The organism is [Zimmermannella] bifida NBRC 103089, assembly GCF_001570925.1.
In the GTDB taxonomy this organism is placed as follows: domain Bacteria; phylum Actinomycetota; class Actinomycetes; order Actinomycetales; family Microbacteriaceae; genus Gulosibacter; species Gulosibacter bifidus.
Genome location: NZ_BCSP01000003.1, coordinates 1 through 57,671 on the forward strand (window position 1 = coordinate 1; position 57,671 = coordinate 57,671).

The window sequence follows — 57,671 nt, forward strand, 5'->3', positions numbered from 1 at the left end:
CGGCTCGCGCCGCCCGCCGAGCGGGGCGGTGGCACGAGTAGCCACGAGCCGTCCATGCCGAGGTGCGAGTGGATGGTCCAGTCTCCCGTGCGAAGCAGGATGTGCTTACCGCGCGACTGTGCGCCGCTGACGGTGGTACCGGCCAATTGCACGGTGGCGTAGCGCGGCACGCGCAGTTCGCTGCGGATGAGCGTGCGCCCGGCAAGCGCGCGGGCAAGGTGGTGCGCCGCGCGATACGCGGTATCGCCTTCGGGCATGTGGCGCTCCTGTCTGGGCTAGCGGTGTCGGACGTGGCTGGTGATCGTGGGTTGGTTGGTGATTTGGGGTTGGCTGGTGATTTGCGGTTGGTTGGGCAGCAGGCCGCGCTCAGGGGCGAATCCGCAGCCCGCGCGGGCTCACCACAAACCCGGCTTCTTGCAGCCAGGTGGCCATATCGGTGCCGAGTACATAGGCGCCGTTGCAGCGCTCAATGATGAGATTCGGGATGCGCGCGGCCGTTACCGTGTCGGCAAGCGATCTCGCGGCGGCCCGCAGCACGGCGTCATCGTCGGTGAACGTCAGCAGCGTCTTGCCACCGCGCTCGACGTAGCAGGCCAGCAGCCCATCAACAATTGTCACCAACCCGCCAGCCTTGCGGCCCGGACGGTGCGTCGTTTCTTGACCGTTCGCATCCGGCCAGGGGAGCGCGGCGCCGAATGGATTGGCCGGGTCGGTAGCCGCGAGCGTAATGGTGCGCGCGGTATCGGCGGGTTCGGATTCGTCATCGCGGTGCAGTGCCCGCAGCCGGTCAATTGCCCCGGCGGTCGCGAACTGGGCCGCGCCGAGCTCGGAGACGAAATAGCCGCGGCGGGCATGACCTGCTCCCTCAAACTCGCTCAGCACGCGGTACACGTGCGCGAATCCGCCGGCGAGGTCGGCGGCAGCGCCGCGGGTGACGACGCCCAACCGTTCGAGCAGTAGCTCTCCGGTGGCCTGGGCACGCAGGGTTGGTTCGGATGCACCGAGTACGGCAATCGACCACCGTCCGGCACCGCTGGGTGGTACCGGCGCGCTCGACTGCGCGGGCATCGTGAACTGCGCCCGCCACATCCGTCCGCGAGCCGGCCGCGAAGCCGTGCGATGCGCAGCACTTGATTTCTTGCCAGCGCCGCCTGCGAGCAGTGACCGCATTCCGGTTAGGGAGTCGTTGGTCACGAGCCCGGCCCACGCCAACTCCCACAGCGCATTGGTGACGGCCGTTGGGTCCGGCGCGCTCGCGGACTTGGGCGGCGTGCCAGTGCCCGTGCCGGTGCCGGTGCCGGTGCCGGTGCCGGTGCCGCTGCCACTGCCAGTGCCGATGCCGGTGCCGGTGTCTTCCGTTTGGGCCGCAGCCTGCTGCCCGGCGATACGGGCGCAGCATTCCGGTACGAACGCGGCACCCTGCTGTAGCGCTCGGTACGCCTGCTGCGCGAGCGGCGAGCATTCGACCAGCGGCGTTTGCGGTTCAAGCGGCAGCGTGAGTGGACCGAGATCTTGCGTGTGCAGGCTGAACCAGCCATCGGCTCCGCCGATCGCACCGTGACCGTGCCAGCGTACTTCGCCGCTGGCGAGCAGCTGGTCAAGCAGCGCGGGCGCGTAGTCGGCAACGCGGGAAGGCAGTACGAGCGACTCCCAGGCGGATGCGGGCAGCGCCACGCCCTGCAATTGGTCGATTGTGGCGAGCAGACCGTCGATGCCGCGGGGTTGCGGTGCGGCATCGTGTGCCACCGACGCACCGGCAGCGCCGAGAGCGTGCACTTGCTGCCATTCCGGCATGAACCGGGCGAGGGCCCGCTGTGATACCGGCGCGATTTCGCCGCGCAACTTCGCCAGCGTGCGGTTGCGGATGCGGCGCAGCACGTTCGCGTCGACCCATTCGGTGCCGATGCCGCCAGGTCGGAACTCGCCGCGCTGAACCGTGCGGGCAAGCTCGAGCCGCTGCAATGCATCCGTTGCAATGGCAATGCCGATACCGAGGTACTCGGCCAATTGAGTGACGGTGAACGGGCCGTGCGTGCGCGCGTAGCGGTGCACCAGGTCGCCGAGCGGGTCGGCAACGGGTTCGAGCAGCGCGGTGGGCATTCCCGGTGGTGGCGGCACACCAAGGGCGTCACGCAGGCGGGCAACGTCTTCGACGGCAGCAATGCAAGCTTCGCTACGGATGCGGACGGTCACCGCGCGCTTAGCGTCGATGAGTTCCTGCACTGCGGCTTCGGTCTCGGCAAGGTTGGCGTGAGTGGGTGCCGATTCGGACTCGGTGTCGCCGAGCAGCGGCACATGGTCTGCACCCGCATTCGTTTCGGACTCCGATGCCTGCAGCCGCCGCGCAATTGCATCGACCGGCAGCGGACCGACGAGCCGCAACAGGTCGCTCACGCCCTCCGTGCCGCGAACCTGCCGGTCGGGCGTCAGGTGCTGCAATTGGCGCTCGACCTCGTCGATGACCTCGGCATCGAGCAGCTCGCGCAGCGACGCCGTACCGAGCAGATCTGCCAGCAGGTTCGCATCCATCTGCAGCGCCGCCGCGCGACGTTCGGCCAGCGGCTGGTCGCCCTCGTACATGAACTCGCCCACGTACCCAAAGAGCAGGGTCTGTGCGAACGGTGAGGGCGACTCGGTGGTGACTTCTACGACGCGCACCTCGCGATTCGTGACGCGCGTGAGCAACCCGCGCAGCGCATCCAAGTCGTAGACATCGTGCAGCACTTCGCGCACGGTCTCGAGGATCATCGGAAAATCAGGGTGTGCTCGCGCCACTTCGAGTAGCTGCGCGGCGCGCAGGCGTTGCTGCCACAGCGGCGCACGCTTACCCGGATGCAGTCGCGGCAGCAGCAGCGCACGCGCGGCGTTCTCGCGGAACCGGGCCGCGAACAGCGCCGAGCCGCCGACCTCGCGGGTAATGATCGTCTCGATCTCATCGGCCGCGAACGCGAATAGCTCAGCGCCCGGTGGCACGTCGTCGATGTCGGGAATGCGCACCACGATGCCGTCATCGCTAGCGATTGCACTGGCTTCCATGCCGAAGCGTTCGCGCACGCGGGCAGTGACCATCAGCGCCCACGGTGCGTGTACGGGCCGGCCATACGGCGAGTGCAGAATCACTCGCCAATCGCCGAGCTCATCGCGCACGCGTTCGATCACGAGCTGCCGGTCGTGGGGTGCGTGTCCGGTGACCTCAAGCTGTTCGCGCACATAGGCAATCAGGTTGTCGGATGCGTAGGCATCGAGTACGGCCGCAACCTCGCGCGGCAGCACGGTTGCGGTTTCGGCCGCATCACCCGCGGGAGCCCCGGCGAGGTTGGTCGCAATCTCGCGCACGCACGCGCCGATGGCTTCGCCCAGCTCGGCCGGACGGCCGAGGGCATCGCCAGTCCAAAACGGTAGCCGGCCAGGTTCACCAAACGCGGGCGCCACCGTGACCCGGTCGGGGCCGATCTCGCGGATTCGCCACGATGTTGCACCAAGAGCGATGACATCGCCCACGCGGGATTCGTAGACCATCTCTTCGTCGAGCTCGCCCACGCGCAGCCCACCGGCGCGGCGGCGTCCGCCCGTCGCTGACGCGAGCGATCCGTCATCGGATTCGGGCGTGCCTTCCTCGGCACCGGTGGCCATAAACACCCCAAACAGGCCGCGGTCGGGGATGGTGCCGCCCGACACCACGGCGAGACGCTGCGCACCGGGGCGGCCCTCGAACCAGTCAGCGTCGCGGTTCCAAACGATGCGCGGCTTCAACGAGGCGAACGCATCCGACGGGTATTTTCCGGCCAATAGGTCGAGCACGGATTCGAGCAGTGCCGTACTGAGCCCGGCAAACGGCGCGGCTTTTCGCACGCACGCGAGCCACGCATCCACCTGCCAGCGGTCGATTGCAGCGGCCGCGACCGTGTGCTGGGCGAGCACATCGAGCGGCTGCGCGATCGCGCGCATGTGTTCGATATTGCCGGCCAGCATGCGGGATGCGACCACGGCGGTGCGCAGCACATCGGCGCGGTGCTTGGGGTACAGCTCGGCGTGCGAGACGGCGCCCACCTGGTGTCCGGCACGGCCGATTCGCTGCAGGCCGCTGGCGACGCTCGGGGGCGACTCGACCTGAATCACCAGCTCAACATCACCCATATCGATGCCGAGCTCAAGGCTCGACGTGGCCACCACGCAACGCAGCTTGCCGGTCTTGAGCGCGTCCTCGACCTCGGCGCGCTGCTCTTTGGATACCGAGCCGTGGTGTGCCCGGGCGAGGTCAGTTGCGGCTCCCGCAAACTCGCCAGAACCGCCGATCAGATCGGCGTTCTTGATGCGGCGCGATGGGACTGTGGCCTCGGCCGTGTTGCTAGATGTGGCAGTGCCGGCTGCCGCGGTATCGGGTAAAGCAGTCGCTGTAGCCGCTTCGGCGGCTTCGGATGCGAGTCGCTCGTGATGCAGACGCCGCTCGTATTCCTCGTTGAGGCGCGCGGTGAGCCGCTCGGCGAGCCCGCGTGAATTCACGAACACGATGGTGGAGCGATGCGCCAAGACCCGGTCAACAATGTCGGATTCGATATACGGCCACACCGATCCGGGGCGGTTACCGTCGCCCGCATCGTCGCGAATGGCGCGGGTGGCGTCGCCAAACAAGTCGGCGTCGTTGGGGTCGATTGAATCCGCGCTTCGGGCCATCGGGGTAATCGACGAAAGATCCGGAACCGGCACCACGACGCGCAAGTCAAACGCTTTCTCGCTCGCCGGCGCGACGATTGACACGGGCGCGGCACCGCCGAGGAACGTCGCGACCGCATCGAGCGGGCGAACCGTGGCCGACAAGCCGATGCGCTGCACCGGTGCTTCGAGTAGCGCATCAAGACGCTCGAGCGATACCGCAAGGTGCGCACCGCGTTTAGTCGCAGCAACTGCGTGCACCTCGTCGACAATGACGGTCCGCACATTGCGCAGCATCTTGCGAGCGCTCGACGTCAACAGCAGGTACAGCGACTCGGGCGTCGTGATCAAAATATCGGGCGGGTTGGACACCTGTTTGCGCCGTTCCGCCGGGGGAGTGTCGCCCGATCGCACCCCGACCGTGATGTCGACGGCTGGGCGGTCGAGTTCAGCCTGCACCTGCGCAATACCCACCAGCGGCGCGGTGAGGTTGCGCTCCACGTCGACGCCGAGCGCTTTCAGCGGCGAAATATAGAGGATGGACGGGCCGCGGCCACTGCGTTCGCTACGGTCACCGCCGCGACCGCTACCGGCAGCATCCGCATCCGCATCCGCATCCGCACGAGAACTCACATCCGCATCCGTGCCGGCACCAGCACCACCGGCACCCGATCGCTCGGCAACCAACCGGTCAATCGCCCACAGAAACGCCGCCAACGTCTTACCCGAACCGGTCGGCGCGACCACCAGGGTGTGCGCACCGGTCTGAATCGAGGCCCACGCTTCGCGCTGCGCCCGCGTCGGCTCGGCAAACGCGCGCCGAAACCAGGTGGCGCTCGCCTCACTAAACCGCGACAGTGCATCCGAATCGTGCATGTACCAAGCAAACCACCAACCACCGACAATTCATGGTGCGCCGTCACCGTGATGGGGCAGTATGGGGACATGGACGTACGTACACCCGATCCCGAGTCCTCTGGCTGGCTGAGCGAAGACGACCTCGCGTTTATCCGACGACGAACGCCGATTCTGTACGTCGAAGCGATCCCGGTGCGGTTGGATGCGGCCGGTCGCGTCGAGTCACTCGGCCTGATGCTGCGGGCAAACGAAGACGGCCTCATCACCCGATCGTTTGTTTCCGGACGCGTGCAATACGGTGAGCGCGTGCGTGACGCCCTGGTGCGCCACCTCGAGAAAGACCTTGGCGCCATGGCGTTCCCGCAGTTGCCGATGACGCTGGTGCCGTTCACCGTGGCCGAATTTTCGCCGCTGCCGGTCGGTGACCTTTACGACGAGCGTCAGCACGCCGTCGCGCTGGTGTACCTCGTGCCGGTGACCGGCGATTGCGAACCTCGTCAGGACGCGCTCGAAGTTACTTGGCTGACACCCGAAGAAGCGAAGGACCCCGACCTGCTCGACGAGCTGGAAGGCGGTCGCGCACGAATTCTGCGCTGTGCGCTCGGACACATCTCCGCCTGGTGATGCACCAAAAATCGCGGGGAACTTTCTGGCACACCATGGCGCTCTAAACCCCGTGTTCTATCGCAACCGCGATATGGCATGAGACCACGCGTCGGTGCAGTCGAACTAACCGCAACGGAAAACGGAGATCCAGCATGAACATGCCGCAGGGATATCACCCATACCAGTACCAGCCACAGCAGCAACCGGACGAGGACTCAGTCGGTAGCTGGATCGGTACCTTCCTGCTGATGATGATCCCGCTGGTCAACATCATCATCATCATCGTCATGGCCTGCGGCGGCATGGGTACGCGCGCCAAGCAGAACTTCGCCCGCGCCTATCTCATCATCATGGTGATCGTCTTGCTGATCGGCGTCACGGTGGTCATTATCGGAAGCGCTGCGGGGTGGCTGAGCACGGACGTGTTGCATTCATATTCATCGAACTACTAGCAGTCAGTTGCTGCGGTAACCGCCGGGCTGGTGACGGGCTACGAATTCGTCGCTACCAGCCGGGCGTCGGCGGCCGATCAATCGGGGCATCCATCCACGCCGGTGGCGGTGCGGTGGATGCATCCGGTCGCGCCAGCCCCGCTCGCTCGGCCTGCAACGCAAATAGGCTCGGCCCGGGCGTCGGGCGACGCACCGCATCCTCGCAAATTTCAAAATCACGACGCGACAGCTCCACCCACCCGGGGCGGAGCTGCTCGCCCCAAAACCGCGAATCTCGCGTGAGCTCGAGCATGTCGCGTAGCGGACGAATCGGCGCGATCTGCGCATCCGCAAGCCACTGCACATCGTGACGCCACGGCGACTTGCCGCGCCCACCGACGCGATACGGTGCATCCGACAGCACGCGCCCCGCCTGCACTACGGAGCGCAGCGGTTCGCCATCGGGATTCTCGGTACGCGGGCAATACAGCACCACGCCATCGGCCTCGGCCATGACGTTGAGCGGTTGCTCGTCACCCCACGGATGCTGCACAAACCCGCCGGCAACCATCTCGCGGGCGCGATCGAGCGGATGCACGAACATCCAGTATCGAATTGCCATTGGGGGTACCTGACGACTACGTGGAGACCGTCAGCGAGGTGACGGGTGGGGGGGGAAAACCAGCGAGAGTGAACCTCGCGCGGTCAGCTTACGAACGCAGCGCGACCTTCGGCACGCGCGCGTACACCTCACCGGCGACGATGAGGTCCTGCCACGACATACCAACCGTCTTGTACACAGTCGGCTTGTCGCGGTCGATCTTCGCGGTGCCGCGTACAACATCACGCACCGTGATGAGGTCATCGGCCGTCAGCAGCCCGGCCTCAACCGCCAGCGCAACTTCGCCCGCTTCGCGCAGGGCAGTGTCGATGTCTTCGACGATCACGTTGGAGCGGCCCATGAGTTCGAGGTCGAGTTCATGGTTGTGCGCATTGTGCGAGCCGAGGGCAACGACCAGCGTGCCCGGTTGAATCAGGGATGCGGGGAACAGCGGCTCGGCCGCGCCCGTTGCGGTAACCACCAGGTCGGCACCCGGTACGGCAACATCGGGAGCCATCGCGTCACCAATGCGTGCATTCCAACCGTGCTCCGCCGCATTCGCCGCGAACATTTCGGCACGACGCGGATCGCGGCCGTGCACCACCAGGTTCTTCAACTGTGGGTGCAGCTGACGCAACCCGATTGCGTGCGCGCGGGCCTGCGCACCGTATCCGTACAGCACCGCACGCTCAGCGTCACGGCCAAGCAGCTTGCGGGTCACCAGCGCGGTGACGGCGACCGTGCGCAGATCGGTGAGCTCCGCACCGTCGATGAGTGCCTTCGGCGTAGTGGTGTCGGCATCCATCAGAATGTAGAAGCCCTGCGCGCGGTCGAGACGACGAGCCGGGTTGCCCGGGTTCACCGACATGAACTTTGCGCCCACCCAGTGCGAGGACTGCGATGCCATGAACATCAAGTAGTTGTCCTCTTTGAGCGGGTAGGTGTTTCGAGGGAAATCCTCGGCCGGCTCAACATCGTCGACCAGTGCGCGTTCGAGCGCCTGCGCGGCCATCTCGTAGCTGACGTGCTGGCGGATGTGCTGTTCGGTGATGTGCGCGATGCTCACAGCATTGGCTCCTTTAAACGTTGTGCGCCTCTCGGTCGCATGCTCCCTCCATCGTAAGACGCTGGAGCTTGGCGTTGGGCGCGAAAACTCGGCTTAGTTGGCGGTGTCATCGATGGTTGCGGCGTGCTCGGTGGCGCGGCGGACTTCGGCTACGAACGCTTCGATGGCGCTGGTTGGCGTGTCCCACGCGGTCATCAACCGCACCGAATTCGGGATGAACGGCCAGTCATAGAAGCGGCTCCCCGAGGCCCGAACCCGGTCGGCAACCCCTGCCGGAAGCTGCACGAAGACCGCATTCGCGTCGACGGAACCGGCCACGGTGCATCCGGGAATCGCTGAGATCGACTCGGCCAGTAGCTGCGCCTGCGCGTTCGCGTGCTGCGCATTACGCAGGTAAAGGTCGCCCTCGTACAGGGCGAGCAGCTGCGCAGCCAAGAATCGCTGCTTGGATGCGAGCTGCAGGTTGATCTTCTGCAAGAACTCGATGCCGCGGGCACATTCTGGCCGCTTCACCACGACCGCTTCGGCCGCGAGCGCACCGTTCTTGGTGGCACCGAGCGAGAGGATGTCGACGCCCGCAGAGAGTTCGGCGAGCGAGGCACCGGTGGTGGCAGCGGCGTTCGCCAGACGCGACCCGTCGAGGTGAACGAGCAGGCCCTTGCGATGTGCGGCCGCGGTGAGCGCGGCAGTTTCTTCGGCACTGTAGACAGTGCCCAGCTCGGTGGAGTTTGAGAATGACAGCGCCCAGGGTTCGGCCGCGTGAACGTTGCTGCGGTCAATTTCGAGCGCATCGATCTGCGCGGCGGTGAGCTTGCCGTCGGGCGTGGGCAGCGGCAGGATCTTCAGCCCGCCGACGCGTTCCGGGGCGCCATTTTCGTCGGTGTTGATGTGGGCAGTGGCCGCGGCAACGACGCCACCCCAGCGTGGCATCACGGACTGCAGCGCGAGCACGTTCGCGCCGGTGCCGTTAAGGACTGGGTACGTCACCGCATCCGCACCGAAATGCTGGCGCATCACCTGCTGCAATCGCGCCGTGTAGGGGTCGTCGCCGTAGCCCGCGACGTGGCCCCCATTGGCCTGCGCGATGCGGTCGAGCACCTCGGGGTGCACGCCCGCGTAGTTGTCTGACCCAAAGTGGTACTGCGCCGCGTCGTGAAGCATTGGCGCGGTTGCGGCCGGGTGGTTCAGTTGCGAATTGGATGCATCGGGCGAAGACATGGGCAAGATCGTGCCATAAGTGGTGGCCGCGTCGCTGAATTGTGACGGGATGCGGTGTCATCGCGCGGGTGGGTTAGCTGCGCTGATCGATCCAGGTGATGAGGAACCGGCGGTCGAAGCGGCGCGAGCACTGACTACAGCTGACGGGCGTACTGGGGCGCCGGTGTCGGTGGAGTTCGTGACCGGCGGGGCAGACGCCGCGCCAGCGGTGATCTTGCGGCACCGGGCCGTCGTAGGTGCGTCCACCGGTGTAGCCAATGGCGGCGGCGATTTGCTGCCAGTGCTTGCCGTGACCGGCGCCGTGTCCCGCGAGCCCGTGCGCAATTTCGTGCAGCAGCGTCTGTTCGATTTGCTGCGCATCCATCAGCGGTAGCAGCTTGCGTGAGAGCGTGATCTGCTTGCGTGTGTAGTGACAGCTGCCGGCGCGCATCCGTGCATGATCAAACCGAAACGACCAGCTCGGCCCCAGGTGCTGCTGCACGAGGGCAGTGGCCACCGGATGCACCTGCTCGCAGAGCTCGGTGAGTTCGGCAGCGGTAATCGTCGTGCGGTGTACCGAGTCGCGGTCGGTGGATGCGGTGGCCAAGTGGGTGCGGGTGCCTAGCAGTCGATTGCCGAGAACGGCTCGGCCTGCTCGTCGGGTGCCGAGTGGCCTTCGATCTTCGCGCGCACGGCGCGGATCGCGAACTTGGTGGCGTCGACTTGGTCGCCCGCATTGCTGTCGGCTTCGCGGAACTTCAGTGCGCGCTCAAAGTCATGCAGGGCGTCGTCGAGTCGTTCGAGTTCGACGTGCACCTTGCCGCGGTTGTAGAGCGCGAAACCGGCCAGGGCGCCCCATTCGTGGGCGACGGCCTCGTCAACGCAATTGGTGAGTTCGCCGAGTGCGGTTTCGAGCTTGCCGCGGTAGTGCTCAACCTGGGCGCGGCGGATGCGTGCCTCGAGGGAGTCTTCGCGCGAGCCCGTGAACCGCGACTGGCGGGCTGCTGCCTGCGCCTTGTCGAAGGCTTCGTCGTAGCGGCCGAGCAGACGCAGCAGGGTGACTTGCTCGTTGAGCGCGGTCAGTGAACGGAACCGTTCGGCCTCGGCGAGACGCTCATTAGCGGCATCAACGTCGATGCGCTCGCGGAGGGTTTCCGGGTCAAAGCTGAGGATGATGGGTGCGTCAGTCACGCCACGAGGGTACCCGGGCGGATTCGGAAAACCGGGAATCCGCCCCGGCGCGTGCCGTGATCGGCGTTGGAGTTCCTGGTACTGGCACGCTGTTCAGCGGTCGGTGCAGGCCAGCCTCGCTTGACTGCACCAGTCTTGCTTGACGGAGCTAGTCTCGCTTGACTGAAAAGGTGCCGCGCCCCGGCTTCGGCGACGGCTTCGCGGCGGCATCGGTAATTGGCCGTGCACCGCGCAGCCACTCCACGGCCTGGCGGTCGTGCTGTACGACAGCGGGTGGGAAACCGGATGCGGCCAGTCGCGCAAGTCCCGCAAGTTCGAGCGGCTCGCGGGATGCGACGGCAACGATATTGCCAAAGCGGCGGCCCTTGAACACGGCCGGGTCACTAACGAGTAGTACTGACCCGAAGACCTCACGCATCGTCGCAATCTCTGAGCGCGCGAAGCCCAGGTCGTGTCCGTCGGCGACGTTGGCGAGCACGATGCCATCGGGCGCGACGTAGCGGGCGACCGACTCGAAGAACTCGAGCGAGGTTACGTGCGCGGGAGTTTGCGGACCGTCGAAGAGGTCAACGACCACCGCATCCGCCTTGCCGACGAGGCCACCGGGAAGGCGGTCGAGCTGTTCGCGCGCATCGCCGTACCGGATGCGGATGGATGCGTGTGCGGGCAGCGGCGCGACCGAGCGCACCAACTCGACCAGCTCGCGTTCGAGTTCGAGTACCTGCTGGCGCGAACCCGGGCGGGTGTGTTCAACGTAGCGGGGGAGTGTCAGTGCGCCGGCACCGAGGTGAAGCACAGTGATGGGTTTGCGTGCGTCGAAGGCCTGGTCGAGCACGTGGCCCATGTGGCGGATATAGCCGAATCGCAGTTCGCTCGGGTCGTCGAGGTTGAGGTGTGACTGCGGAGTGCCGTCGACGACGAGGTGCATGGAGCGGCCGTGGAGTTCGATCTGGGCTTGGGTGCCGGATGCGAACGTGCGGGTGAGGTCTGAGGGGGCGGTGGATGCGGTCACCCGGCAATTCTCCCACGCGCTGCTCGCGGCCCTCGTGTGGGCTGGGATTTGTGGGTGTCGAATGCATCCTGACAGTTCGCTGTGTGCTTTTTTGAATGAATCAAAAGAATGCGTAGGGTTGTGGTGATGATCAATGCAGCACATGCGCACTCCGCCACTGTCGCAGGTGGCGCACCGGCCGCCGCGGCCAGAGCGAGTGCTGCCGAAACCATCGACGTGAACTGGCCTGACCGCATCCGTGCCGCTGGCCTGCGCGTAACCAGCGGCCGCCTCGCGCTGCTGCGCGCGCTCGATGCGCACCCGCACGCCACCGTCGAAGAAGTGTATGAGCTGGCGGTGGCCGAAGGTCACCTCACCAAGCAGGCCGTGTACGTCAGCCTCGCCGAGTTCACCAACCGCGGACTCGTGCGTCGCATCGACCCGCCTGGTTCGGCCGCGCGCTACGAAACCCGCACCGACGACAACCATCACCACTTGGTTTGTGACGAATGCGGATGCATCGTCGACGTTGATTGCGCAATCGGCGCGGCTCCCTGTTTGCAGCCGGCCGACGATGCCGGATTTACCGTGCGAGTTGCCGAAGTGACCTACCGTGGCACCTGCCAGGACTGCCAGCACGCGGCCGCATGACCACCGGCGGCGGGGGCAACGACGCTCGCGCCGAATGACCGACCACCTGTTCCAACTGACCACCTGTTCAACTGTCCAAAAGACCGAGTCAACGAGGGGAAAACATGACTCAGATCGAACACAACATCGACCCAACCCTGCCGGCAACTCGCCAGTCGGGTCAGCACGCTGAGAGCAACCGCAACTCGCTCTCGGCCGGTGCCAACGGCCCACTGATGCTGCACGATGTGCAGCTCGTCGAGACGCTCGCTGCGTTCAACCGCGAGCGCGTGCCAGAGCGCAACCCGCACGCCAAGGGCTCGGGTGCCTTCGGTGAATGGGAAGTAACCGGCGACGTTTCGCAGTACACGTGCGCCAAGGCTTTCCAGCCGGGTGTCAAGGGCCGCATGCTCGCCCGCTTCTCGACCGTTGCCGGTGAGCAGGGCTCGCCGGACACCTGGCGTGACGTTCGTGGCTTCGCGCTGCGTTTCTACACCGAAGACGGCAACCTCGACATCGTCGGTAACAACACCCCGGTGTTCTTCCTGCGTGACCCAATGAAGTTCCCGAACTTCATCCGCTCGCAGAAGCGTCTGCCCGACTCGGGCCTGCGCTGCAACACCATGCAGTACGACTTCTGGACCCTCACGCCAGAATCGGCACACCAGGTGACCTACCTCATGGGTGACCGCGGTCTGCCGCGCACCTGGCGCCACATGAACGGCTACTCGTCGCACACCTACGCGTGGGCGAACGAAGCTGGCGAGCGCTTCTGGGTGAAGTACCACTTCATCAGCGACCAGGGCGTCGAAAACCTCAGCAACGAAGAGGCCGAAAAGATCGCCGGTGAGGACGCAGACTTCCACCGTCGCGACCTCTTCGACTCGATCGCCGAGGGTAACTTCCCGTCGTGGACCATCAAGGTTCAGGTCATGCCGTACGAGGACGCGAAGAACTACCGTTTCAACCCGTTCGACCTCACCAAGGTTTGGCCACACGCCGACTACCCGCTCATCGAGGTCGGTAAGTTCACGCTGAACGAAAACCCAGCGAACTTCTTCGCCGAAATCGAGCAGGCCGCGTTCTCGCCGTCGAACTACGTACCGGGCACCGGCATCTCGCCAGACAAGATGCTGCTCGGTCGCGTGTTCTCGTACCCGGATGCGCAGCGCGCCCGTATCGGCACCAACTACAACCAGCTGCCGGTCAACATGCCGATCAATAAGGTCAACCACTACACCTTCGACGGCAACATGCGCTTCTTCCACTCGGGTAACGCGCCGGTGTACGCACCGAACTCGTTCGGTCGCCCGTACGCCGACGACGAGGGCGTAGTCGAGAACTCGTGGCAGGTGGATGGCGAGCTCGTTCGCAGCTCGTACGAACTGCACGCTGAGGACGACGACTTCAGTCAGGCCGGCGCGCTCGTGCGCGACGTCTGGGACGACGCCGCTCGCGACCGTTTCGTTGACACCGTTGCCGGTTCGCTGGCAACCGTCATCGAGCCCGTACTCTCGCGTGCTTTCGAATACTGGAAGAACGTGGACGCCGAAACCGGTGCCCGCATCGAAGCTAAGGTGCGCGCTGGCGCTGCCGAAAAGGGTGAAATCCCTGGCGGCGACCCGGCAAACGCCTAGTCGTTCCTCGCCGAGCCGTTAAGTTGCTCGCAACCGGATGCCCCGCTCGCTGTGGCGGGGCATCCGTGCGTTTCCGTGCGGTTGCCTGCGCTCGCACGTGCACCTGGCAGGCAGTGGTATCAGTTTGATACCATCCAGGGTATGGCTATGACGCTTCGGTTGACGAGCGACGATGAACAGGTGCTTGCTGCGCTCGCGGAATCACAAGGAATTAGTCGCCAAGAAGCGACGATTCGAGCAATTCACGAAGCCGCGAGTCGTCGAGCGCACGTACAAGCGGTGACGGACTCGTCTGCACGGGCGCGCGCTCGCTACGCCGACCTTCTCGAACGACTTGGCAAGTAGGTGCGAGTTGGTATCGCCCGTGTACTTGACCACCGAGGATCTGGTCGCGCTCGCGGGCGATCTCGGTGTCGGGCCGATTCGCGACCTCGGATTATTGGAAGCTGCTGCCCATCGCCCCACAACTGAGCTGTGGGGGAACCCTGCATATTCGACGCTCGAGCTGAAGGCTGCAGCGTTGCTTGAATCCATCGTTCGACACCACCCACTTGTCGACGGAAACAAGCGCCTTGGGTGGCTGAGCGTCGTCGTGTTCCTCGATATCAACGGTGTCTGGCTCGAAGCGCCAGACGACGATGCCTATGGATTGGTGATTGCCGTCGCCGAAGGACGCACCACGCTGACTGCAATCGCTGAAGTCCTGCGCAAGTGGTTCGTGGCGAGCTAGTGCTGCTCGGGCTAAGTCAGTAACTGCGGCTTACCAGCCGCGTTCGCGCCACTCGGCCAGGTGCGGGCGCTCGGCGCCGAGGGTGGTGGATGCGCCGTGTCCCGGGTACACGATCGTGTCGTCGGGCAGCTTGTTAAAGACGCGCGCTTCGAGGTCATCCATCAGCGAGGTGAACTCGGCGTCGGTCGAGGTCTTGCCCGGGCCGCCCGGGAACAGCGAATCGCCGGTGATCAGGCGGGGGACTTCGCCGTCCTGTTCGAGTAGCAGCGCAATCGAGCCCGGGGTGTGGCCGCGCAGCCCGATGACGGTGATGTCGTGCGTGCCGATCCGGATCGTGTCGCCGTCGACTACGGTGCGGTCGCTGCCGATCGGAATACCGGCCGCATCCGCCGCCCCCGCGATGCTCGGCACCGAGTAGTGCTGCTTGCATTCGGCAAGCGCGCCCCAGTGGTCGTGGTGAGCGTGCGTGGTCACAATGGCAATCGGATGCACGTCGGCGCGTTCCGCAGTCACCGCGCGGGTGCGTGCCGCGTCGACGAGGCGCACGATTGCGGGAGCGTTGTCGGCGGCATCAACGATGCAGGTTTCGCCCGACTCAATGTCGACGATGACATAGCAGTTGTTCTCGAAGTCATTGACCTCGGCGTAGAGGATCTCGAAGGCACCGAACGCGTCGAGAGTGGGCATCATCAGCGAGTGGTCAGTGGGTTCCGTGCTCGTTTGGTGGGCGGTGGCGTCGTGCGACATTGCGTGCTCCATGACCTCACGGTATCCAGTACGGATGCGTGCCACCTGTTAACGTGTATGCGGCAGCGGCGGGGGAGTGTAACCGAACTCGACGCGAAGCCATAGCGTTTGCATCCATATTTCTCAAATCTCCTCTTTACTCTGCGATTTTTCCTGCATATAGTGGATATTTGCGCTTCGTCGCTCCCTGCCTTCATATTGCGGTCGGCTCGGTTGTAGTTGTTCATTGGTCTGTGCGCTTGATCCGGTCGGTTTAGAGCGCGGCGTTTGACAGGGTTCACCCGGCGATTTCCTGGGGATTTCCTGCAAAATGCGGGTGACGTACGGTCACCACATGCAATGCACCTCCGCATCCGGCGACGGGGCCTGGTAACCCACCCACACGCCCATGCAATCTGAGTTCCGCCGGCCAGCGGAACCTGTGGAGGTAATTCACTTGGCTGCTGCGAATAACGCATCCACCACACCAAAGTCGGGCCGTAACGCGCACCGACTTTCATTCGCCTCAATTCAGGACACGCTTGAAGTTCCTGACCTGCTCTCGCTGCAAACCGAGTCGTTCGACTGGCTCGTTGGCAACGACATGTGGAAAGCACGTCTCGCTTACGAGCTCGAGACCACCGGCGGCAACGATGTCCCGCGTACTTCGGGTCTGGACGAGGTCTTTGAAGAGATCTCGCCGATCGAAGACAACGCTGGCTCGATGCAGCTGACGTTCCGTCACCCCTACCTCGAGCCAGAAAAGTACTCGATCGACGAATGCAAGGAACGCGGTAAGACCTACGCGGCTCCGCTCTACGTCGAAGCCGAGTTCATGCGCTTCGAGACCGGTGAAATCAAGACCCAGACGGTCTTCATGGGCGACTTCCCGCTCATGACCGACAAGGGTACGTTCATCATTAACGGCACCGAGCGTGTCGTTGTTTCGCAGCTGGTTCGTTCGCCAGGTGTCTACTTCGAGCGCACGCCCGAGAAGAACTCGGACATCGACGTCTACTCGGCACGCGTCATCCCTTCGCGTGGTGCGTGGCTCGAGTTCGAGGTCGACAAGAAGGGTCTCGTTGCCGTTCGTATTGACCGCAAGCGTAAGCAGCCGGTCACCATCTTCCTGCGCGCCATCGGCCTCAGCGAAGAAGAGATCCGCGCCGAGTTCGCAGGCTACGAGTCGCTGCTCGAAACCCTGTCGAAGGACGACGCCAAGATCCAGACCCAGGAAGAAGCCCTGCGCGACATCTACCGCAAGCTTCGTCCGGGTGAGCAGGTGGCTTCGGAAGCCGCTCGCGCGCTGCTCGACAACTACTACTTCAACCCGAAGCGCTACGACCTCGCCAAGGTTGGTCGCCACAAGATCAACCGCAAGCTCGGCCTCGAAGCACCAATTTCGGACTCGGTACTCAGCGTCGAAGACATCGTCGCCACCATCAAGTACCTCGTTGCCCTGCACAAGGGTGAAACCACGATCGAAGGCACCCGCAACGGTGGCGAGATTGTTGACATCGCACTCGACGTCGACGACATCGACCACTTCGGTAACCGCCGCATCCGCGCCGTTGGTGAGCTCATCCAGAACCAGGTTCGCACCGGTCTGAGCCGCATGGAGCGCGTCGTTCGCGAACGCATGACCACGCAGGAGATCGACTCGATCACCCCGCAGTCGCTGATCAACGTTCGCCCCGTTGTTGCGGCCATCAAGGAGTTCTTCGGAACCTCGCAGCTCTCGCAGTTCATGGACCAGAACAACCCGCTCGCGGGTATTACCCACAAGCGTCGTCTTTCGGCACTTGGCCCGGGTGGTCTGAGCCGTGAGCGCGCCGGTGTTGAGGTTCGTGACGTTCACGCATCGCACTACGGCCGTATGTGCCCGATTGAAACTCCTGAAGGTCCAAACATTGGTCTGATTGGTTCGCTCGCATCGTTCGCGCGCATCAACGCCTTCGGTTTCATCGAAACCCCGTACCGCCGTGTCGACAACGGCCTCGTTACCAACGAGATCCATTACCTCTCGGCTGCTGACGAAGACGAGTACGTCGTTGCCCAGGCCAACGCGCCGCTCGACGAGAACAACCGCTTTGCTGACGAAGACGTCCTCGTGCGTCTTAAGGGCGGCGAAGTAGAGCTCGTTCCAGCTGCTGAGGTTGACTACATGGACGTCTCGCCGCGCCAGATGGTGTCGGTGGGTACCTCGCTCATTCCGTTCCTCGAGCACGACGACACGAACCGTGCCCTCATGGGTGCGAACATGCAGCGCCAGGCTGTGCCACTGCTGCGTTCGAACTCGCCAATCGTTGGTACCGGTATGGAGGGCTACAGCGCCATCGACGCCGGTGACGTTGTTACTGCCGTTAACGCCGGTGTCGTGACCTCGGTTTCGGCCGATCAGGTCATTGTGCAGACGGATGCGGGTGGCAGCGAGTCGTACTTCCTCCGCAAGTTCGAGCGCTCCAACGCTGGTACCTGCTACAACCACCGCGTCATCGTCAAGGCTGGCGACCGCGTTGAGGTTGGCGAAGTTATCGCTGACGGTCCGGCTACCGAAAACGGTGAGCTCGCCCTCGGTAAGAACCTGCTCGTGGCATTCATGCCTTGGGAAGGTCACAACTTCGAAGACGCGATCATCATCAGCCAGAACCTGGTGAAGAACGACGTGTTGTCGTCCATCCACATCGAAGAGTACGAAGTGGACGCACGTGACACGAAGCTGGGTCGTGAAGAGATCACCGCCGACCTGCCAAACGTTGGTCAGGACATGCTCAAGGACCTCGACGAGCGCGGCATCATCCGCATCGGTGCTGAGGTTCAGCCTGGTGACATCCTCGTCGGTAAGGTCACGCCTAAGGGTGAGACCGAGCTTTCGGCTGAAGAGCGCCTGCTGCGCGCCATCTTCAACGAGAAGAGCCGCGAAGTTCGCGACACCTCGCTGAAGGTTCCGCACGGCCAGTCGGGTACCGTCATCGGCGTCAAGGTCTTTGACGTTGAGAACGGTGACGACGAGCTCGGCTCGGGCGTTAACCAGCGCGTTGTCGTCTACATCGCCCAGAAGCGCAAGATCACCGAAGGTGACAAGCTTGCTGGTCGTCACGGTAACAAGGGTGTCATCGCCAAGATCCTCCCTGAAGAGGACATGCCATTCCTCGAGGACGGCACGCCGGTTGACATCATCCTGAACCCGCTCGGTATTCCGAAGCGCATGAACCTCGGTCAGGTGCTCGAATCGCACCTCGGCTGGATCGCAACTCAGGGTTGGGACATCGAAGGTTCGCCGGAGTGGGCAGCAAACCTGCCCGAAGAGGCGTACCACGTTGAGCCAGGAACCAAGGTGGCAACGCCAGTGTTCGACGGTGCAACGTCGTCGCAGCTGACCGGTCTGCTCGGTTCGACCCGCCCGAACGCCGATGGTGTTCGCCTGGTTGGCACCGACGGCAAGACCCGTCTGTTCGACGGTCGCTCGGGTGAGCCATTCCCAGACCCAATCTCGGTTGGCTACATGTACATGCTCAAGCTGCACCACCTGGTTGACGACAAGATCCACGCTCGTTCGACCGGTCCGTACTCGATGATCACCCAGCAGCCGCTCGGTGGTAAGGCACAGTTCGGTGGTCAGCGCTTCGGTGAGATGGAAGTTTGGGCCCTTGAAGCGTACGGCGCTGCCTACACGCTGCAGGAGCTGCTCACCATCAAGTCCGACGACATCGTTGGTCGTGTTAAGGCCTACGAGTCGATCGTTAAGGGCGAGAACATCCAGAAGGCCGGTATCCCTGAGTCGTTCCGCGTGCTCGTTCGCGAAATGCGTTCGCTGTGCCTGAACGTCGAGGTACTTGCCGCTGACGGCAGTGTCGTCAGCCTCGAAGAGAACGACGACGACGCCTACCGCGCCGCCGAAGAACTCGGTATCAACATCTCCAGTCGCTTCGAGTCATCCTCGGTCGAAGAGATCTAACCCCCACTCGATGACGAAGCTTTTTAACTAGGGAGAATCAAGAATTGATCGACGCAACCAAGTTTGACAGCCTCAGCATTGGGCTGGCCACGAGCGAGGACATCCTCGGCTGGTCACGTGGTGAGGTCAAGAAGCCTGAGACGATTAACTACCGTACGCTCAAGCCCGAGAAGGACGGTCTGTTCGGTGAACAGATCTTCGGTCCTTCACGCGACTGGGAATGTGCCTGCGGTAAGTACAAGCGTGTTCGCTTCAAGGGCATCATCTGTGAACGCTGTGGTGTAGAGGTAACGAAGTCGGCTGTGCGCCGTGAGCGCATGGGTCACATCAAGCTCGCCGCCTCGGTAACGCACATTTGGTACTTCAAGGGTGTTCCTTCGCGCCTGGGCTACCTGCTCGACATGGCACCAAAGGACCTCGAAAAGGTCATCTACTTCGCGGCCTACATGGTCGTCGACGTAGACGAAGAAGGACGTCGCGACGACCTCGGTGACCTCGAGAAGGAACTGCGCCTCGAGATCGACACTCGCGGCAAGCAGCGCGACTCGCAGATCAACGAGCGCCTCGCCAAGCTCGAAAAGGACCTGGCAACGCTTGAAGAGGAAGGCGCCACCGCCGACCAGAAGCGCAAGACCAAGGACGCCGCCGAGAAGGAAATGGCTCGCCTGCGCAAGGAAGTTGACGGCGACATCGCCCAGCTCGAGCGCGTATTCGAGTCGTTCAAGACGCTCAAGGTTGGCGAACTCAAGCCAGACGACGCCGACTACGCCGAGCTCGTCGACCGCTACGGCGACTACTTCGAAGCCCACATGGGTGCCGAAGCAATCCAGCGCCGTCTGCGTGACTTCGATCTCGAAGCCGAAGCTGAAATCCTGCGCGAGCAGATCCAGAACGGCAAGGGTCAGAAGAAAATCCGCGCCATCAAGCGCCTCAAGGTGGTCAACGCATTCCTGCAGACCGACAACAAGCCAGAGGCAATGGTCCTCGACGTGATTCCGGTGATCCCACCAGAACTGCGTCCGATGGTCCAGCTTGACGGTGGCCGCTTCGCGACCAGTGACCTCAACGACCTCTACCGTCGTGTCATCAACCGCAACAACCGCCTCCGCCGCCTGCTTGACCTCGGTGCACCCGAGATCATCGTGAACAACGAAAAGCGCATGCTGCAGGAAGCCGTTGACGCACTGTTCGACAACGGTCGCCGTGGTCGTCCAGTAACCGGTACCGGTAACCGCGCACTCAAGTCGCTCAGCGACATGCTGAAGGGTAAGCAGGGTCGATTCCGTCAGAACCTGCTCGGTAAGCGTGTTGACTACTCGGGTCGTTCGGTAATTATCGTGGGTCCCCAGCTGCAGATGCACCAGTGTGGTCTGCCCAAGCAGATGGCCCTCGAGCTGTTCAAGCCGTACGTTATTAAGCGCCTGATCGACCTCGGTCACGCCTCGAACATCAAGGCAGCAAAGCGCTCGGTTGAGCGTGCGAAGCCTGAGGTTTGGGACGTCCTCGAAGAGGTCATCCGTGAGCGCCCAGTACTGCTGAACCGTGCACCTACGCTGCACCGCCTCGGTATTCAGGCATTCGAGCCGCAGCTCATTGAAGGTAAGGCAATCCAGCTGCACCCGCTCGCTTGCTCGGCGTTCAACGCTGACTTCGACGGTGACCAGATGGCTGTCCACCTGCCGCTGTCGGTTGAGGCTCAGGCCGAAGCTCGCGTGCTCATGCTCGCTTCGAACAACATCCTCAAGCCGTCGGACGGTCGCCCGGTAACCCTGCCTTCGCAGGACATGGTTGCTGGTCTCTACCACCTCACGTTCGTTCGTGAGGATGCGGTTGGTGCCGGTCGCGCATTCGCGACGAGTGCCGAAGCGATCATGGCTATGGACGAAGGCACGCTGCACCTTAACGCGCCCATCACCATCCGTATGAACGACCTTTCGTTCATGCCTGGTGACACGCCGGAAGGCTTTGTTGAAGGCAAGCCGTTCAACCTGAAGACGACCCTCGGTCGTGCACTGTTCAACGACCTGCTGCCAGACACCTACCCGTACCTCGAAGACACGATGACCAAGGGACGCCTCTCGGGCGTTGTGAACTACCTTGCGGAGCGTTTCGACAAGGACGTAGTAGCGGCAACGCTCGACGCGATTAAGGACGCCGGTTTCTACTGGGCAACCCGCTCGGGTATCTCGCTCGCGTTCTCGGACGTTGTGGTTCCGGACACCAAGGAAGCCATCGTTGCCGAGACCGAAAAGAAGGTTGCTGCCCTTCGTGACGACTACGCCATGGGTCTTTCGACTCAGGCCGAGTACCGCGAGCAGACCATTGGTCTGTGGGAAGAAGCAACCGAGCGCGTAGCTGCTGACACCCGTGAGCAGTTCCCGTCGAGCAACTCGATTCACCGAATGGTGACCGCAGGTGCTAACGGTAACTGGCTGCAGGTTCGTCAGATTGCCGGTATGCGAGGCATCGTGGCAAACCCGAAGGGTGAGAAGATCGCTCGTCCGATCATCCACTCGTACCGCGAGGGTCTGACCGTTCTCGAGTACTTCTCGTCGACGCACGGTGCTCGTAAGGGTCTTGCTGACACCGCTCTGAAGACCGCTGACTCGGGTTACCTGACCCGTCGTCTGGTGGACGTTTCACAGGATGTCATCATCCGCGAAGAAGACTGTGGCACCAAGAAGGGTCTGCTGCACAAGATCTCGCAGGTCGACGCTGCAGGCAACGTATCGCTGGCCGACAACGTCGAGAACTCGGTCTACGCCCGTACCCTCGCGACCGACGTAACGGATGCATCCGGTAACGTGCTCGCGACCGCAGGCGAGCCTGTTGGCGACGTGCTCATTGAGCGCCTCGTTGGCGAAGGCGTCACCGAAGTTACCGTTCGTTCGGTGCTCTCGTGTGAGTCGGCAGTTGGTGTTTGTGCCAAGTGCTACGGCCGTTCGATGGCGTCGAGTGAGCTCGCTGACCTCGGTGAGGCCGTCGGTATTATCGCGGCCCAGTCGATTGGTGAGCCCGGTACCCAGCTGACGATGCGTACCTTCCACACCGGTGGTATCGCCGGTGCTACGGACATCACGCAGGGTCTGCCTCGTGTGCAGGAGCTCTTCGAAGCTCGTACCCCGAAGGGTGCTGCACCGCTGTCGGCCGTTGCCGGTGTGATCTCGATTCAGGACACCGAGCGTCAGCGCAAGATCATCCTGACGCCAGACGACAAGGACGAAGAGACGATCACCTACCCGGTATCGCGCTTCGTCGAGCTGCTCGTCGAAGACGGTGCCCGCGTTGAGCCAGGTACACAGCTCACCGAAGGTCCGCTGGATCCGAAGGACGTACTTGAGATTCTCGGTACCGCCGCGGTTCAGAAGTACCTCGTTGAGGGCGTGCAGGGCGTTTACAACTCCCAGGGTGTGCCGATCCACGACAAGCACATCGAGGTTATTGTTCGCCAGATGCTGCGCAAGGTCACGATCAACGACTCGGGTGAAACCGACATGCTCCCCGGTGAGCTCGTTGACCGCCAGCGCTTCCAGGCGACCAACCGCCAGTCGGTGACCGAAGGTCGCCGCCCGGCTTCGGGTCGTCCAGAAGTCATGGGTATCACCAAGGCGTCGCTCGCTACCGAGTCGTGGCTGTCGGCCGCTTCGTTCCAGGAAACCACCCGCGTACTTACGCAGGCGGCTATGGAACAGAAGACCGACCCGCTGCTCGGCCTCAAGGAGAACGTCATCATCGGTCGTCTCATCACCGCTGGTACCGGTCTGCCGCAGTACTCGCAGATGGACGTGGAGCCGACGGAAGAAGCTCGCGCAGAGCGCTTCCCGTTTGCGCCACAGGACCAGATCGACTTCACCAATGACCTGTCGATCAGCGACTTCGATTCGTTCATCACGGACGGAGACTTCGGCGGCTCACTGAGCTAGTCCGAATGGCTCTGGCCACGATCTACGGCGTTGGCGTCAACTTCGGTTGGCGCCAACGCCGTTTTCCGGCAGTTGCGGTAGCACTCGAAGTAGCCGCATCCAGATCTGCCTTCGTGACTCGGTTACGCAGTTTCACGGGCAATGCGTCCTTCAACCGCGCAAAACGAGTCACCTATGGCGGTGACTGGGCGCGATTCACCAGCACACACGCGCCAGTATTTTCAGGATGCATCCAGTCTTGGTTTCGGTGTTTGGCGCGCCGTTACGCGGTTGGCGACCGGCGCGCCCATACGATTGCCACATGACTGACCAGCAGGACTTTGAGAAGCCCACCCCCGAGCAGCCGGCAACTGCCGACGCCTTCGCGCCCGAAACCGCTGCATCGGCACCGGGCGATCACAACGCAGCCAATCCCGCAGCAAGCGGCATTGACCCGCACCTGATGGGACAGTTCGGCGGACAGCAGCGCCCGAACGTGCCCAACGTTGCACCAAGCGAAGGCCCCCGCGAGCCGATCCGCGTCGGTAACGATGGCCAGGCTGAGACCGCGGCCGCAGCGCCGGCCGTTGACTTCGGCGGCACCTCGGACGCCACCGCTGACGCCGCCAACGAGCCATCGGCTGAATCGTCGAACGCTGGCGCACCAGCCGCGGAAACTGACGCCCCAGCTAACGCGTACGGTGCCGATGTTCCTGCCGACAAGCAAGCCACCGAGCTGGACGAAGCGCTGGCACGCTCGCGCGCGATTCCCGAAGACGGTGACCTGAACGTGCCACCGGCAGACTTCAGCCGCGAATCGGTCGAGGCAGAAGACTCGTCAGCGGCTGCGCAGGTGGGGGAGACCGACGCTTCGGCAACTGCGGTACCGGATGCATCCGGTACTGAACACGCTGAGCCAGCGTTCGCCGCAGCTCCAGTTGTTGGTGGCACCGCTGCCCAGGACACTCAGACAATCAACGACACGGCGCAGCTGCGCGGTGAAGACGTCACACCGGTCGCGACGGCTCCGGCCCCTGGCGCATCGGCGAACCCAGACCTTGAGCCGATCGCCGACGAAGACCGCACCACCACCGAAGGCCTGGTAATGCCGCCGGAGAAGCGCGGCAACCGTGGCTTCGCGGTGTTCATTGCGGTGCTCGCCAGCGCCGTATTTGCTGGCCTGTTCGCCACCGGTTTTGCGGCAGCCGCCATCGTGTTCGGTGGCGCCACTGGCAACTTCGTTGACGTGCTGATGGGATTCATCGGTACCGCAGCGTTCTACGTTCCGGTTGCGCTGTTCACGATCGTGATGGTGCTCTGGTCGCTGCTCGCCAACCGCGCCGGCTGGTGGACCTACATCATCGCCAGCTTCTTCTTGGCGTTCATTGCCTTCGCTGGCTACCACTTGGGCATCGCCGCGCAGGACGTCGTCAACGGCAGCGCCTTCTCGGTTGACAAGTTCATCGCGTCGCTGAAGGCACCGGAACAGCTTCCGGGCGCACTCATTGCCTTCATCGCTGCTCGCGAATCGGCGTTGTGGATCGGCGGGTTCTCGTCGCTGCGTGGCCGCCGTATCAAGCGCAAGAACGCAGAAGCACAGGCCGAGTACGACCGCAAGGTCGCCGAAGAGCGCGAACTTTCAGTAGCTGTGTAACCCGATTGGGCGGTCGATGACATCGGCAGCCCAAACTCATCCGAGCCCCACGAGATCTCACCCCGCCTGCCAGCCTGCCGGCACTCACGACCCGCGACTACCGCATCCACCGAAGGGAAGTACCCCCATGCCGCCACAACTGCGCGCAGTGCTCGAAGTGCTTCCGGGATGGGAGCGGTTTGAATTCGCTGGCTCGCTCGGGGGAGTGCGCCACCTCGCAAGCGACAAGGGGTTGCACCCGAACGTCATCGTCACCCTCGACAAATGGGCGGGTGCGGTGGATGCGGAGCGCGCGATTTCGGTCGTCAGTGAGCAGTTGCGCGGTGCCGGCGCGACCATCCGCGCCACGACCGATCTCTCCGAAGACGAGCGCGCGATCGTTGAAATTCAAACGGATGAACCGGGTGACGATGCCGGTCCCGTGCGGGTTCGCTACCGCCTGACGCTGCTGCCAGTCGCGGGCGATACGCTCGTGCTGACCGGTATCGCGACCTGCCGTTTGACGCAGGATGCGGTGCTCGCGAACGACTTTTCACGCATTCTTGCGTCGGTCGAACTGCAAGCCCACGGCAATAACCCCAGTGAACATGTGTAACCGCGCTTGACGGTGTTTCGTCGCGTTGGTTAAGATGTTTCGGTGCGCCAAATTCTGGCGTGCCTGAACGTGCGCAAACGCTGCCTTCACGGTGGCTGCGCGACGGTAAGCGCCCGACCGCTTTCGCGGGCGCGGGCGCTCGACAACGTTTGCAAACTCGCAAGTGTTTTGCCGGTCGAGGGCACACCCAGATCCGCTGCCTCACGCAGGTTGGCGAAGAAGCAACAAATTCCAAGGAGAACAACAGTGCCAACCATTCAGCAGTTGGTCCGCAAGGGCCGCAAGCCCAAGGTAAACGCGTCGAAGTCGCCAGCACTTAAGGCAAACCCACAGCAGCGCGGTGTGTGCACCCGTGTGTACACCACCACCCCAAAGAAGCCGAACTCGGCACTGCGTAAGGTCGCCCGTGTAAAGCTCTCGAACGGTACCGAGGTCACCGCATACATCCCAGGTGAAGGTCACAACCTCCAGGAGCACTCGATGGTGCTCGTTCGTGGTGGTCGTGTTAAGGACCTTCCAGGTGTTCGCTACCGCATCGTTCGCGGTGCACTCGACACCCAGGCCGTCAAGGACCGTAAGCAGGCTCGTAGCCGCTACGGCGCGAAGAAGGAGAAGTAATGCCTCGTAAAGGTCCAGCGCCGAAGCGCCCCGTAGTTGTCGACCCGGTACACGGTTCGCCAGTTGTGACGCAGCTCATCAACAAGATCCTTGTTGATGGCAAGAAGTCGCAGGCTGAGCGCATCGTTTACGGTGCACTCGAAAACGTTGCCAACAAGACCGGTCAGGATGCAGTTGCAACCCTCAAGAAGGCGCTCGACAACGTGCGTCCAACCCTTGAGGTTCGTTCGCGTCGTGTAGGTGGTTCGACCTACCAGGTTCCGGTTGAAGTTAAGCCGCTGCGCGCCAACACGCTCGCACTGCGCTGGCTCACCGGCTACGCAAAGCTCCGTCGCGAAAACTCGATGACCGAGCGCCTTACCAACGAGATTCTTGACGCTTCGAACGGCCTTGGTGCCGCAGTTAAGCGTCGTGAAGACACTCACAAGATGGCCGAGTCGAACAAGGCCTTCGCTCACTACCGCTGGTAGTAAATAGACCGGTCAACACAACGTGGTATTCACAGTGTTGGCCGGTCAAACTTGTTTGCTAGCGTTGGCCGGCGAAACGTAAAACTTAGTTTCAATCACCTATCAGTACGGGAGACACCGTGGCACAGGAAGTGCAGACGAACCTCAAGAAGGTCCGCAACATCGGCATCATGGCTCACATCGATGCCGGAAAGACCACCACCACCGAGCGCATCCTCTTCTACACGGGTGTTAACCACAAGATCGGTGAGAGCCACGATGGTGCAGCCACCATGGACTGGATGGCTCAGGAGCAGGAACGTGGTATCACCATTACCTCGGCTGCCACCACTTGCTTCTGGAACGACACCCAGATCAACATCATTGATACCCCGGGTCACGTTGACTTCACCGTAGAGGTTGAGCGTTCGCTCCGCGTGCTCGATGGTGCCGTTGCCGTCTTTGACGGTAAGGAAGGTGTTGAGCCGCAGTCTGAGACCGTTTGGCGCCAGGCTGACAAGTACAACGTTCCTCGTATCTGCTACATCAACAAGATGGACAAGCTGGGTGCTGACTTCTACTACTCGATCGGCACTATCAAGTCGCGTCTGGGCGTAACTCCGCTCGTGCTCCAGCTGCCAATCGGTGTTGAAAGTGAATTTGTCGGCGTTGTTGACCTCATCAACATGCAGGCACTGACCTGGCGCGGTGACGCTAAGGGCGTCGTTGCACCTGGTGCTGCTGCTGAGATCGAAGCAATCCCTGCTGACCTCAAGGAACGCGCTGAGGAGTTCCGTGCGGAACTGCTCGAGGCCGTAGCTGAAAGCGACGAAGAGCTCCTCGACAAGTACCTCGGTGGCGAAGAACTCACCATCGAAGAGATCGAAGCTGGTATCCGCAAGCTCACCATCGCCGGTGAAGCATTCCCAGTTATCTGCGGTACGTCGTTCAAGAACCGTGGTGTCCAGCCGATGCTCGACGCCATCGTTAAGTTCCTCCCCTCGCCGGTTGAGGTGCCACCGATGCTCGGCCACAAGCCTGGTGACGAAGAGGTTGAGATCGAGCGCAAGCCTTCGACCGACGAGCCATTCGCCGCTCTCGCGTTCAAGGTTGTAGCCCACCCGTTCTACGGTCGTCTCACCTACATCCGCGTGTACTCGGGTCACGTTGAGTCGGGTACCCAGGTACTCAACTCGACCAAGGGTAAGAAGGAGCGCATCGGAAAGCTCTTCCAGATGCACGCCAACAAGGAAAACCCGGTTGAGTCGATCACCGCTGGTCACATCTACGCCGCTATCGGCCTCAAGGACACCACCACCGGTGACACGCTCTGTGAAACCGAGGCTCCAGTTGTTCTCGAGTCGATGAGTTTCCCCGAGCCAGTTATCTCGGTTGCTATCGAGCCAAACTCGAAGGCTGACCAGGAAAAGCTCGGTACCGCTATTCAGAAGCTTGCTGAAGAAGACCCCACCTTCCGTGTTGAGCTCAACCACGAGACCGGTCAGACGACCATCTCGGGTATGGGTGAGCTGCACCTTGACATCCTTGTTGACCGCATGAAGCGTGAATTCAAGGTTGAAGCGAACATCGGTAAGCCACAGGTTGCCTACCGTGAAACCATCCGCCGCACTGTTGAGCGTTACGACTACACGCACAAGAAGCAGACCGGTGGATCGGGTCAGTTCGCTAAGGTCCAGATCATGCTCGAACCGATGGAGGTCGAGGGTGACAAGGTCTACGAGTTCGAGAACGCCGTTACCGGTGGTCGCGTACCGCGGGAATACATTCCTTCGGTTGACGCCGGTATCCAGGACGCAATGCGCGTTGGTGTAGTCGCGGGATACCCCATGGTGGGTGTCAAGGCGACGCTCGTCGATGGTGCATACCACGACGTTGACTCGTCAGAAATGGCCTTCAAGATCGCCGGTTCGATGGCGTTCAAGGAGGCAGCCCCGAAGGCTAGCCCAGCTCTGCTTGAACCACTCATGAAGGTTGAAGTACGTACTCCTGAGGAGTACATGGGTGACGTAATCGGTGACCTCAACTCACGTCGTGGCCAGATCCAGTCGATGGAAGATGCCTCGGGTGTGAAGGTTGTCAAGGCACTGGTTCCGCTGTCGGAAATGTTCGGCTACATCGGTGACCTGCGTAGCAAGACCTCGGGTCGTGCTGTGTACTCGATGGAGTTCGACTCGTATGCAGAGGTCCCGAAGGCCGTTGCCGACGAGATCATCCAGAAGAGCAAGGGCGAGTAGCTTCAAGCTCTTCACTGCCGGTCTGCTATTCAGTTGAATTCCGGTAGACTGTAAAACTGTCCTGAAATGTAAGTTTCAATCTGCGCAATAGCGCAGTGCGATTCCAGTAAACGTCCTGAGGAGGACCTAGTGGCCAAGGCCAAGTTCGAGCGGACCAAGCCGCACGTAAACATCGGAACGATCGGTCACGTCGACCACGGCAAGACGACGCTTTCCGCTGCAATCTCGAAGGTACTTGCTGACAAGTACCCATCGGAGACCAACGTTCAGCGCGACTTCGCGACCATTGACTCGGCTCCTGAAGAGCGCCAGCGTGGTATTACGATCAACGTTTCGCACATCGAGTACGAGACCCCGAAGCGTCACTACGCACACGTCGACGCTCCTGGTCACGCCGACTACGTGAAGAACATGATCACCGGTGCAGCTCAGATGGACGGCGCAATCCTCGTTGTTGCCGCAACTGACGGCCCGATGGCGCAGACCCGTGAGCACGTTCTGCTCGCAAAGCAGGTTGGTGTTCCTTACCTGCTCGCAGCACTGAACAAGTCGGACGCTGTTGAAGACGAAGAGATCCTGGAGCTCGTAGAGCTTGAGGTCCGCGAGCTCCTCGCTTCGCAGGGCTTCGACGAAGACGCACCAGTTGTTCGCGTTTCGGCACTGAAGGCACTCGAAGGCGACCAGAAGTGGGTCGACTCGATCCTCGAGCTCATGGAAGCTGTCGACGAGAGCATTCCTGAGCCGGAGCGTGACCGCGACAAGCCGTTCCTCATGCCGATTGAAGACGTCTTCACCATCACCGGTCGCGGTACCGTTGTTACCGGTCGCGCCGAGCGTGGAACCCTCTCGATCAACTCGGAAGTTGAGATCGTTGGTATCCGCGACACCCAGAAGACCACCGTTACCGGTATCGAGATGTTCCACAAGCAGCTCGACGAAGCATGGGCAGGCGAGAACTGTGGTCTGCTGCTCCGTGGTCTCAAGCGCGAAGACGTAGAGCGTGGTCAGGTTATCGTTGCTCCAGGCAGCGTTACCCCGCACACCAACTTCGAAGGCACCGCCTACATCCTCTCGAAGGATGAGGGTGGCCGTCACAACCCGTTCTACTCGAACTACCGTCCGCAGTTCTACTTCCGTACCACGGACGTAACCGGCGTTATCACCCTGCCTGAGGGCAAGGAAATGGTTATGCCTGGTGACACCGTTGACATGACGGTTGAGCTCATCCAGCCAATCGCTATGGAAGAGGGTCTCGGCTTCGCTATCCGTGAGGGTGGTCGTACCGTTGGTGCTGGTACCGTAACCAAGATCACCAAGTAGTTCTTGCTTTAGAACTCCGCTGAGTGGCGGGTGTGCAGATTGCACATCCGCCACTTTGTCGTTTCCGTATACCGGCGGTGTCTCGGTGGGTCGGCGCATGCCACCTTCTGCAAGGTTGATGCAGGCGATGGGGGATGGGTGACGACTCGTGACCGCTGGGCGCTGGGCAAGGTAGAAGTGGCGAATCAAGGCGTATGGATGTGCGTCATCAAACATAACGATTGCCATGAACGAAGGCATACCTTGAAGGGGTCCGGTGGGGTTGCGTATGATAGCAGGGGAATGCGCCAATTCTTTTGAGAAATCATTGCACCGGGTGTGAAGTCAATGAGAGGATAGGTATAACGGTTAACCACGGTTATATGTGGGAAATCAATGCAAGGTCGTTGAACATCTGATACGTCGATTGCAAGCAACATGAAGGGTCTACCAATGAAGCGGGAACAGGACGATCATCGAGGATCTTCTGTCGCACCCGCTCTGCCTGGCCATGGCCCGATGCGCCGACTCATGATTCTCATGCTTTGCATGGCGGTCACGTTGGGGCTTCTGGATGCATCGTTCGGTCTGCTCAGCGCGTCGGCGCAGACGCTGCCACCAACGACGACACCGACTCCAACTGAGACTGCGCAACCTGTTGAGGAACCTGCTGAGCCCGCTGGGCCCACCGCATCCACCGACGCTGAGGCAACGCCAAGCGAGTCGGCCACACAGGACCCAGCAGTGACTCCGAGTGAGGAAGGTGCGCCGGTCGAGCCAAATGCGACGCCCGAAGCGACGACTGCGCCAACCAGTGAAGGTCTGATTCGGCCACGCGGCATGGTCTCGCCCATGTCGGTCGCGGGTACCACCGCCACTTGTTCAGCCGGTACGTTCTACTCGATCACCGAGGCTGGCTACGTTTACAAGGTGAACCAGACTTCGGGTGCCTTCTCGAGTACCTATCAGGCCAACTCGTCAACATCGACCACGAGCATCGGTAGCCCCGGCCTCACGTATGCCGGTTCCCGGGCCAACTCGCTGGGGATCGGCAAAGGCGGAAGCACGGCCTATGCGCTCGAGGCCAACGGCAGCCAGATCTACGCGGTCAAGACATACAGTGCTGCGAAAGGTACTTGGACGTCGACCGACATCCGAAACACGAGTGGCACAGTGGGCCGCACCTACGCAGTTGACGGCGTCACGATGGTTCCGGTGACCGGTGTGGTCGACCCATTTACCGGTAAGTACTACGTCGGTGGTTACGGCGTTAAGTCGATCACCGAGACCCGATACCGTTGGGAACAGCAGCAAGTCTGGGTTTCGTACTACCCGGTCGGGAGCCCGTACTACTACCACGGGAGCCCGTACTACTACCAGTACGGTTACTGGACTACTCAGTGGGTTGAGGTTCCCTATACGGTGACCACGAGCTCCACGCCCGTATTTATCCTGATGGAATACGACGAAGCCAACCGCACCTTCAAGTCAATGGGGTCGTTTCCGATCACTGGTATGGCTTCGAGTGCACTGAACGGTGACATGGCATTCGATGCTGCCGGAAACTTGCTCGCGGTCGCTAACGAGGGTTCGGGTGGTCTGACATCGGTGATCAGTATTCCTTCGAGCGAGATTCAGCGAGCTCGAACGAGCACCACGCCCGTGGTGTTCAAGGCCTCACAGTCGACACCGAAGCCATTTGGGTTGACGGGTGACGTCAATGGCCTGGCCTTCTCGAGCGATGGTCGCACCTACATCGGTTCTAGGAATGGCGTGTGGTACGGCGACTACGGTAAAGAATCCAAAGTGCGTTCGGACTACTGGCCAAACGATGGCTACCAGTACGGGCTCGTAACCGACTTGGCAAGCTGCGCCACACCGTCGACGATCTCGCTTCAAAAGGACGTCGTTGGGCGCTACGGAGCTGACGACAACTTCCGAATCGTCATTGAGCAGTCATCTGACATCTACGGTGAGAACACCACGACCGGGGAGAATCCGGGTATCCAGACCGAACAGGTTGGGCCACTTCCCGCAATTACTGGGACCTCGTACACCATTCGCGAGACGATGCCAAGGGCAACGGATGCGAGTGGAAACCCGATTACTCCGCCAATTGATGCCACGAAGTACGACGTTTCGTACAAGTGCTCTGCAAATGGAACCCAGTTCGCGAGCGGTGTGCTTTCGTCAAGCAATAACTATGCAGCTCAAGTAACCGTTCCGAACACCCCAAGTGTCGCCGTAAATTGCGTCATCACAAACACGCCGAGAAAGGCGCTCGCTGTGCGCAAGCAGTGGGTCGTTGACGGTACGGTGTACCCGCTAGGAGACACGCCTGCAGGGTTGCCAGCCGGCCTCACAGCCGACCTAATCCTGGATGGACAGCCCGCGCAGTGGGCGACCAAGTACACATACGACGCCACCGAACGTGTAGGAATTAACGAAACAACAACGGCAGGCCGTTGCGAAGTTAAGCAGTCCTTGCAGTACTACAACGGCACCGCCATGAATTCTGGGTTGCCCTACGACGCCGGACTGAAGTACGGCGAGAACACTGCCGTCATCAAGAACGAAGTCACGTGTGACACCAAGCTCACGCTCGTCAAACAGGTTGAGGGTGGGAACGCGAAACCCGAAGAGTGGAGCTTGACCGCAAAGGATCCCTCAGGTGCAACTACTGTGAGCGGCGCCGGCACGGCAACGGCAACGGTCAAACCGGATACGCAGTACAGCCTTGCCGAAAGCACCGGTAACCCGCTGTATGTTCCCAACAAGACGGCAGCAGGCGACGTGATCTTTACCTGTGTCGAAACCGATGCATCCGGAAACCCCATTTCGGGTACCGATTTCACTGACACACCTGACAGCAAGGTCACCCTCCCGAAGGGCGCCGACGTCAAGTGCACTGTGGTCAACCGCACTGCAAAACTGACCGTGCAAAAGCACGTAACGGGCGACAGTGCCACGCTCACACCTGACAAATTCCAATTCACTGCAAAGCCGGCGAGCGGCGTAACTGGGCTGAACCCAGTTGCGAACGTGCCGGGCGCAAACACGACCACGACGACAAACACCTTCAACGTGCGACCGGGACACAACTACACGGTCACCGAAGGCACGACACCAGGAAACGAAAACCTGGCCTACGTGAACACCGCCGTCGAACGACTTGACGCAAACGGAAATTGGGTCGCCATCGACCCGGCAACGATCAAGGTTCCCGCAGGGGAGCACTGGACAATCCGCTACGTCAACACCAGTCCGGGTGCTCCAGCACTTCCGCTAACCGGTGGACTCACCGGCATGTTGCCGATATTCGGTGCAGGAAGCGCGTTGGGAATCTTGGCACTGGCTGCCTGGTATGTGCTCCGGCGCAAACCCACTGGCCCACTGCTGGGCTAGCCACCACTAGTAACCCACGCGCATCCGCGCACCACGAATACTCACCATCGAGCATTTGAACCTGAGCTAAAGAAAAGAGAAACGCCATGAATACACGACTCAGTGTGTTTGGTAAGCGCGTCGCCGCCCTTGCCGGAACGGTTGCACTTGCTGCAGCCGCCGTGCTTGGTGGTGCCGCCGCAGCCAACGCTGCCACCCCCGGCAACATTGACTTCACAAAGACCGGTTCGATCACCGTGCACAAGCACACCGAACCAGCTGCAAATACGCCGAACGACGGTACTCCTGTCACCAACCTCCCTGAGGACAACAAGCCGCTCGAGGGCGTTGAGTTCAAGATCGAGAAGACTACGATCAACCTCCAGGACCCCAAGGCTTGGGATACCCTTTCGGAGCAGACGCCTGGCAGCGTCGCGATCGACAGCAGCTTCGCCGCCCAGACCAAAGCAACCGCTGCTGACGGCAGCATTGCCTTTACGGGCCTGCCGCTCGGTGTTTACCTCGTAACCGAGATGAACGCTCCGGCCGACCTCGGTATCGTGTCGAAGGCGGCGCCGTTCCTGGTTGTCCTGCCAATGAACACCGACGCAGACGAGTGGAACTACGACGTCCACGCTTACCCAAAGAACTCGGTTTCTCAGGTTGAAAAGACCATCAACGCCGAACAAGACGCCAAGACCTTTGGCCAGGGCGACATTGTTACCTGGGACGTTGACTCGCTCGTGCCTATGGCGCCGAAGACTGGCGAAAACACGTACGAAACCATCAACAAGGTTTCGTACAGCGACAAGCTGGATGCCCGTCTCGCCTTCGAAAGCGTCACCGAAGTCATGTACAACGGTGTTGCGCTCGACGCTGCTGATTACACCGTCACCCCAACTGCTGCGGGCACCGGTGGCGAGACCGTCGTTGTAACGCTGACCGATTCGGGCCTTGCAAAGGTTCAGGGCGCTAACGGTGGCAAGCAGCTCACCTTCAAGATCAACACCAAGGTCGTTGGCGACATTGGCGACGGTGTGATCACCAACACGGTTAAGCAGATCACCAACATCGGTACCGGTAACACTGACACCGAAATGCCTTCGGAAGAGTCGAAGGACTACTGGGGTTCGTTCTCGATCCTCAAGGTAGACCAGGACACCGACACCAAGGTGCTTGAAGGAGCAGAGTTCCAGGTATTCGCTACCGCGGAAGACGCTACCGCAGGCAACAACCCGATCTCGATCAACGGTCAGAACACCTTCACCACGGCTGCCGACGGTACCGTCATCATCGGCGGGCTCAACCTGAACGCAGACGGCACCGCTCGCACCTACTACTTCAAGGAAACCAAGGCACCTGCTGGTTACGTCCTTGACGAGACGGTTCGCGAAGTTAACGTGACCGCGGGTAACACCACGGTTGCTCCGCTCGAAGTTACCGTTACCAACGATGAGCAGGACGGACCGAACCTTCCGCTCACCGGTGCGACCGGAACCATGCTGTTCATCGGCGGTGGCCTTGCGCTCGTAGCACTCGCCGTCGGCGTTGCCATGCGCAACCAGCGTCGCGCACGCGCTTAACTGAACTGGCTGCATCCCTAGCCCCGTGCTAGGACGCACCACAACACGAACGCGGGGTATGTCGCAATGACATGCCCCGCGTTTGTTGCCAGACTCATCTATGAGCGCTGTGAACCCAGCGCCGAAACGCACCCCCGCGGGTAAGAAAGCGAGCAACCATCATGGCGAACCTGCACTCCCACACCACGAGACCGGATGCATCCGCCCGGCTGTGGCTGCAACGCGCGGTGACCGTGCTGGTCACGCTCGTGCTCGCGACCGTGCTCGCCATGTCGTTCGGTGCGGCATCGGCCACGGCCGAAACCGCGACACCTGCACCAACGCCGGAGATTGTCGATCGTGAAGCGCAATACGGAATCACCGCGCAGGTGTTCTACTACGCCGGCATCGTGCTGGTAGCTGGTGTTCTCGTGCTCGCGATCACGCTGTTCCTGCGAGGTCGCCGCCGATGAATCTCAAACTGCGCAGCCTGCACACGCCACCACCTGGGATTCCGCTCAGCACACGACTCGTCGTTGCCCTGCTGCTGATCACCGGCGCTGCGATCGCGCTGTACCCAATGACGGCCCGCTACTACAAGCAGGTAGAACAGTCTGGGCTGATCGACAACTATGCGACGCAGCTCGACGAAATTCCGCCAGAGCTGCGCGACAAGGCGCTCGCCGACGCGCACCAGTACAACAAGGACCTCAACGCAGGCGCGGCATTTGACCCCTTCACGCAAGGCGTCGCCGGCATCGACAGCGATGCCTATCAGCGCTACCTGGCAACCCTCGAGGGCGTGCCTTCGGGTGTGATGGCACGCGTCAAGATCCCGTCTATCGAGGTTGACCTGCCCGTCTACCACGGCACCACCGATGCCACACTCAAGCAGGGTGTGGGGCACCTGTTCGGAACCGCCCTGCCCGTTGGCGGGGTCGGCACTCGATCCACGCTCACGGCACACTCAGGGTTGGCGGATGCGGTGCTGTTCACGTTCCTCGACCGCGTCAAGGAGGGTGACCTCATTCACGTGGAGGTATATGGCGAACGCTACACCTACCGAGTGTTCGAGACCCGCCTGATCAACCCCGAAGACGCGGACGAAATCGCGCCGGACCCGAACCGCGACTTGCTCACCCTCGTAACCTGCATGCCAATCGGAATCAACAGCCAGCGGCTGATCGTGACGGGGGAGCGAATACCGACGGTCGAAGCCCCGAAAGACCCGGTTCCAGCGCCGGTCGAGATCCCCGGATTCCCGTGGTGGGTAGTTTACGGCGGCGCGACACTGCTCGTGGCGGGTGGCTATGTTTGGCTGGGTGGCAAGACCGGTGGCCGTCACCTTGCTAGTGACAATGCGGAGCTTGATGACCCGGACCGTTTGGCGGAGCTCGAAGCAGCTGAGTCAGACGGCGAAGCTCGCGAGCCATCGCTCTCGGCGCGGGAAATCACCGTCGATGAGGGGCGTTTCACCGACGATTAGCGGTATTTGTGTCATCCGAGCGAGCGAGATTTGCCTGTGGATATCTCGTTGGCGTGATCGCGCAGATATGGTCGAATAACGGCGATCGATCGGACGCGGCTCTCGAGCTCTGGCACGGTCGACCTGTGACCGTTGACGAGGAATCGAGGACGCGATGAACAATCAACAGGGGATGCCACCGCTGCCAAATGTCGAGAACAGCGGTGGTGCGGCAATGCCGCAGCCCGGTTTCGACGCAAATGTGTACAGCCAAGGCACCTATGGGCAACAAGCGTATGGCCAGCCCAATGCCGGGCAGGGTACGCCAGTCGAGGGGCAGGGTGCGTTCGTTGCTGCCTCGAACGGTATGCATGGCGCAGGCTCCAACGCCTACGGTCAAGCCCCGGCAAATGAGATTCCTGTCGGCCAGCCTGACTACGGCCAGGCAGCTAACGGTGAAACGCCATACGGGCAGGGCACCTACGGTCAGCCAAGCTATGGGCAAGCGCCCTATGGGCAGCAGCCCGGAACCCCGCCGAAGAAGAAGCGGAATCCGCTGCTGATCACCCTGGCAATTATCTTGCCGCTGCTGTTGATTGGTGGTCTGATCTGGGGTGGCTTCGCACTGTTCGGCAAGAAGGGCGGCGCGGAGAGCCCTGAGGCTGCGGTTGAGAACTTCCTCACCGCCAGCGCCTCGCTTGACTTCATGGAAGTCGGAAACCACATGGCGCCGTCCGAAGCTGAGATCCTGGTCAAGCCGTTCGAGAAGCTGGCCATGGCGCGCACGAACTCAGACAAAGTGCCCAACCTGTCCGAGTCCCTTGCCGCGCTGCAGGACGCGGTCGACGTCAAGATCGAAGGGCTCGAACTTGCGCCCACAGGGGGTGAAGGTGTCGTGCAGTTCGTGACCATCACCGACGGCACCCTCGTCGTGGACGGCGATGAAGCGCGGTTTAAGGACGCGGTGCGTGACATCGTTGTTGGCGTCGCCTACGACGCCAACCTCATCATGGGCCAAAGTGAGTCCGAAGCCGCCGATTCGGCGCAGCGCACTGCCGACGAGATGGTCGACGACATGGGCAGTGAGTTCCCGATCGAAAAAGACCTGACTTCAGATGGTGAAGTTACGTTTGCGGCGGTCGAAGAGGACGGCCAGTGGTACGTGAGCCCGATGCTCAGCTGGACCACGCAGATGATGACCGCCATGGGGGCAGAACTCGACACCGATATTCAGGACCCGGGTGCAACGCCGGCAGCGTCTCCAGAAGAAGCCGGGATGCAGTTTCTCGAGGCCTACAGTGCCGGTATGTCGACGGGCAAGGTCGAAGAGATCAGTGCCACCCTCACTGGTCCAGAACGCCTACTGCTTGAGCTATTCCGTTCGAGTCAGCCCAGCAACAGTGGTTCTGGTCTCGACGCCAAGTTTGATCTCAGTGGAGGGTTCAAGTCCGAGGAACGCGACGGCGCAACCGTGATTCGTCCGGACAACCTCCGAGTGGAAACCAATTACTCGACCGTCACGTACAACGACGACTGCATGACTACCGAGTACACGGGCTACTACTCGAGCGGAAATACTTCGAAGAGCTGCATCAGTGATATCCCGCAGGCGCGGGCGCTGGGGCTCGACCAAATCGGACTCGTCGTCAAAGAAGAAGACGGCGGCTGGCTGGTTAGCCCCTACGGCACGATCTCGCTCGCGTTGAACACCGCGGTGGATTCGTACATCAAGCTTCGTGAAGAAGGTCGTCTCAGCGAACTCGTCGAGGGCTAGCGAGACAACACATCGTAGGGGAGGGGCGGCCAGTGGCTGCCCCTCCTTTGCGTGAAAATGGGCACAGTTTCTACTGATGGATGCGCCGGGTCACGTACTGTGCGCATCCACCAGAAAATGCGACACGCCCGGGTTGCATGAATGTCGAACTTCGGTCTAAACTGGTTCAGTTCGACATTCCGGGCGTGCGTTCGCGCATGCGCTCGGATCACTACCGCGATTGTGACTCACCGCCCGATTTCATTCGGCGGCAGGTGCGTCCTCCGGTAGCAGAGCACGGCTCCGGTTTAGGAGGGCTCATGCGGGTAACCGCAGGTTCTCTGCCGAACATCCGCCTGAACGTTCGCGTTCCGGGCAGGTGCAATTGACAGATACACAGTGGTGCGCGTCAACCGCTCGCAGGTTGAGTACGCATTTTGAGGCCTAACGGCCCGAACGAATTAGGAGTAGGAAATGGCGGGACAGAAGATCCGCATCCGACTGAAGTCGTATGACCACGAGGTCATCGACAACTCCGCGCGCAAGATTGTTGACACGGTCACACGCGCCGGTGCGTCCGTCATCGGGCCCGTCCCGCTGCCGACGGAGAAGAACGTGGTGACGGTTATCCGTTCGCCACACAAGTACAAGGACAGCCGCGAGCAGTTTGAGAAGCGCACCCACAAGCGCCTGATCGACATTGTCGACCCGACACCGAAGGCTGTCGACTCGCTCATGCGCCTCGACCTTCCGGCCGATGTCAACATCGAGATCAAGCTCTAGAGGAACCAATGGCAACCGCTACCAAGACGTTTAAGGGGCTGCTCGGCACCAAGCTGGGAATGACCCAGCAGTGGGACGCCGACAACCGTCTCGTTCCGCTCACCGTTATTCAGGTGAGCCCAAACGTCGTAACCCAGATCCTGACTCAGGAATCGAACGGCTACGACGCCATCCAGATCGCCTCGGGTGCAATCGCACCTCGCAAGGTGAACAAGCCCGCAGCTGGCCACTTCAAGGCCGCTGGTGTTACCCCTCGCCGTAACCTCACCGAAATCCGCACCGCGGACGCTTCGGACTACGAGGTGGGCCAGGAGCTCAACGTTGACATCTTCGAAGCTGGACAGCTCGTTGACGTCGTTGGCACCTCGAAGGGTAAGGGTTTCGCTGGAACCATGAAGCGCCACAACTTCAAGGGTGTTGGCGCATCGCACGGTCAGCACAAGAACCACCGTAAGCCTGGTTCGATCGGTGCTTCGGCTACCCCTGGTCGTGTATTCAAGGGAACCCGCATGGCAGGACGTATGGGTCACGACCGCGTGACCGTGCAGAACCTCAAGCTCCACGGCATTGACGTTGAGCGCGGCCTGCTGCTCGTCAAGGGCGCAGTTCCTGGTCCTAAGGGACGCCTCGTATTCGTCCGCAACGCAGTGAAGGGGGCCTAGCCAAATGGCTGCCAACACGATTGACGTTCTCGACGCCACCGGCAAGAAGTCCGGTTCGGTAGAGCTCCCAGCTGAGCTCTTCGACGTCGACATGAACATCCCACTCGTTCACCAGGTTGTTGTGGCCCAGCAGGCAGCTGCCCGCCAGGGAACCCACAAGACCAAGAACCGTGGCGAGCGCTCGGGCGCTGGCCGCAAGCCGTTCAAGCAGAAGGGTACGGGTAACGCCCGTCAGGGTTCGATCCGCATGCCGCAGCACCGCGGCGGTGGCATCGTTCACGGCCCGACTCCTCGCGACTACTCGCAGCGCACCCCTAAGAAGATGGTGGCTGCTGCCCTCGTTCAGTCGCTATCGGACCGCGCCCGTAGCGGCCGTATTCACGTGTTCACCGAGCTCGTTGCCGGCGAAGTTCCTTCGACCAGCGCAGCACTCACCGCTTTCCGTACCGCAGCCGAAGGCCGCAACGTACTGGTAGTGGTTGACCGTGAAGACACCATCACTCGCAAGTCGGTCCGCAACATCGAGCGTGCACACGTTCTCGAAGCTGACCAGCTCAACGCATACGACGTACTCGTCGCAGACGACGTTGTCTTCCTGAAGACCGCGTTCGACGGCTTCGTCGCAGCTAAGACTGGCAAGGAGCAGTAGTCATGAGCGACATTTTCAAGGACCCGCGTGACATTGTCATCCGTCCGGTCATCTCGGAAAAGAGCTACGGACTGATCGACCAGGGCAAGTACACCTTCGAGGTGGACCCCCGTGCGACCAAGACTGAGATCAAGATCGCTATCGAGCGCATCTTCGATGTTCAGGTTGCTCGCATCAACACCCTTAACCGTCAGGGCAAGACCCGCCGGACCCGTTTCGGCATGGGCAAGCGCAAGGACACCAAGCGCGCCATCGTGACCCTGAAGTCCGGCACCATCGACATCTTCTCGAACGCCGGCTAAGCGGAGGACGACGAACAACTATGGCTATTCGTAAATTCAAGCCCACGACCCCTGGTCGTCGCGCTGGCTCGAGCTCGGACTTTGCCGAGATCACCCGCTCGACCCCAGAGAAGTCGCTGCTGCGTCCGCTGCCTAAGACTGGTGGACGTAACAACCAGGGCCGCATCACGACTCGTCACATTGGTGGTGGCCACAAGCGCCAGTACCGTGTGATCGACTTCACTCGTAACGACAAGGACGGCATTGACGCCCGCGTCGCACACATCGAGTACGACCCCAACCGCACCGCACGCATCGCACTGCTGCACTTCTTCGACGGCTCGAAGCGCTACATCATCGCGCCGAACAAGCTCAAGCAGGGCGACATCGTCGAGTCGGGTCCAAACGCTGACATCAAGCCGGGTAACAACCTGCCGCTGCGCAACATCCCTACGGGTACCGTTGTCCACGCAGTAGAGCTGCGCCCTGGCGGCGGTGCAAAGCTCGGCCGTTCGGCTGGCGCTTCGATCCGTCTTGTTGCTAAGGACGGCCCGTACGCTCAGCTCCGTCTTCCTTCTGGTGAAGTTCGCAACGTGGATGCACGCTGCCGCGCAACCGTAGGTGAAGTTGGTAACGCTGAACAGGCAAACATCGACCTCGGTAAGGCCGGCCGTAAGCGCTGGAAGGGCGTTCGCCCAACCGTTCGTGGTGTTGTCATGAACCCTGTTGACCACCCACACGGTGGTGGTGAGGGTCGCACCTCGGGTGGTCGCCACCCGGTTAGCCCATGGGGTAAGCCAGAAGGCCGTACCCGCAAGCCCGGGAAGGCATCGGACAAGCTCATTGTTCGCCGCCGTCCGACTGGTAAGAAGCGCAAGTAGTAGGAGTTCAAGAAGATGCCTCGCAGTCTGAAAAAGGGCCCCTTCGTCGACGAGCACCTGCTGCAAAAGGTGCTTAAGCAGAACGAAGCCGGGACCAAGAACGTCATCAAGACCTGGTCGCGTCGCTCGATGATTGTGCCCGACATGCTCGGTCACACCATCGCAGTACACGACGGTCGCAAGCACATTCCCGTATTTGTCACCGAGACGATGGTGGGACACAAGCTCGGCGAATTCGCGCCGACCCGTACCTTCCGCGGTCACGTGAAGGACGACAAGAAGGGTCGCCGCCGCTAACGCGGGGGCGTGAAGGAGGAAATTATGGTGGAGTCGATCGCCCGCGCGCGACACATCCGCGTTACCCCTCAGAAGGCTCGCCGCGTCGTCAACCTGATCCGCGGTAAGCAGGCGCTTGAAGCGCTCGCCATTCTGAAGTTTGCACCCCAGGGTGCTTCGGACCCCGTGTACAAGGTTGTGGCTTCGGCCATCGCCAACGCACGAGTCAAGGCAGACAATGCCAACGAGTACCTCGACGAGCGCGACCTCTTCGTGAGCACCGCGTTCGTGGATGAGGGTGTAACCCTCAAGCGCTTCCGTCCGCGCGCACAGGGTCGCGCAGGTCGTATCAACAAGCGCACCAGCCACATCACTGTCATTGTCTCGACCCCTGAGACCGACGAAGAGAAGGCGGCAAAGTAATGGGCCAGAAGATCAATCCATACGGCTTCCGCCTCGGTATCACTACTGATCACCGCTCGCGCTGGTACGCCGATTCGACCAAGCCTGGTCAGCGCTACGCGGACTACGTGAATGAAGACATTCGCATCCGCAAGCACCTCACTGAGCAGCTTGACCGCGCCGGTATCGCATACATCGCTATCGAGCGCACCCGCGACCGCGTTCGCGTTGACATTCACACCGCCCGTCCGGGCATCGTGATTGGACGTCGCGGTGCAGAAGCAGAGCGCATCCGTGGCGAGCTCGAGAAGCTCACCGGTAAGCAGATCCAGCTGAACATCCTCGAGGTGAAGAACCCCGACCAGGAAGCTCAGCTCGTTGCTCAGGGCATTGCAGAACAGCTCGCAGGCCGCGTCGCATTCCGTCGCGCCATGCGTAAGGGTCTGCAGAGCGCTCAGCGCGCCGGTGCCAAGGGTATTCGTATCCAGGTTTCGGGCCGTCTCGGCGGTGCAGAAATGAGCCGTTCGGAGTTCTACCGCGAGGGCCGTGTGCCCCTGCACACCCTCCGTGCCAACATCGACTACGGCTTCTACGAAGCAAAGACCACTTACGGTCGCATCGGTGTCAAGGTGTGGATCTACAAGGGTGACCTGACCAACCAGGAGCTTGCTCGCGAGCAGGCCAACCAGAAGTCGTCGCGCGATTCGCGCGGAGACCGTCCGCGTCGTAACCGCCGTAACAACAACGCGCAGGTTAACGCGGGAGCGGAGGCGTAACACATGCTTATTCCACGTCGAGTCAAGTACCGCAAGCAGCACCGTCCCGGCCGTAGCGGCCAGGCAACTGGTGGCACCAAGGTGTCGTTCGGTGAGTACGGAATCCAGGCCCTGAGCCCGGCTTACGTAACCAACCGCCAGATTGAAGCTGCACGTATTGCCATGACCCGCCACATCAAGCGTGGCGGTAAGGTCTGGATCAACATTTACCCAGACCGTCCCCTGACCAAGAAGCCTGCCGAAGTCCGAATGGGTTCCGGTAAGGGTTCACCCGAGTTCTGGGTAGCCAACGTCAAGCCAGGCCGCGTACTTTTCGAGGTCGGCGGTGTTGATGAGCAGCTCGCACGCGAGGCGCTCACCCGCGCTATCCACAAGCTGCCGCTCAAGGCACGCATCATTGCCCGCGAGGAAGGCGAGTAAGCACTATGGCGATTGGATCCAAGGAGCTCGCCATTAACGAGCTCGACACTATGGAGAACGGCCGTCTCGCAGACGAGCTGAAGAAGGCAAAGGAAGAGCTGTTCAACCTGCGCTTCCAGGCCGCTACCGGTCAGGGTGAAGAACGCGGACGCATCCGTGCTGTAAAGCGCGACATCGCACGCATCTACACCGTTATCCGTGAGCGCGAGCTCGGCATTCGAGCCACTCCCGAACCGGCCGAGAAGCCGGCGAAGAAGACTCGCGGCAAGAAGGCTGACGCCGCCGCGCAGAATGAGGAGAGCAACTAATGGCTGAAACCACCCCGAAGGCGGCTGAGGCCGCGGTGGATGACGCGCAGCGTAACTACCGCAAGACCCGCCGTGGCTACGTAACGAGCGACAAGATGGATAAGACCATCACCGTCATCGTTGAGGACCGCGTAAAGCACCCGCTGTATGGCAAGGTGATGCGCCGTTCGCACAAGGTTAAGGTTCACGACGAGCAGAACACTGCCGTGATCGGTGACCTCGTGCTCATTGCCGAGACCCGTCCCCTCAGCGCTACTAAGCGCTGGCGTCTGGTCGAGATCCTCGAGAAGGCCAAGTAGGCCTAGGGCCACTTGCCTAAACAGCCAAGGAGACTGACTAAATGATTCAGCAGGAATCCCGACTCCGCGTCGCAGACAACAGCGGCGCCAAGGAGTTGCTCACCATTCGCGTACTCGGTGGATCGGGTCGTCGTTACGCCGGCCTGGGCGATGTCATCGTTGCGACCGTCAAGGACGCAATCCCCGGTGGCAACGTGAAGAAGGGTGACGTCGTAAAGGCCGTCATCGTTCGCACCAAGAAGCCGACCCGCCGTGTTGACGGTTCGTACATTTCGTTCGACGAGAACGCAGCTGTGATTCTCAAGAGCGATGGCGAGCCTCGCGGTACGCGTATCTTCGGCCCAATCGGCCGTGAGCTGCGCGACAAGAAGTTCATGAAGATTATTTCGCTTGCTCCGGAGGTGCTGTAACCATGGCGAAGATTCGCAAGGGCGACCTCGTTGAGGTCATCACCGGCACCTCGCAGGACCGCGGCGGCGACCGCGGCAAGCAGGGCAAGGTACTCGAAGTACTGACCGCACAGGACCGCGTCATCGTTGAGGGTGTCAACTTCGTGAAGAAGCACACCCGCGTTGGCCAGACCCAGCGTGGTACCCAGACCGGCGGCATCGAAACTGTCGAAGCTCCCATCCACGTCTCGAACGTCATGCTCGTTAACCCTGAAACTGGTGCGCCTGCCCGTACCGGTGTCAAGGAAGAGCAGGTCGAGAAGGATGGCGTAACCAAGACGGTACGCACCCGCGTTTTCAAGGACTCGCGTCGCGAGGCTAAGAAGACCACCGCTAAGAAGACCAGCGCCAAGAAGAGCGCAACCAAGAAGGAAGCCGAGTAGCAGATGACTAACACTGCAGAGGGAACTGGCAAAATCCAGCCCCGCCTCAAGGTTTCGTACCGCGATGACATCAAGGCGAAGCTCCAGGAAGACCTCGGTCTGACCAACATCAACCAGGTACCTGGTCTGGTCAAGATCGTTGTCAACATGGGTGTCGGTGAAGCCGCACGCGATGGCAAGGTAATCGAGGGCGCAATTGCTGACCTCACCAAGATCACCGGCCAGAAGCCAAAGGTCACCCGCGCACGCAAGTCGATCGCACAGTTCAAGCTCCGTGAGGGTCAGGCCATCGGCGCGCACGTCACGCTTCGTGGCGACCGCATGTGGGAATTCCTTGACCGTCTGCTGTCGCTCGCACTGCCCCGTATCCGCGACTTCCGCGGTCTCTCGGACAAGCAGTTCGACGGCAAGGGCAACTACACCTTCGGTTTGACCGAACAGGTTATGTTCCACGAGATCGACCCGGATAAGATTGACCGTACCCGCGGTATGGACATCACCGTGGTTACTACCGCAGAATCGGATGAACAGGGCCGCGCACTTCTGCGCGCACTGGGCTTCCCATTCGAAGCAGGACTTGGCAAGTAGCCAATGACTGAAGGCCACCGGCAACCGCCGGTGGCCTCCAACCACCACAGGTCGGCGCCCCGTGTACGGGACGTCGAAACCAGGAAAGGAAATATCGCGTCATGACTATGACCGACCCCGTAGCAGACATGCTCACGCGTCTGCGCAACGCGAGCAACGCGCATCACGACTCTGTCGCAATGCCGAGCTCGAAGCTCAAGAAGAGCATCGCCGACATCCTCAAGCGCGAGGGCTACATCGCTGACTGGGCCGTTGAATCGGCACGCGTTGGTGAGACCCTCAACATCTCGCTTAAGTTCGGCCAGGACCGTCGTCCAGCCCTCTCGGGCATCAAGCGCGTCTCGAAGCCCGGTCTGCGTGTATACGCAAAGTCGACCGAGCTGCCCACCGTTCTCGGTGGCCTCGGCATCGCCATCCTGTCCACTTCCTCGGGCATCCTTACGGACCGCGAGGCCGACCAGAAGGGCGTGGGTGGGGAAGTCCTCGCCTACGTATGGTGATCAATAATGTCGCGTATTGGACGTCTCCCAATTGAGATCCCCGCAGGCGTCGACATCAAGGTCGACGGCTCGGAAGTAGTCGTTAAGGGCTCGAAGGGCGAACTCTCGCTCGAGATCCCAAGCCCGATCGAGGTCAAGGTCGAAGACGGTACTGTAACCGTTTCGCGCCCGAACGACGAGCGCGAATCGCGTTCGCTGCACGGCCTCATCCGTACCCTCATCTTCAACAACATCATCGGTGTCACCAAGGGTTACCAGAAGGAACTCGAGGTTGTCGGTACCGGTTACCGCGTGGTAGCAAAGGGCTCGAACCTCGAATTCGCTCTCGGCTTCTCGCACCCGGTCAACGTTGAAGCTCCGGCTGGCATCACCTTCGCGGTTGAAGGCCAGAACAAGGTAACCATCACCGGTATTGACAAGCAGCTTGTCGGTGAAACTGCCGCCAAGATCCGTAAGATTCGTCCGCCAGAGCCTTACAAGGGCAAGGGCATTCGCTATGCGGGTGAACACGTTCGCCGCAAGGCCGGAAAGGCTGGTAAGTAACCATGGCTCAGCAGAGCAAGCAGGCAGCCCGTGGTCGTCGCCACGCACGGCTCCGCAAGAAGATCGTTGGCACGGCTGCACGGCCGCGCCTGTCCGTAACCCGTTCGGCACGCCACGTGTTCGTTCAGGTCATCGACGACAGCCAGGGTCACACCCTCGCATCGGCGTCGACCATGGAAGCGGAACTGCGCACGTTCGAAGGTGACAAGACCGCTAAGGCTCGTCGCGTTGGCGAACTCGTCGCCGAGCGCGCCAAGGCCGCCGGCGTTGAGGAAGTTGTTTTCGACCGTGGCGGTAACAAGTACGCAGGTCGCGTTGCGGCCATCGCCGAAGCAGCACGAGAGGCAGGGCTGAACCTGTGAGCGAAAACACTACCGTGCCCGAGAACATGTCGGACACTCCCGTTGAGACCGCTGCATCGAGCGAGTCAAACACCCGCGAAGATGGCCGTGAGCGCCGCGGTGGTCAGCGTGACCGCCAGCAGCGTGGTGGCCGTCGCGACCGCCAGGAAGACAAGGGCAACGAGTTCCTCGAGCGCGTTGTAACCATCAACCGCGTTTCGAAGGTTGTTAAGGGTGGTCGTCGCTTCAGCTTCACCGCTCTGGTTGTTGTCGGTGACGGTAACGGCCTCGTTGGCGTTGGCTACGGCAAGGCCCGTGAAGTTCCGCTGGCGATCTCGAAGGGTGTTGAAGAAGCTAAGAAGAACTTCTTCCGCGTTCCTCGCGTCCTCAAGACCATCCCGCACCCCGTACAGGGTGAGGCAAGCGCCGGTGTAGTTCTGCTGCGCCCCGCTGCCGAGGGTACCGGTGTTATTGCCGGTGGTCCGGTGCGTGCCGTGCTTGAATGCGCTGGCGTGCACGACGTCCTGAGCAAGTCGCTCGGTTCGTCCAACACCATCAACATCGTTCACGCGACCGTGGAAGCACTCAAGCAGCTCGAAGAGCCGCGCGCAGTTGCTGCACGTCGTGGCCTTGACTTCGAGCACGTCGTGCCCGAGCGCATCCGCCGTGACCAGGCTCGCGCAGCAGAACAGGCCGCTAAGGCTGCAAAGGTTGGTTCGTAATGGCGAACGTAAAGATCACTCAGATCAAGTCGATCATCAGCGAAAAGCAGAACCAGCGCGACACCCTTCGCTCGCTTGGCCTCAAGCGCATTGGCGACTCGGTTGTTCGTGAAGACAACGCGCAGCTTCGCGGCTACGTACGTGCGGTTGCTCACCTGGTTAAGGTTGAGGAGATCAACGAATAATGGCAAACAACGAGAACGCTACTGAGCGCGAAGAAGGCGGCGTAACCAAGCTGCACGATCTTCGTCCTGCTCCGGGCGCAAAGAAGAGCCGCATCCGTAAGGGTCGCGGTGAAGCATCCAAGGGTAAGACCGCTGGTCGCGGTACCAAGGGTTCGAAGGCACGTACCACCGTGCGTCTCGGATTCGAGGGTGGCCAGATGCCGCAGCACATGCGTACGCCTAAGCTGCGCGGCTTCAAGAACCCATTCCGTAAGGAATACCAGGTTGTCAACCTGTACCAGCTTGAAGAGGCCTTCCCGAATGGCGGCGACGTCACCGTTGAAGAACTCGTAAACAAGGGCCTCGTTCGCAAGAACGAACTTGTAAAGGTTCTCGGAACTGGTGAACTTACCGTTAAGCTGAATGTTGCTGTCGACAAGGTCTCGAGCTCCGCGGAGCAGAAGATCGTCGACGCAGGCGGCTCCATTAAGTAATTCCCAAGTGACGGGGCCGGTGATTCCGGCCCCGTTTCTTGTTTATCCACCAATGAAAGCAGGCAGCACGCGTGTTTAGTGCCATCGCCCGGGTGTTCAAGACTCCCGACCTCCGTCGGAAGATTCTGTTCACGCTTGGAATGATTGCCATCTACCGTTTCGGCACCACTGTTCCGGCTCCGCACGTGAACTATGGCAACGTTCAGACCTGTGTCTCGGGCATGGGCGCTGACGGACAAACCAACCTGTTCAACATGATGAACATGTTCTCGGGTGGTGCGTTGATGCAGCTGTCGATCTTCGCCCTCGGCATCATGCCGTACATCACGGCGTCGATCATCGTGCAGCTGCTGCGCGTCGTCGTGCCACACTTCGAGACCCTCTACAAGGAGGGGCAGACCGGTCAAGCCAAGTTGACTCAGTACACGCGATACCTCACCATCGCACTTGCTGTGCTGCAGTCGACCACCTTGCTGACCGTGGCTCGCACCGGCGGGCTGTTCGGCATGAACGCCAACCCTGCCTGTAACCAGGTGCTGAACCTCGTGCCCGAAACGACGCCGGGTGATATCACGACCAACGTCATCCGCATGATCATCATGATCGCGGCGCTTACTGCAGGTACCGCCGTCATCATGTGGTTCGGTGAGCTCATCACCGAACGCGGTGTCGGTAACGGTATGTCGCTGCTCATCTTCACCTCAATCTGCGCGAGCTTCCCGCAGGCAATGTGGTCGCTCGTCAACGGCGCCGGTGGTGGGTTGACCTTCGGTCTGATCCTGTTGCTCGCATTCTTTGTGCTTGTCGCCGTTGTATTTGTTGAGCAGTCGCAGCGCCGTATCCCCGTTCAGTACGCGCGCCGTATGATCGGACGCCGTGCGTACGGCGGCCAGTCGACCTACATCCCGATCAAGGTGAACCAGGCTGGTGTTATTCCAGTTATCTTCGCCTCGTCGCTGCTGATGCTTCCGATGCTGATCGCACAGTTCAACACGCCTAGCGACGGCAGCATGCCACCGGAATGGGTTGTCTGGTTGCAGAACAACTTCGTGAGCGGTGACTCGTGGCCGTACATGGTGGCGTACTTCCTGCTCATCATTGGTTTCGCCTACTTCTACGTGTACATCGCGTTCAACCCGGATGAGGTTGCAGAGAACATGCGCAAGCAGGGTGGATTTGTGCCCGGTATCCGTGCCGGCCAGCCAACTGCTGACTACCTCACCTATGTCTTGAACCGCATTACGTTCCCGGGTTCGATCTACCTGGGCATCATCGCGCTGCTGCCACTGTTCGCGCTGGCCTTCGTTGGCGCCAACCAGAACTTCCCGTTCGGTGGTGCTTCGATTCTGATTCTGGTTGGTGTCGGTCTTGAGACCGTCAAGCAGATCGATGCGCAGCTGCAGCAGCGAAACTACGAAGGACTTCTCCGATGACCATTCGCATGCTTATCGTTGGCGCACCAGGCGCCGGTAAGGGAACTCAGGCCGGAGCGCTCGCTGCTGCGTTCGATGTGCCCGCTATCTCGACCGGTGACATCTTCCGCGCGAACATCAAGAACGGCACTGAACTTGGCAAAAAGGTTCAGGCCATCACCGAACAGGGACAGCTCGTTCCTGACTCGTTGACCAACGAGCTCATTCAGGACCGTCTCGGTCAGGCTGACGCCGCTAACGGCTTCCTGCTTGACGGCTACCCACGCACCGCCGGCCAGGTCGACTTCCTGACCGAGCTGCTCGCATCCGAGGGCGCAAAGCTCGACGTCGTCATCGAATTGGTGACTGACGAGGATGCAGTAGTCACGCGTCTGCTGAAGCGCGCGCAAGAGCAGGGTCGCGTTGACGACACCGAAGAGGTGATTCGTCACCGTCAGCACGTCTACCGCGAACAGACCGCGCCGATCCTCGACATCTACGCTGCGCGCGACGCGCTCGTGAAGGTTGATGGCATGGGCACCGTTGAGGAAGTCGCACAGCGTATTCTTGACGGACTTGCCGCCGCAGGTTTCGTGCCGGCTGCCTAACGCACAGGCATTGCCGCATAAGTGTTTGCGGTACCAGCGGGGCCAACTTTCGGGTTGGCCCCGTTTTTGGCGTTTCCGGGTGGGGCGGTGGGCGCGTGGGAGCGAGCCGACGACCGTGGGGTGTAGTGGCCGGGACGTAACCGTCGGGTTGCCGTGTGCTGAAGTTTTGCCGTACCGGGTGCATCCTGCGAAGAAATAATTGAATAGGGTTCACATTTGGCCGAGAAATAGGGCATGATCGTAGCCAGTTGATTCGTCAGTGTGGACAAAGACTGAACGCGCACTGACGTTCCAACACCTGTAGCAATGAAGCTCACTGGCAATGACGCCACGAATGAACAGGTAAGGAAATGCAGGAACAACTTACAAGCCAATACGCCCAGTCCGCGGGCGTGACTGTCGATGCTCCGGCGACGCATGCCGAGAGCGAGTTCAAGCGAGACATGGGATTCTGGGGCAACCTGGCGCTGGGATTCACCTATCTTTCGCCCGTTGTGGGTGTGTACACGACCTTTGGCCTGGCCATGGGTATCTCGGGCCCGCCAGCATTCTGGATGCTCGCAGTTGCGGGTCTGGGGCAGTTGCTGGTTGCGTGCGTCTTCGGTGAAGTCGTCTCGCAGTACCCGATCGCTGGCGGTATCTACCCATGGAACCGCCGTCTTTGGGGCGCCAAGTGGGGTTGGATGTCGGGATGGATCTACGCCGTAGCCATTAACGCCACGATCGCGTCGGTCGCGTTCGGTGCCGGTCCGTTCCTCGGTGCGCTCTTCGACATCGAAATGAACGACCAAGCCAATGTGATGCTGGCGCTGGCCATCCTCGCATTTGCGACGCTGACGAATTTTGGCGGTACCAAGCTGCTCGCCAATGTGGCGTTTATCGGCTTCGTGCTCGAAATTATCGCCACGGTCGTGATCGGTTTGTGGCTGTTCATCAAGACCAGCAAGCACGACCTGAGCGTGCTGTTTACCGACTTCCGTCCGGCTGAAATGCAGGAAGCGACGCCGTTCATGGCGGCGTTCCTGGCGTCGGCGCTGTTCGGTATCTTCCTCTTCTACGGTTTCGAAGCCAACGGTGACGTTGCCGAAGAGGTGCGCGACCCGAGCCGCGTGATCCCACGCGCAATGCGTATGACCATCTACATCGGTGGTATCTCGTCGATGTTCCTCGCGCTTGGCCTCATCCTGTCGGTGCCCGACTACGTTGCGGTCATTAACGGCACCGCCACCGACCCGGTAGGCGAGATCCTCGTTGAGGCGTTCGGTACTGGTGGTTTCAAGGTCGTCATTGCAATCGTGCTGGTGTCGTTCCTGAGCTGCGTGATTTCGCTGCAGGCTGCTGCATCGCGTCTCATGTACTCGATGGGCCGTGACCAGCAGCTTCCGGCCTCGCACCTGCTCGGCAAGTTCAACCGCGACCGTGCTGTGCCTCCGTACGCGCTGCTGGTGGCCGCGGTGCTGCCTGGCGTATTCGTTGTGATCTCGCTGCTGAGTCCGGATGCACTGATCGCGATTCTCTCGTTCGCTTCGTTCGGCATCTACCTCGCGTTCTCATCGGTCGTCATCGCATCGATCCGTGCGCGCGCCAAGGGCTGGAAGCCGAAGGGCCACTTCAGCATGGGCACATTCGGTTGGGTCGTCTCGATTGCGGCCATCCTGTACCAGGTGTTCGCCATGGTCGTTATCGCCCAGCCGGTCGAAGGTGCCGAAAACTTCTTCCAGGAGTACATCGTGCTTTGCGTCAGCGCGATCGTGGTACTGATCGGTGTTGCGTACCTGTTCGTCTCGAAGCCGTACCTGCGTGGTAGCGGTATCGCAGAGGATGCGCGCACCGGTGTTGTCGACCTGCGTTACGCAGAGCCGATTGCGCAGTCGGAGGAGATCGTGGACCTGGCCGTGCGTATGGGCGGCGGTAAGCCGAACCTGTACCCGCACCAGGAACGGGACCAGGATCAGGGTCGTATGCATTAGGTCTGGCACACGTGAAAGCCGCCCCGGCGTGAGCCGGGGCGGCTTTCTTGTTGTCTGCTGGTCCGGTGATCTCCAAAGTGGTGCAATATCCAGCAGTCAGGGGTGCTCAGCACCTCGAACTCTCCTGGAGCGCACCACTTTGGAGATAGTTTCTTCTACGAACTGGCTACTTGCAGCAATTCGCCGAGCGTATGAAGCTTCTGTCGCACGCGACCGGGGTTTGCTGCTGCTCGCTCAAGTTCGTCGATGCGCTGCCATCCGGCGTAGTCTGTGGCGTTCGTGAGGAGTGGGGCTACCGCATCCCAACCAGCTGGACGATTATCGGACGCTGCAACGATTTGCTCGATGTCTTCCGCAATGATCTCAGCGAGCGCTTTGGCATCTGTACGTTGTGCGGCGATCGTGCCGCGTGGACCACGACGTGCCCAGCCCGCTACGTAAAGGCCCCTGTTTACTCGGCCGGTCTCCTTGGCCCCGTCATCGATTTCCGTGATCGTGTCACCAGTGAAACCGATGGCGGTAATCACGCCATCGACATTGATCTGTTCCCGATTTTCAGTCGCCAGGTTCTGCAATGTGAGTGAGGACACGGCTTGATCACCGCCAATGGCGACGGGAGAGTAGCCGAACCACCAGTGCACTTCGCCGCGCTCCGCGCTCTGCGGTGTGGTCAACTGATCGATCAGTTCGGCGCGCTCCGAACCGGAGACGGGTTTATGCTCGGGCGAAGCGAAGTGCATGACGTGGCGGACACCTTCGATGCCAATGAGCTCGTGCAGCATCGAGTTGTCGAACTTCGCGTCTTCGACACCACTGCGTCCGACCGAATGCAGTTCATTCATGCCTCGGCTAAGCGCTTGATGGCCGGCGTCATTGATGTCGGACGCGTCAAGCTCCTCGGGGGTCTTCGTGAGCAGCCGGAGCAAGTCGATTGCGACATTGCCCTGACCCACTACGGCGACGCGCTGTCCCAAGGCCCGATATGACTCGGGGGATTCATCGGGGTGGCTGTTCAGCAACCGCGTGATGCGTCCGGCCCCCGCGACGCCGGGAAGGACCTCGCCAGGAATCCCAAGCTCACGGTCAACATGCAGACCTGTCGCAATGACAACGGCGTCAAAGGCCTCGCGCAGCTGCTGGAATTCAATGTCAGCACCGATGCCGACATTGCCAACGAACCGTACGCCCTGCTTTTCAAATAGACGCGCGAACTGTCGCGTGACGCCCTTGGTGCCCTGGTGGTCAGCTGCGACACCGAACCGAACGAGGCCAAACGGAACCGGGAGGCGGTCAAACACCGTGATTTGTGCATCCGGAATTCGCTTCAGGATCGCCTGAGCTGAGTAACAGCCCGATGGGCCGGAGCCGACCACGGCAATCGTGGGGGAGGATGGTGAAGTCATTTCGACCACGCCTTACACCGCTGATGCCACTGGCCATGCGGCGAGAGTTTGCTCGGCCCAGGCAATCCCCAGCTCAGAAGGGTCCTGTGATGAAGCCGCATCGTGGCGACCATAGTCACCAACGCGCTTGGCGCCGCAATCCGTGAGTGCTTCATCCACCCGTTCGCTGCCACGGCTGTAGTTCTTGTAGGTGCTGTCGCCAAGACCAAACATGGCGTAGTGGATCCCCGTAAGGTCGGGTGTTGCCTCGTTGAGTGCGGCCACGAATGGCTGAGCACTGTACGGGAGGTCGCCCTCGCCATGGGTGGAACAGATCACTAGGTGAACGTCGTCTGCCGAGAAGTCGTTGACATCGATTTCCGCGAGGTCTTCAACTTCGACCTCGTGATCAGCGCTGAGCTGGTCTTCGATGTCGGATGCAATGAGCTCGGCATTGCCACTTTCGGTCCCGAAAATGATGCGGATGGTCATAGTTAGCTCCTTTGCGTCAGGGGCGCGTCGTTGCGTCCCGCGTCTTGCTCCGCAACACCGTTGCTGAGCCGTCACTCGTGGGTCGCCCTGTGTGGGGGAGTGACGTTGGCATTGACCGCCGGTCGTTCGCCGGCGAGATCGTAAAACCAACGCCAGTGTAGCTTTAGTTGCTTGAAGTGCAAGCCTGCACTGGGTGTTTCAGTGTGCTGCCAAACTGAGGTGCCGCGATGGTATTGCGGCGTGTTGCCCGAGTCTTCGCGTATCGCGAGGGTTCAAGGTGTTGATTTTCTGCAATTCTTGAAAACAGGCAAAAGTGTATGTAATGTTTCGGTCACCGATAGGGAGCCAGTTGGCGGCCTGTCGTATACCCGCAGTAGATCAACGACGATCTCGCATTCTCAGGCAATGGAGCCGTACGAAAGCAGGTAGCATCAACATGCAATCACAAGACCTTAAACGTGCAGATGCACAGGTTTCTGCAGCCGCCGCATCCCACGCTCATCTCGAACCCGAACCACACCGCAACGTCGGCCAGGAAGAACAGGCCAGCGAGTTCAAGCGCGACATGGGGTTCTGGGGGAACCTGGCGCTTGGTTTTACCTACCTCTCGCCGGTCGTTGGTGTGTACACCACGATCGCCGTATCGCTCGCGATTGCGGGGCCACCGGCATTCTGGATGCTCGTGGTCGCCGGTGTCGGCCAGCTACTCGTCGCGTGCGTCTTCGGTGAAGTCGTCTCGCAGTACCCGATTGCTGGTGGCATCTACCCGTGGAACCGCCGACTGTGGGGCCCGAAATGGGGCTGGATCTCTGGCTGGATCTACGCGATTGCGATCACTGCCACGATCGCGTCCGTTGCCTACGGTGCCGGGCCATTCTTGGGCGCGCTCTTTGACATTGAGATGACGCCAATGGCAAATGTCATGCTCGCACTCGCCATTTTGCTCCTGGCCACACTCACCAACTTCGGCGGCACCAAGTTCTTGGCCAAAGTCGCCTTCGTCGGGTTCGTGCTGGAGATCGTCGCCACTGTGTGCATCGGCATCTGGCTGTTTATCGCCACCCGCAAGCACGACCTCAGCGTGCTGTTCACCGACTTCCGTCCGGCTGAGCTTCAGGAATCGACACCGTTCATCGGTGCCTTCATCGCCTCGGCAATCTTCGGTATTTACCTGTACTACGGCTTCGAAGCCAACGGTGACGTTGCCGAAGAGGTGCAAGACCCAAGCCGTGTGATCCCCAAGGCGATGCGCATGACGATCTACATCGGAGGTATTGCTTCGATGTTCATCGCGCTCGGCCTCATCCTGTCGGTGCCGGACTTTGCAGCGGTGATGGACGGCACGGCAACCGACCCGGTTGGTGCGGTATTCGTTGAGGCATTCGGGCCGGTTGGGTTCAAGATTGTGCTCGCCATCGTGCTCGTTTCGTACCTGAGCTGCACGATCTCGCTGCAGGCGGCCGCATCCCGCCTGATGTACTCGATGGGTCGCGACAAGCAGCTTCCGGGATCGACGCTCTTGGGCAAGTTCAACCGCGAGCGTGCAGTACCTCCGTACGCACTGGTGCTCGCCGGCATCCTTCCCGCAGCGTTCGTCGTGCTCTCGCTGCTGAGTGCAGATGCGCTGATGGCGATCCTTTCGTTTGCTGCTTTCGGCATCTACATGGCTTTCGCTTCGGTCGTGGTCGCGTCGATTCGCGCCCGTGCCAAGGGCTGGCAGCCGCGCGGTCAATTCACCATGGGTGGCCTCGGTTGGGTCGTGAGCATCCTAGCGTTGGGCTACCAGTGCTTCGCGATGTACACCCTGATCGTTCCGGTCCCGGATGTGCCGTGGTACCAGGCGTGGATCGTAGCGATTGTGAGTGGCATCGTGCTCGTGGCTGGTCTGTTGTACCTCTTCACCGCCAAGCCGCACCTGCGCGGCGGCGGCCCCACCGGAGACGCACACACCGGCGTAATCGACCTCCGCTACGCAGAGCCCATCGCTCAGTCCGAAGAGGTCGTGGACCTGGCCATTCGACTCGATGGCGGTAACCCAAACCTCTACCCACACCGGCCGCGGAAATCCGCCCAGAACCGCATCACCAAGTAATGACCATCGCAAAGGAGCGACCAATGTCAACCTTGACCGTCCCGTACCTCAATATCGCCGACCCTGAGTTCGCCATGGACTCGGAAGCCGTTCGAGCAGCTCGCGATGCCAACTGGTATGCCGAGACGAACTACGGTCTTGCGATCCTGTCCTACGAAGACAATGCGGCGCTCATGAAGAGCACCCACTTCATTCAGGGCTCCGCGCAGTGGCCCGAACACAACGGCGTACATAGCGGTCCATTCCATGACTGGTGGAAGGAGAACCTGCTGGTGCTTGAAGGCGCCGATCACGACCGCATCCGTCGACTCACCAACCCCGCGTTTTCGCCACGCAAGATCAAGAAGCTCGCGGGACGATTTGATGAGCTCGCGAACGAACTCATTGACAACTGGATCGACCGCGGCGAAGTTGAATTCGTCAACGAGTTCGCGGCCCCGTTTGCCACCCGAGTGCTGTGCATCCTGCTTGGTATCGACGAAGCCGATTGGGTGAAGATTAACGACCTCGGGTCGAAGATCGGGGCGGCGCTCGGCGTGACCTTCAAGGAAGAACAGGAGAGCATCGACGCTGCGCTGACGGAGTTGCAGGAATATGGCGCGGCGCTCATCCGAGACCGTCAAGAGAATCCAAAGGATGACTTCTTGACGCGACTCGTAAGCGAGAACCGCGACGGTGACAAGCTCACGGATGCGGAGCTTCAGAATCTCGTGGTGCTGCTTATTTTTGGTGGCATGGATACGACCCGCAACCAGCTCGGGCTCGCGATGCAGTCGTTCTCAAAGCAGCCGGAACAGTGGGAAAAGCTCGCGGCAGAACCCGAGAAGTATGCCAAGAATGCTGTGGAAGAAATGCTGCGGTTGAATCCAACAACCCGTTGGGTGACCCGCGAAGCGGCGGAAACCTTTGAATACAAGGGGCTCACGATTGAGCAGGGCACGACCGTGCACATGTTCACGATGATTTCGGGTACCGACCCCGAAGCATTCATCGACGCTGAACAGATCGATCTCGACGCGGAGCGTGCGCCAAACTTCGCCTTCGGTGGTGGCGTTCACAACTGCATCGGGCAGTTTGTTGCCCGGTCGGACATGATGGCGGCCCTACCTGCGCTCGCGACCCGCATCACCGACCTCCAGATCGGTAACGCCACCTGGTTGCCGGACTCCGGAAACACCGGCCCCGAGAACCTGCCGGTGCGCTTCACCAAACGCTAAGACCCGGAACCACGTTCGCTAACCGCGCGAATCCAACACGATTTCAACCGAACACTCAACGAGGAGTAACACCATGACTACGTTCGCTACCCCAACCACGACGGAGCGAGAGCCCCACATCGAGAAGCTGCAGACTGCAGCGATTGAACTCGGCGGCAACCTGTCGGAGATTTACCGAGACCGAGTCGACTCGGCGCTGCACGACAATGGTGCGCTTAACCGCCACAAGGAAGCCAACCTGTCGGATGACACGGTCGCCGAAATTACCGAGAAGATCGAGCGTTCGGGCGTCAAGTACCTCTATTACATGCTGCCCACGCTTGGGGCACGCACGGTCGCGAAAATGGTGCCGGCGAAGCACGTGGT

The 57,671-nt window shown here is 61.1% G+C and carries 55 protein-coding genes and 1 pseudogene (1 of these 56 running past the window's edge); 45 read left to right on the forward strand and 11 right to left on the reverse strand.

Annotation, left to right across the window (positions count from 1 at the left end; translation table 11 throughout):
* The coding region (locus tag ZBI01S_RS03400; protein ID WP_281173219.1) for a DNA-formamidopyrimidine glycosylase family protein at nt 1-257 on the reverse strand (257 nt) is incomplete at its 3' end.
* Nucleotides 258-366: 109 nt separating this feature from the next.
* On the reverse strand, nt 367-5,529 hold the full coding sequence (locus ZBI01S_RS03405; protein WP_066056420.1) for an Lhr family ATP-dependent helicase: 5,163 nt from the start codon (nt 5,527-5,529) through the stop codon (nt 367-369).
* Nucleotides 5,530-5,598: 69 nt separating this feature from the next.
* On the opposite strand from ZBI01S_RS03405, the gene ZBI01S_RS03410 reads away from it, so the two are divergent.
* Together ZBI01S_RS03410 and ZBI01S_RS03415 are read left to right on the forward strand one after the other, a co-directional pair.
* Nucleotides 5,599-6,135 carry a DUF4916 domain-containing protein gene (locus ZBI01S_RS03410; RefSeq protein ID WP_066056423.1) on the forward strand — a complete coding sequence of 179 codons (537 nt, stop codon included), beginning with the start codon at nt 5,599-5,601 and terminating at the stop codon, nt 6,133-6,135.
* 134 nt (nt 6,136-6,269) lie between these two features.
* On the forward strand, nt 6,270-6,569 hold the full coding sequence (locus ZBI01S_RS03415; protein ID WP_066056426.1) for a hypothetical protein: 300 nt from the start codon (nt 6,270-6,272) through the stop codon (nt 6,567-6,569).
* Between the two features lie 52 nt (nt 6,570-6,621).
* On the opposite strand, the gene ZBI01S_RS03420 is transcribed toward ZBI01S_RS03415, so the two are convergent.
* From ZBI01S_RS03420 to ZBI01S_RS03445, 6 genes are all read right to left on the reverse strand, one after another.
* On the reverse strand, nt 6,622-7,170 hold the full coding sequence (locus ZBI01S_RS03420; RefSeq protein ID WP_159421372.1) for an EVE domain-containing protein: 549 nt from the start codon (nt 7,168-7,170) through the stop codon (nt 6,622-6,624).
* Between the two features lie 88 nt (nt 7,171-7,258).
* Nucleotides 7,259-8,215 (reverse strand): ornithine cyclodeaminase family protein, encoded by a 957-nt coding sequence (locus ZBI01S_RS03425; protein WP_066056432.1) that lies wholly within the window; start codon nt 8,213-8,215, stop codon nt 7,259-7,261.
* Between the two features lie 93 nt (nt 8,216-8,308).
* Nucleotides 8,309-9,433 (reverse strand): threonine aldolase family protein, encoded by a 1,125-nt coding sequence (locus ZBI01S_RS03430; RefSeq protein ID WP_083524470.1) that lies wholly within the window; start codon nt 9,431-9,433, stop codon nt 8,309-8,311.
* Between the two features lie 73 nt (nt 9,434-9,506).
* Entirely contained in the window at nt 9,507-10,019 is a 513-nt protein-coding gene (locus ZBI01S_RS03435) for a SprT-like domain-containing protein (RefSeq protein ID WP_245610529.1), read from the reverse strand.
* Between the two features lie 14 nt (nt 10,020-10,033).
* Nucleotides 10,034-10,603: a tetratricopeptide repeat protein gene (locus ZBI01S_RS03440; protein WP_066056434.1), complete on the reverse strand. Its 570-nt coding sequence runs from the start codon at nt 10,601-10,603 to the stop codon at nt 10,034-10,036.
* 148 nt (nt 10,604-10,751) lie between these two features.
* Nucleotides 10,752-11,615, reverse strand: a complete 864-nt coding sequence (locus tag ZBI01S_RS03445) for a spermidine synthase (protein WP_066056437.1) — start codon at nt 11,613-11,615, stop codon at nt 10,752-10,754.
* 126 nt (nt 11,616-11,741) lie between these two features.
* Between ZBI01S_RS03445 and ZBI01S_RS03450 the strand changes: the two genes are divergently transcribed.
* The 4 genes from ZBI01S_RS03450 to ZBI01S_RS03465 all read left to right on the forward strand — a co-directional run bounded on the left by ZBI01S_RS03450 (nt 11,742) and on the right by ZBI01S_RS03465 (nt 14,591).
* Entirely contained in the window at nt 11,742-12,245 is a 504-nt protein-coding gene (locus ZBI01S_RS03450; protein WP_083524471.1) for a Fur family transcriptional regulator, read from the forward strand.
* 104 nt (nt 12,246-12,349) lie between these two features.
* Nucleotides 12,350-13,861: a catalase gene (locus ZBI01S_RS03455; RefSeq protein ID WP_066056440.1), complete on the forward strand. Its 1,512-nt coding sequence runs from the start codon at nt 12,350-12,352 to the stop codon at nt 13,859-13,861.
* 141 nt (nt 13,862-14,002) lie between these two features.
* Nucleotides 14,003-14,206: a CopG family transcriptional regulator gene (locus ZBI01S_RS03460; protein ID WP_066056443.1), complete on the forward strand. Its 204-nt coding sequence runs from the start codon at nt 14,003-14,005 to the stop codon at nt 14,204-14,206.
* 19 nt (nt 14,207-14,225) lie between these two features.
* Entirely contained in the window at nt 14,226-14,591 is a 366-nt protein-coding gene (locus ZBI01S_RS03465) for a type II toxin-antitoxin system death-on-curing family toxin (protein ID WP_066056446.1), read from the forward strand.
* 30 nt (nt 14,592-14,621) lie between these two features.
* On the opposite strand, the gene ZBI01S_RS03470 is transcribed toward ZBI01S_RS03465, so the two are convergent.
* Nucleotides 14,622-15,383, reverse strand: a complete 762-nt coding sequence (locus ZBI01S_RS03470) for an MBL fold metallo-hydrolase (RefSeq protein ID WP_159421373.1) — start codon at nt 15,381-15,383, stop codon at nt 14,622-14,624.
* Between the two features lie 391 nt (nt 15,384-15,774).
* Between ZBI01S_RS03470 and rpoB the strand changes: the two genes are divergently transcribed.
* From rpoB to ZBI01S_RS03650, 36 genes and pseudogenes are all read left to right on the forward strand, one after another.
* Nucleotides 15,775-19,275 (forward strand): DNA-directed RNA polymerase subunit beta, encoded by a 3,501-nt coding sequence (gene rpoB / locus ZBI01S_RS03475; protein WP_066056969.1) that lies wholly within the window; start codon nt 15,775-15,777, stop codon nt 19,273-19,275.
* A 44-nt stretch (nt 19,276-19,319) separates the two neighbouring features.
* A complete protein-coding gene (locus ZBI01S_RS03480) occupies nt 19,320-23,198 on the forward strand; it encodes a DNA-directed RNA polymerase subunit beta' (RefSeq protein WP_066056452.1) in 3,879 nt (1,292 codons plus the stop codon).
* Nucleotides 23,199-23,499: 301 nt separating this feature from the next.
* Entirely contained in the window at nt 23,500-24,831 is a 1,332-nt protein-coding gene (locus ZBI01S_RS03485) for a hypothetical protein (protein WP_066056455.1), read from the forward strand.
* A 127-nt stretch (nt 24,832-24,958) separates the two neighbouring features.
* Entirely contained in the window at nt 24,959-25,426 is a 468-nt protein-coding gene (locus ZBI01S_RS03490; protein WP_066056458.1) for a hypothetical protein, read from the forward strand.
* Nucleotides 25,427-25,672: 246 nt separating this feature from the next.
* On the forward strand, nt 25,673-26,044 hold the full coding sequence (gene rpsL, locus ZBI01S_RS03495; RefSeq protein ID WP_066056461.1) for a 30S ribosomal protein S12: 372 nt from the start codon (nt 25,673-25,675) through the stop codon (nt 26,042-26,044).
* A complete protein-coding gene (gene rpsG, locus ZBI01S_RS03500) occupies nt 26,044-26,514 on the forward strand; it encodes a 30S ribosomal protein S7 (protein WP_066056464.1) in 471 nt (156 codons plus the stop codon). The genes rpsL and rpsG overlap by 1 nt, the downstream gene beginning before the upstream one ends.
* A 119-nt stretch (nt 26,515-26,633) precedes the next feature.
* Complete coding sequence (fusA, locus tag ZBI01S_RS03505) at nt 26,634-28,748, forward strand: elongation factor G (RefSeq protein WP_066056467.1); 2,115 nt, start codon at nt 26,634-26,636, stop codon at nt 28,746-28,748.
* 129 nt (nt 28,749-28,877) lie between these two features.
* Nucleotides 28,878-30,068 carry an elongation factor Tu gene (gene tuf, locus ZBI01S_RS03510; protein ID WP_066056469.1) on the forward strand — a complete coding sequence of 397 codons (1,191 nt, stop codon included), beginning with the start codon at nt 28,878-28,880 and terminating at the stop codon, nt 30,066-30,068.
* A gap of 528 nt (nt 30,069-30,596) precedes the next feature.
* Nucleotides 30,597-33,452, forward strand: a complete 2,856-nt coding sequence (locus tag ZBI01S_RS03515; RefSeq protein WP_159421374.1) for a hypothetical protein — start codon at nt 30,597-30,599, stop codon at nt 33,450-33,452.
* 86 nt (nt 33,453-33,538) lie between these two features.
* The gene (locus ZBI01S_RS03520; RefSeq protein WP_083524472.1) at nt 33,539-35,014 is read left to right on the forward strand and encodes a SpaH/EbpB family LPXTG-anchored major pilin; all 1,476 of its coding nucleotides are present in this window, start codon (nt 33,539-33,541) and stop codon (nt 35,012-35,014) included.
* Between the two features lie 161 nt (nt 35,015-35,175).
* The gene (locus tag ZBI01S_RS03525) at nt 35,176-35,466 is read left to right on the forward strand and encodes a hypothetical protein (RefSeq protein WP_066056477.1); all 291 of its coding nucleotides are present in this window, start codon (nt 35,176-35,178) and stop codon (nt 35,464-35,466) included.
* Nucleotides 35,463-36,479, forward strand: a complete 1,017-nt coding sequence (locus ZBI01S_RS03530) for a class C sortase (RefSeq protein ID WP_066056479.1) — start codon at nt 35,463-35,465, stop codon at nt 36,477-36,479. Before ZBI01S_RS03525 ends, ZBI01S_RS03530 begins: the two co-directional genes overlap by 4 nt.
* 154 nt (nt 36,480-36,633) lie before the next feature.
* Nucleotides 36,634-38,232 (forward strand): hypothetical protein, encoded by a 1,599-nt coding sequence (locus ZBI01S_RS03535; protein ID WP_159421375.1) that lies wholly within the window; start codon nt 36,634-36,636, stop codon nt 38,230-38,232.
* Nucleotides 38,233-38,685: 453 nt separating this feature from the next.
* A complete protein-coding gene (gene rpsJ, locus ZBI01S_RS03540; protein WP_026935977.1) occupies nt 38,686-38,994 on the forward strand; it encodes a 30S ribosomal protein S10 in 309 nt (102 codons plus the stop codon).
* Nucleotides 38,995-39,002: 8 nt separating this feature from the next.
* Nucleotides 39,003-39,656: a 50S ribosomal protein L3 gene (gene rplC, locus ZBI01S_RS03545; protein WP_066056485.1), complete on the forward strand. Its 654-nt coding sequence runs from the start codon at nt 39,003-39,005 to the stop codon at nt 39,654-39,656.
* A 4-nt stretch (nt 39,657-39,660) separates the two neighbouring features.
* Nucleotides 39,661-40,305, forward strand: a complete 645-nt coding sequence (rplD, locus tag ZBI01S_RS03550; protein ID WP_066056488.1) for a 50S ribosomal protein L4 — start codon at nt 39,661-39,663, stop codon at nt 40,303-40,305.
* Between the two features lie 2 nt (nt 40,306-40,307).
* Nucleotides 40,308-40,607, forward strand: a complete 300-nt coding sequence (gene rplW, locus ZBI01S_RS03555) for a 50S ribosomal protein L23 (RefSeq protein ID WP_066056492.1) — start codon at nt 40,308-40,310, stop codon at nt 40,605-40,607.
* A gap of 20 nt (nt 40,608-40,627) precedes the next feature.
* Nucleotides 40,628-41,467: a 50S ribosomal protein L2 gene (gene rplB, locus ZBI01S_RS03560; RefSeq protein ID WP_066056495.1), complete on the forward strand. Its 840-nt coding sequence runs from the start codon at nt 40,628-40,630 to the stop codon at nt 41,465-41,467.
* Nucleotides 41,468-41,482: 15 nt separating this feature from the next.
* Complete coding sequence (rpsS, locus tag ZBI01S_RS03565; protein WP_066056498.1) at nt 41,483-41,764, forward strand: 30S ribosomal protein S19; 282 nt, start codon at nt 41,483-41,485, stop codon at nt 41,762-41,764.
* A gap of 24 nt (nt 41,765-41,788) precedes the next feature.
* The gene (gene rplV / locus ZBI01S_RS03570) at nt 41,789-42,166 is read left to right on the forward strand and encodes a 50S ribosomal protein L22 (protein ID WP_066056500.1); all 378 of its coding nucleotides are present in this window, start codon (nt 41,789-41,791) and stop codon (nt 42,164-42,166) included.
* Nucleotides 42,166-42,921 carry a 30S ribosomal protein S3 gene (gene rpsC / locus ZBI01S_RS03575; protein WP_066056503.1) on the forward strand — a complete coding sequence of 252 codons (756 nt, stop codon included), beginning with the start codon at nt 42,166-42,168 and terminating at the stop codon, nt 42,919-42,921. Before rplV ends, rpsC begins: the two co-directional genes overlap by 1 nt.
* A 3-nt stretch (nt 42,922-42,924) precedes the next feature.
* Nucleotides 42,925-43,341, forward strand: coding sequence for a 50S ribosomal protein L16 (gene rplP / locus ZBI01S_RS03580; protein WP_066056508.1), 417 nt, complete (start codon nt 42,925-42,927; stop codon nt 43,339-43,341).
* 5 nt (nt 43,342-43,346) lie between these two features.
* A complete protein-coding gene (gene rpmC / locus ZBI01S_RS10145) occupies nt 43,347-43,649 on the forward strand; it encodes a 50S ribosomal protein L29 (protein WP_066056511.1) in 303 nt (100 codons plus the stop codon).
* A complete protein-coding gene (gene rpsQ / locus ZBI01S_RS03590) occupies nt 43,649-43,948 on the forward strand; it encodes a 30S ribosomal protein S17 (protein WP_066056514.1) in 300 nt (99 codons plus the stop codon). The genes rpmC and rpsQ overlap by 1 nt, the downstream gene beginning before the upstream one ends.
* A 41-nt stretch (nt 43,949-43,989) precedes the next feature.
* Nucleotides 43,990-44,358, forward strand: a complete 369-nt coding sequence (gene rplN / locus ZBI01S_RS03595; protein ID WP_066056516.1) for a 50S ribosomal protein L14 — start codon at nt 43,990-43,992, stop codon at nt 44,356-44,358.
* 2 nt (nt 44,359-44,360) lie between these two features.
* Nucleotides 44,361-44,714, forward strand: a pseudogene (rplX, locus tag ZBI01S_RS03600) (50S ribosomal protein L24); the annotation flags it as partial.
* Between the two features lie 69 nt (nt 44,715-44,783).
* The gene (gene rplE, locus ZBI01S_RS03605; RefSeq protein ID WP_066056520.1) at nt 44,784-45,368 is read left to right on the forward strand and encodes a 50S ribosomal protein L5; all 585 of its coding nucleotides are present in this window, start codon (nt 44,784-44,786) and stop codon (nt 45,366-45,368) included.
* Between the two features lie 101 nt (nt 45,369-45,469).
* Entirely contained in the window at nt 45,470-45,868 is a 399-nt protein-coding gene (gene rpsH, locus ZBI01S_RS03610) for a 30S ribosomal protein S8 (RefSeq protein ID WP_066056522.1), read from the forward strand.
* A gap of 6 nt (nt 45,869-45,874) precedes the next feature.
* Nucleotides 45,875-46,411 carry a 50S ribosomal protein L6 gene (gene rplF / locus ZBI01S_RS03615; RefSeq protein WP_066056525.1) on the forward strand — a complete coding sequence of 179 codons (537 nt, stop codon included), beginning with the start codon at nt 45,875-45,877 and terminating at the stop codon, nt 46,409-46,411.
* Nucleotides 46,412-46,413: 2 nt separating this feature from the next.
* On the forward strand, nt 46,414-46,773 hold the full coding sequence (gene rplR / locus ZBI01S_RS03620; RefSeq protein ID WP_066056528.1) for a 50S ribosomal protein L18: 360 nt from the start codon (nt 46,414-46,416) through the stop codon (nt 46,771-46,773).
* Nucleotides 46,774-46,799: 26 nt separating this feature from the next.
* Complete coding sequence (gene rpsE / locus ZBI01S_RS03625; protein WP_066056972.1) at nt 46,800-47,474, forward strand: 30S ribosomal protein S5; 675 nt, start codon at nt 46,800-46,802, stop codon at nt 47,472-47,474.
* On the forward strand, nt 47,474-47,659 hold the full coding sequence (gene rpmD, locus ZBI01S_RS03630) for a 50S ribosomal protein L30 (RefSeq protein ID WP_066056531.1): 186 nt from the start codon (nt 47,474-47,476) through the stop codon (nt 47,657-47,659). Before rpsE ends, rpmD begins: the two co-directional genes overlap by 1 nt.
* Nucleotides 47,659-48,132: a 50S ribosomal protein L15 gene (gene rplO / locus ZBI01S_RS03635; RefSeq protein WP_066056534.1), complete on the forward strand. Its 474-nt coding sequence runs from the start codon at nt 47,659-47,661 to the stop codon at nt 48,130-48,132. Before rpmD ends, rplO begins: the two co-directional genes overlap by 1 nt.
* A gap of 71 nt (nt 48,133-48,203) precedes the next feature.
* Complete coding sequence (gene secY / locus ZBI01S_RS03640; RefSeq protein WP_066056538.1) at nt 48,204-49,565, forward strand: preprotein translocase subunit SecY; 1,362 nt, start codon at nt 48,204-48,206, stop codon at nt 49,563-49,565.
* Nucleotides 49,562-50,152, forward strand: coding sequence for an adenylate kinase (locus ZBI01S_RS03645; RefSeq protein ID WP_245610530.1), 591 nt, complete (start codon nt 49,562-49,564; stop codon nt 50,150-50,152). Before secY ends, ZBI01S_RS03645 begins: the two co-directional genes overlap by 4 nt.
* A gap of 350 nt (nt 50,153-50,502) precedes the next feature.
* The gene (locus ZBI01S_RS03650) at nt 50,503-52,122 is read left to right on the forward strand and encodes an APC family permease (protein WP_066056540.1); all 1,620 of its coding nucleotides are present in this window, start codon (nt 50,503-50,505) and stop codon (nt 52,120-52,122) included.
* 155 nt (nt 52,123-52,277) lie between these two features.
* Here ZBI01S_RS03650 and ZBI01S_RS03655 read toward each other — a convergent pair whose 3' ends face one another.
* Entirely contained in the window at nt 52,278-53,525 is a 1,248-nt protein-coding gene (locus ZBI01S_RS03655) for an FAD-dependent oxidoreductase (RefSeq protein ID WP_066056978.1), read from the reverse strand.
* 12 nt (nt 53,526-53,537) lie between these two features.
* Nucleotides 53,538-53,996, reverse strand: coding sequence for a flavodoxin domain-containing protein (locus ZBI01S_RS03660; protein WP_066056543.1), 459 nt, complete (start codon nt 53,994-53,996; stop codon nt 53,538-53,540).
* Nucleotides 53,997-54,432: 436 nt separating this feature from the next.
* Here ZBI01S_RS03660 and ZBI01S_RS03665 point away from each other — a divergent pair, with 436 nt between their 5' ends.
* The 3 genes from ZBI01S_RS03665 to ZBI01S_RS03675 all read left to right on the forward strand — a co-directional run.
* Nucleotides 54,433-56,088: an APC family permease gene (locus ZBI01S_RS03665; protein WP_083524474.1), complete on the forward strand. Its 1,656-nt coding sequence runs from the start codon at nt 54,433-54,435 to the stop codon at nt 56,086-56,088.
* 23 nt (nt 56,089-56,111) lie between these two features.
* On the forward strand, nt 56,112-57,305 hold the full coding sequence (locus tag ZBI01S_RS03670) for a cytochrome P450 (protein ID WP_066056981.1): 1,194 nt from the start codon (nt 56,112-56,114) through the stop codon (nt 57,303-57,305).
* Nucleotides 57,306-57,378: 73 nt separating this feature from the next.
* On the forward strand, nt 57,379-57,671 hold the beginning of the coding sequence (locus ZBI01S_RS03675; protein ID WP_083524475.1) for a glutamine synthetase family protein. It continues 1,192 nt past the right edge of the window; only the first 293 of its 1,485 coding nucleotides appear in the window; the start codon lies at nt 57,379-57,381; the stop codon falls past the right edge of the window.

What these genes read in the sequence shown, in the direction of transcription:
- rplR (WP_066056528.1), top strand. Translation starts at nt 46,414, where the DNA reads ATGGCTCAGCAGAGCAAGCAGGCAGCCCGTGGTCGTCGCCACGCACGG.
- rplC (WP_066056485.1), top strand. Translation starts at nt 39,003, where the DNA reads ATGGCAACCGCTACCAAGACGTTTAAGGGGCTGCTCGGCACCAAGCTG.
- ZBI01S_RS03450 (WP_083524471.1), top strand. Translation starts at nt 11,742, where the DNA reads ATGATCAATGCAGCACATGCGCACTCCGCCACTGTCGCAGGTGGCGCA.
- ZBI01S_RS03515 (WP_159421374.1), top strand. Translation starts at nt 30,597, where the DNA reads ATGGCGGTCACGTTGGGGCTTCTGGATGCATCGTTCGGTCTGCTCAGC.
- ZBI01S_RS03665 (WP_083524474.1), top strand. Translation starts at nt 54,433, where the DNA reads ATGCAATCACAAGACCTTAAACGTGCAGATGCACAGGTTTCTGCAGCC.
- rplN (WP_066056516.1), top strand. Translation starts at nt 43,990, where the DNA reads ATGATTCAGCAGGAATCCCGACTCCGCGTCGCAGACAACAGCGGCGCC.
- rplV (WP_066056500.1), top strand. Translation starts at nt 41,789, where the DNA reads ATGGTGGAGTCGATCGCCCGCGCGCGACACATCCGCGTTACCCCTCAG.
- rpsQ (WP_066056514.1), top strand. Translation starts at nt 43,649, where the DNA reads ATGGCTGAAACCACCCCGAAGGCGGCTGAGGCCGCGGTGGATGACGCG.
- ZBI01S_RS03660 (WP_066056543.1), bottom strand. Translation starts at nt 53,996, where the DNA reads ATGACCATCCGCATCATTTTCGGGACCGAAAGTGGCAATGCCGAGCTC.
- ZBI01S_RS03490 (WP_066056458.1), top strand. Translation starts at nt 24,959, where the DNA reads ATGCCGCCACAACTGCGCGCAGTGCTCGAAGTGCTTCCGGGATGGGAG.
- ZBI01S_RS03405 (WP_066056420.1), bottom strand. Translation starts at nt 5,529, where the DNA reads ATGCACGATTCGGATGCACTGTCGCGGTTTAGTGAGGCGAGCGCCACC.
- rpsC (WP_066056503.1), top strand. Translation starts at nt 42,166, where the DNA reads ATGGGCCAGAAGATCAATCCATACGGCTTCCGCCTCGGTATCACTACT.
- rpmC (WP_066056511.1), top strand. Translation starts at nt 43,347, where the DNA reads ATGGCGATTGGATCCAAGGAGCTCGCCATTAACGAGCTCGACACTATG.
- ZBI01S_RS03655 (WP_066056978.1), bottom strand. Translation starts at nt 53,525, where the DNA reads ATGACTTCACCATCCTCCCCCACGATTGCCGTGGTCGGCTCCGGCCCA.
- ZBI01S_RS03460 (WP_066056443.1), top strand. Translation starts at nt 14,003, where the DNA reads ATGGCTATGACGCTTCGGTTGACGAGCGACGATGAACAGGTGCTTGCT.
- ZBI01S_RS03650 (WP_066056540.1), top strand. Translation starts at nt 50,503, where the DNA reads ATGCAGGAACAACTTACAAGCCAATACGCCCAGTCCGCGGGCGTGACT.
- ZBI01S_RS03645 (WP_245610530.1), top strand. Translation starts at nt 49,562, where the DNA reads ATGACCATTCGCATGCTTATCGTTGGCGCACCAGGCGCCGGTAAGGGA.
- ZBI01S_RS03485 (WP_066056455.1), top strand. Translation starts at nt 23,500, where the DNA reads ATGACTGACCAGCAGGACTTTGAGAAGCCCACCCCCGAGCAGCCGGCA.
- rplD (WP_066056488.1), top strand. Translation starts at nt 39,661, where the DNA reads ATGGCTGCCAACACGATTGACGTTCTCGACGCCACCGGCAAGAAGTCC.
- ZBI01S_RS03670 (WP_066056981.1), top strand. Translation starts at nt 56,112, where the DNA reads ATGTCAACCTTGACCGTCCCGTACCTCAATATCGCCGACCCTGAGTTC.
- ZBI01S_RS03525 (WP_066056477.1), top strand. Translation starts at nt 35,176, where the DNA reads ATGGCGAACCTGCACTCCCACACCACGAGACCGGATGCATCCGCCCGG.
- ZBI01S_RS03520 (WP_083524472.1), top strand. Translation starts at nt 33,539, where the DNA reads ATGAATACACGACTCAGTGTGTTTGGTAAGCGCGTCGCCGCCCTTGCC.
- rpsE (WP_066056972.1), top strand. Translation starts at nt 46,800, where the DNA reads ATGTCGGACACTCCCGTTGAGACCGCTGCATCGAGCGAGTCAAACACC.
- ZBI01S_RS03455 (WP_066056440.1), top strand. Translation starts at nt 12,350, where the DNA reads ATGACTCAGATCGAACACAACATCGACCCAACCCTGCCGGCAACTCGC.
- ZBI01S_RS03410 (WP_066056423.1), top strand. Translation starts at nt 5,599, where the DNA reads ATGGACGTACGTACACCCGATCCCGAGTCCTCTGGCTGGCTGAGCGAA.
- ZBI01S_RS03420 (WP_159421372.1), bottom strand. Translation starts at nt 7,170, where the DNA reads ATGGCAATTCGATACTGGATGTTCGTGCATCCGCTCGATCGCGCCCGC.
- rpmD (WP_066056531.1), top strand. Translation starts at nt 47,474, where the DNA reads ATGGCGAACGTAAAGATCACTCAGATCAAGTCGATCATCAGCGAAAAG.
- rpsS (WP_066056498.1), top strand. Translation starts at nt 41,483, where the DNA reads ATGCCTCGCAGTCTGAAAAAGGGCCCCTTCGTCGACGAGCACCTGCTG.
- rplF (WP_066056525.1), top strand. Translation starts at nt 45,875, where the DNA reads ATGTCGCGTATTGGACGTCTCCCAATTGAGATCCCCGCAGGCGTCGAC.
- rplO (WP_066056534.1), top strand. Translation starts at nt 47,659, where the DNA reads ATGGCAAACAACGAGAACGCTACTGAGCGCGAAGAAGGCGGCGTAACC.
- rpsH (WP_066056522.1), top strand. Translation starts at nt 45,470, where the DNA reads ATGACTATGACCGACCCCGTAGCAGACATGCTCACGCGTCTGCGCAAC.
- rpsJ (WP_026935977.1), top strand. Translation starts at nt 38,686, where the DNA reads ATGGCGGGACAGAAGATCCGCATCCGACTGAAGTCGTATGACCACGAG.
- ZBI01S_RS03430 (WP_083524470.1), bottom strand. Translation starts at nt 9,433, where the DNA reads ATGTCTTCGCCCGATGCATCCAATTCGCAACTGAACCACCCGGCCGCA.
- rplW (WP_066056492.1), top strand. Translation starts at nt 40,308, where the DNA reads ATGAGCGACATTTTCAAGGACCCGCGTGACATTGTCATCCGTCCGGTC.
- rplP (WP_066056508.1), top strand. Translation starts at nt 42,925, where the DNA reads ATGCTTATTCCACGTCGAGTCAAGTACCGCAAGCAGCACCGTCCCGGC.
- ZBI01S_RS03530 (WP_066056479.1), top strand. Translation starts at nt 35,463, where the DNA reads ATGAATCTCAAACTGCGCAGCCTGCACACGCCACCACCTGGGATTCCG.
- ZBI01S_RS03415 (WP_066056426.1), top strand. Translation starts at nt 6,270, where the DNA reads ATGAACATGCCGCAGGGATATCACCCATACCAGTACCAGCCACAGCAG.
- rplE (WP_066056520.1), top strand. Translation starts at nt 44,784, where the DNA reads ATGACTAACACTGCAGAGGGAACTGGCAAAATCCAGCCCCGCCTCAAG.
- ZBI01S_RS03535 (WP_159421375.1), top strand. Translation starts at nt 36,634, where the DNA reads ATGAACAATCAACAGGGGATGCCACCGCTGCCAAATGTCGAGAACAGC.
- rplB (WP_066056495.1), top strand. Translation starts at nt 40,628, where the DNA reads ATGGCTATTCGTAAATTCAAGCCCACGACCCCTGGTCGTCGCGCTGGC.
- rpsG (WP_066056464.1), top strand. Translation starts at nt 26,044, where the DNA reads ATGCCTCGTAAAGGTCCAGCGCCGAAGCGCCCCGTAGTTGTCGACCCG.